Source organism: Kitasatospora sp. NPDC088391, from assembly GCF_044753345.1.
Taxonomy (GTDB): domain Bacteria; phylum Actinomycetota; class Actinomycetes; order Streptomycetales; family Streptomycetaceae; genus Kitasatospora.
Genome location: NZ_JBIVNB010000001.1, coordinates 669,998 through 727,668, shown reverse-complemented (window position 1 = coordinate 727,668; position 57,671 = coordinate 669,998). Strand labels below are relative to the sequence as shown.

At 72.8% G+C, this 57,671-nt stretch carries 46 protein-coding genes (2 of these 46 running past the window's edge); 26 read left to right on the top strand and 20 right to left on the bottom strand.

All coding sequences use genetic code 11. The features are described from left to right. Positions 1-3,003, top strand: the 3' portion of a protein-coding gene (locus ACIQBJ_RS03095) for a S8 family serine peptidase (protein WP_400702491.1). Its footprint begins 792 nt before the window's first position; the window shows 3,003 of its 3,795 coding nt (coding positions 793-3,795); the start codon falls outside the window, past its left edge; its stop codon occupies positions 3,001-3,003. A 703-nt stretch (positions 3,004-3,706) separates the two neighbouring features. After that, complete coding sequence (locus ACIQBJ_RS03090; protein ID WP_400702488.1) at positions 3,707-4,399, top strand: helix-turn-helix domain-containing protein; 693 nt, start codon at positions 3,707-3,709, stop codon at positions 4,397-4,399. Between the two features lie 276 nt (positions 4,400-4,675). On the opposite strand, the gene ACIQBJ_RS03085 is transcribed toward ACIQBJ_RS03090, so the two are convergent. Both ACIQBJ_RS03085 and ACIQBJ_RS03080 read right to left on the bottom strand, forming a co-directional pair. Continuing rightward, positions 4,676-5,572 (bottom strand): hypothetical protein, encoded by an 897-nt coding sequence (locus ACIQBJ_RS03085; protein ID WP_400702485.1) that lies wholly within the window; start codon positions 5,570-5,572, stop codon positions 4,676-4,678. An 84-nt stretch (positions 5,573-5,656) separates the two neighbouring features. Further along, positions 5,657-6,124, bottom strand: coding sequence for a MarR family winged helix-turn-helix transcriptional regulator (locus ACIQBJ_RS03080; RefSeq protein WP_400702482.1), 468 nt, complete (start codon positions 6,122-6,124; stop codon positions 5,657-5,659). Between the two features lie 114 nt (positions 6,125-6,238). Between ACIQBJ_RS03080 and ACIQBJ_RS03075 the strand changes: the two genes are divergently transcribed. From ACIQBJ_RS03075 to ACIQBJ_RS03065, 3 genes are all read left to right on the top strand, one after another. Beyond that, positions 6,239-7,303 (top strand): ABC transporter substrate-binding protein, encoded by a 1,065-nt coding sequence (locus ACIQBJ_RS03075; protein WP_400702479.1) that lies wholly within the window; start codon positions 6,239-6,241, stop codon positions 7,301-7,303. Between the two features lie 116 nt (positions 7,304-7,419). Next, the gene (locus ACIQBJ_RS03070; protein ID WP_400702476.1) at positions 7,420-8,868 is read left to right on the top strand and encodes an APC family permease; all 1,449 of its coding nucleotides are present in this window, start codon (positions 7,420-7,422) and stop codon (positions 8,866-8,868) included. After that, a complete protein-coding gene (locus ACIQBJ_RS03065) occupies positions 8,865-9,887 on the top strand; it encodes an acetamidase/formamidase family protein (protein ID WP_400702473.1) in 1,023 nt (340 codons plus the stop codon). Before ACIQBJ_RS03070 ends, ACIQBJ_RS03065 begins: the two co-directional genes overlap by 4 nt. Positions 9,888-9,918: 31 nt before the next feature. Here ACIQBJ_RS03065 and ACIQBJ_RS03060 read toward each other — a convergent pair whose 3' ends face one another. Then, positions 9,919-10,590 carry a hypothetical protein gene (locus tag ACIQBJ_RS03060; RefSeq protein ID WP_400702470.1) on the bottom strand — a complete coding sequence of 224 codons (672 nt, stop codon included), beginning with the start codon at positions 10,588-10,590 and terminating at the stop codon, positions 9,919-9,921. Positions 10,591-10,943: 353 nt separating this feature from the next. Here ACIQBJ_RS03060 and ACIQBJ_RS03055 point away from each other — a divergent pair, with 353 nt between their 5' ends. Next, entirely contained in the window at positions 10,944-11,534 is a 591-nt protein-coding gene (locus tag ACIQBJ_RS03055) for a hypothetical protein (RefSeq protein WP_400702467.1), read from the top strand. Between the two features lie 92 nt (positions 11,535-11,626). Then, the gene (locus ACIQBJ_RS03050) at positions 11,627-12,658 is read left to right on the top strand and encodes a TIGR03617 family F420-dependent LLM class oxidoreductase (protein ID WP_400702464.1); all 1,032 of its coding nucleotides are present in this window, start codon (positions 11,627-11,629) and stop codon (positions 12,656-12,658) included. Here ACIQBJ_RS03050 and ACIQBJ_RS03045 read toward each other — a convergent pair. After that, positions 12,639-13,598 (bottom strand): hypothetical protein, encoded by a 960-nt coding sequence (locus tag ACIQBJ_RS03045; protein ID WP_400702461.1) that lies wholly within the window; start codon positions 13,596-13,598, stop codon positions 12,639-12,641. The two genes, ACIQBJ_RS03050 and ACIQBJ_RS03045, sit on opposite strands and share 20 nt — an antisense overlap. 131 nt (positions 13,599-13,729) lie before the next feature. Here ACIQBJ_RS03045 and ACIQBJ_RS03040 point away from each other — a divergent pair, with 131 nt between their 5' ends. Then, positions 13,730-15,088, top strand: a complete 1,359-nt coding sequence (locus tag ACIQBJ_RS03040; RefSeq protein ID WP_400702458.1) for a DUF2254 domain-containing protein — start codon at positions 13,730-13,732, stop codon at positions 15,086-15,088. Between the two features lie 124 nt (positions 15,089-15,212). Here ACIQBJ_RS03040 and ACIQBJ_RS03035 read toward each other — a convergent pair whose 3' ends face one another. Then, positions 15,213-16,157, bottom strand: coding sequence for a cytochrome c oxidase assembly protein (locus ACIQBJ_RS03035; protein ID WP_400703474.1), 945 nt, complete (start codon positions 16,155-16,157; stop codon positions 15,213-15,215). A 258-nt stretch (positions 16,158-16,415) separates the two neighbouring features. On the opposite strand from ACIQBJ_RS03035, the gene drmD reads away from it, so the two are divergent. The 5 genes from drmD to drmC are packed head-to-tail and all read left to right on the top strand — an operon-like array spanning position 16,416 to position 30,210. Further along, positions 16,416-19,649 carry a DISARM system SNF2-like helicase DrmD gene (gene drmD / locus ACIQBJ_RS03030; protein WP_400702455.1) on the top strand — a complete coding sequence of 1,078 codons (3,234 nt, stop codon included), beginning with the start codon at positions 16,416-16,418 and terminating at the stop codon, positions 19,647-19,649. Further along, positions 19,646-23,683 (top strand): Eco57I restriction-modification methylase domain-containing protein, encoded by a 4,038-nt coding sequence (locus ACIQBJ_RS03025; RefSeq protein WP_400702452.1) that lies wholly within the window; start codon positions 19,646-19,648, stop codon positions 23,681-23,683. Before drmD ends, ACIQBJ_RS03025 begins: the two co-directional genes overlap by 4 nt. Next, complete coding sequence (gene drmA / locus ACIQBJ_RS03020) at positions 23,680-27,444, top strand: DISARM system helicase DrmA (RefSeq protein WP_400702449.1); 3,765 nt, start codon at positions 23,680-23,682, stop codon at positions 27,442-27,444. Before ACIQBJ_RS03025 ends, drmA begins: the two co-directional genes overlap by 4 nt. Further along, entirely contained in the window at positions 27,441-29,471 is a 2,031-nt protein-coding gene (gene drmB / locus ACIQBJ_RS03015) for a DrmB family protein (protein ID WP_400702446.1), read from the top strand. The genes drmA and drmB overlap by 4 nt, the downstream gene beginning before the upstream one ends. Beyond that, positions 29,464-30,210 carry a DISARM system phospholipase D-like protein DrmC gene (gene drmC, locus ACIQBJ_RS03010; RefSeq protein ID WP_400702443.1) on the top strand — a complete coding sequence of 249 codons (747 nt, stop codon included), beginning with the start codon at positions 29,464-29,466 and terminating at the stop codon, positions 30,208-30,210. The genes drmB and drmC overlap by 8 nt, the downstream gene beginning before the upstream one ends. 24 nt (positions 30,211-30,234) lie before the next feature. On the opposite strand, the gene ACIQBJ_RS03005 is transcribed toward drmC, so the two are convergent. From ACIQBJ_RS03005 to ACIQBJ_RS02975, 7 genes are all read right to left on the bottom strand, one after another. Continuing rightward, positions 30,235-31,230 (bottom strand): 2-hydroxyacid dehydrogenase, encoded by a 996-nt coding sequence (locus ACIQBJ_RS03005; protein WP_400702440.1) that lies wholly within the window; start codon positions 31,228-31,230, stop codon positions 30,235-30,237. 86 nt (positions 31,231-31,316) lie between these two features. Beyond that, positions 31,317-32,342, bottom strand: coding sequence for a 6-phosphofructokinase (locus ACIQBJ_RS03000; protein ID WP_400702437.1), 1,026 nt, complete (start codon positions 32,340-32,342; stop codon positions 31,317-31,319). Positions 32,343-32,616: 274 nt separating this feature from the next. After that, a complete protein-coding gene (locus tag ACIQBJ_RS02995; RefSeq protein WP_400703471.1) occupies positions 32,617-33,345 on the bottom strand; it encodes a type 1 glutamine amidotransferase in 729 nt (242 codons plus the stop codon). A 101-nt stretch (positions 33,346-33,446) separates the two neighbouring features. Next, complete coding sequence (locus ACIQBJ_RS02990; protein ID WP_400702434.1) at positions 33,447-34,703, bottom strand: MurT ligase domain-containing protein; 1,257 nt, start codon at positions 34,701-34,703, stop codon at positions 33,447-33,449. 176 nt (positions 34,704-34,879) lie between these two features. Beyond that, positions 34,880-36,238 carry a GNAT family N-acetyltransferase gene (locus tag ACIQBJ_RS02985; protein WP_400702431.1) on the bottom strand — a complete coding sequence of 453 codons (1,359 nt, stop codon included), beginning with the start codon at positions 36,236-36,238 and terminating at the stop codon, positions 34,880-34,882. Positions 36,239-36,343: 105 nt separating this feature from the next. Further along, the gene (locus ACIQBJ_RS02980) at positions 36,344-37,792 is read right to left on the bottom strand and encodes a pyridoxal phosphate-dependent decarboxylase family protein (RefSeq protein WP_400703468.1); all 1,449 of its coding nucleotides are present in this window, start codon (positions 37,790-37,792) and stop codon (positions 36,344-36,346) included. An 83-nt stretch (positions 37,793-37,875) separates the two neighbouring features. Then, on the bottom strand, positions 37,876-38,988 hold the full coding sequence (locus ACIQBJ_RS02975) for a hypothetical protein (RefSeq protein ID WP_400702428.1): 1,113 nt from the start codon (positions 38,986-38,988) through the stop codon (positions 37,876-37,878). A 311-nt stretch (positions 38,989-39,299) separates the two neighbouring features. Here ACIQBJ_RS02975 and ACIQBJ_RS02970 point away from each other — a divergent pair, with 311 nt between their 5' ends. Next, entirely contained in the window at positions 39,300-39,575 is a 276-nt protein-coding gene (locus ACIQBJ_RS02970; RefSeq protein ID WP_400702426.1) for a hypothetical protein, read from the top strand. A 70-nt stretch (positions 39,576-39,645) separates the two neighbouring features. Then, entirely contained in the window at positions 39,646-41,487 is a 1,842-nt protein-coding gene (gene glmS / locus ACIQBJ_RS02965; protein ID WP_400702423.1) for a glutamine--fructose-6-phosphate transaminase (isomerizing), read from the top strand. Between the two features lie 96 nt (positions 41,488-41,583). On the opposite strand, the gene ACIQBJ_RS02960 is transcribed toward glmS, so the two are convergent. Together ACIQBJ_RS02960 and ACIQBJ_RS02955 are read right to left on the bottom strand one after the other, a co-directional pair. Further along, the gene (locus tag ACIQBJ_RS02960) at positions 41,584-41,844 is read right to left on the bottom strand and encodes a GlsB/YeaQ/YmgE family stress response membrane protein (protein ID WP_400702420.1); all 261 of its coding nucleotides are present in this window, start codon (positions 41,842-41,844) and stop codon (positions 41,584-41,586) included. A 147-nt stretch (positions 41,845-41,991) separates the two neighbouring features. After that, a complete protein-coding gene (locus ACIQBJ_RS02955) occupies positions 41,992-43,095 on the bottom strand; it encodes a calcium:proton antiporter (protein WP_400702417.1) in 1,104 nt (367 codons plus the stop codon). 106 nt (positions 43,096-43,201) lie between these two features. On the opposite strand from ACIQBJ_RS02955, the gene ACIQBJ_RS02950 reads away from it, so the two are divergent. Continuing rightward, entirely contained in the window at positions 43,202-44,047 is an 846-nt protein-coding gene (locus ACIQBJ_RS02950) for a polysaccharide deacetylase family protein (protein WP_400702414.1), read from the top strand. Positions 44,048-44,208: 161 nt separating this feature from the next. On the opposite strand, the gene ACIQBJ_RS02945 is transcribed toward ACIQBJ_RS02950, so the two are convergent. Continuing rightward, positions 44,209-45,513: an MFS transporter gene (locus ACIQBJ_RS02945; RefSeq protein ID WP_400702409.1), complete on the bottom strand. Its 1,305-nt coding sequence runs from the start codon at positions 45,511-45,513 to the stop codon at positions 44,209-44,211. An 81-nt stretch (positions 45,514-45,594) separates the two neighbouring features. Between ACIQBJ_RS02945 and ACIQBJ_RS02940 the strand changes: the two genes are divergently transcribed. After that, positions 45,595-46,521 carry a winged helix-turn-helix transcriptional regulator gene (locus ACIQBJ_RS02940; RefSeq protein ID WP_400702406.1) on the top strand — a complete coding sequence of 309 codons (927 nt, stop codon included), beginning with the start codon at positions 45,595-45,597 and terminating at the stop codon, positions 46,519-46,521. On the opposite strand, the gene ACIQBJ_RS02935 is transcribed toward ACIQBJ_RS02940, so the two are convergent. Next, entirely contained in the window at positions 46,495-47,115 is a 621-nt protein-coding gene (locus ACIQBJ_RS02935) for a DUF6629 family protein (RefSeq protein WP_400702403.1), read from the bottom strand. The two genes, ACIQBJ_RS02940 and ACIQBJ_RS02935, sit on opposite strands and share 27 nt — an antisense overlap. A 109-nt stretch (positions 47,116-47,224) precedes the next feature. After that, positions 47,225-47,629, bottom strand: coding sequence for a VOC family protein (locus ACIQBJ_RS02930; RefSeq protein WP_400702400.1), 405 nt, complete (start codon positions 47,627-47,629; stop codon positions 47,225-47,227). A gap of 238 nt (positions 47,630-47,867) precedes the next feature. Between ACIQBJ_RS02930 and ACIQBJ_RS02925 the strand changes: the two genes are divergently transcribed. Next, positions 47,868-48,275, top strand: a complete 408-nt coding sequence (locus tag ACIQBJ_RS02925) for a MarR family winged helix-turn-helix transcriptional regulator (protein WP_400702397.1) — start codon at positions 47,868-47,870, stop codon at positions 48,273-48,275. Between the two features lie 35 nt (positions 48,276-48,310). Continuing rightward, a complete protein-coding gene (locus ACIQBJ_RS02920) occupies positions 48,311-48,730 on the top strand; it encodes a VOC family protein (protein ID WP_400702394.1) in 420 nt (139 codons plus the stop codon). Positions 48,731-48,750: 20 nt separating this feature from the next. Here ACIQBJ_RS02920 and soxR read toward each other — a convergent pair whose 3' ends face one another. Continuing rightward, positions 48,751-49,215: a redox-sensitive transcriptional activator SoxR gene (soxR, locus tag ACIQBJ_RS02915; RefSeq protein ID WP_400702391.1), complete on the bottom strand. Its 465-nt coding sequence runs from the start codon at positions 49,213-49,215 to the stop codon at positions 48,751-48,753. 103 nt (positions 49,216-49,318) lie between these two features. Here soxR and fdxA point away from each other — a divergent pair, with 103 nt between their 5' ends. Then, positions 49,319-49,642: a ferredoxin gene (fdxA, locus tag ACIQBJ_RS02910; RefSeq protein ID WP_400702388.1), complete on the top strand. Its 324-nt coding sequence runs from the start codon at positions 49,319-49,321 to the stop codon at positions 49,640-49,642. A gap of 51 nt (positions 49,643-49,693) precedes the next feature. On the opposite strand, the gene ACIQBJ_RS02905 is transcribed toward fdxA, so the two are convergent. Together ACIQBJ_RS02905 and ACIQBJ_RS02900 are read right to left on the bottom strand one after the other, a co-directional pair. After that, positions 49,694-50,779: a UDP-N-acetylmuramate dehydrogenase gene (locus ACIQBJ_RS02905; RefSeq protein ID WP_400702385.1), complete on the bottom strand. Its 1,086-nt coding sequence runs from the start codon at positions 50,777-50,779 to the stop codon at positions 49,694-49,696. 31 nt (positions 50,780-50,810) lie between these two features. After that, entirely contained in the window at positions 50,811-52,142 is a 1,332-nt protein-coding gene (locus ACIQBJ_RS02900; protein WP_400702382.1) for a hypothetical protein, read from the bottom strand. A gap of 320 nt (positions 52,143-52,462) precedes the next feature. On the opposite strand from ACIQBJ_RS02900, the gene ACIQBJ_RS02895 reads away from it, so the two are divergent. The 6 genes from ACIQBJ_RS02895 to ACIQBJ_RS02870 all read left to right on the top strand — a co-directional run. After that, positions 52,463-52,663, top strand: coding sequence for a hypothetical protein (locus tag ACIQBJ_RS02895; RefSeq protein ID WP_400702379.1), 201 nt, complete (start codon positions 52,463-52,465; stop codon positions 52,661-52,663). 54 nt (positions 52,664-52,717) lie between these two features. Then, the gene (locus ACIQBJ_RS02890; RefSeq protein ID WP_400702376.1) at positions 52,718-53,695 is read left to right on the top strand and encodes an NAD-dependent epimerase/dehydratase family protein; all 978 of its coding nucleotides are present in this window, start codon (positions 52,718-52,720) and stop codon (positions 53,693-53,695) included. A 56-nt stretch (positions 53,696-53,751) separates the two neighbouring features. Further along, complete coding sequence (locus tag ACIQBJ_RS02885) at positions 53,752-54,729, top strand: thymidylate synthase (RefSeq protein ID WP_400702373.1); 978 nt, start codon at positions 53,752-53,754, stop codon at positions 54,727-54,729. Between the two features lie 5 nt (positions 54,730-54,734). Then, complete coding sequence (locus ACIQBJ_RS02880; protein WP_400702370.1) at positions 54,735-56,453, top strand: carbamoyltransferase; 1,719 nt, start codon at positions 54,735-54,737, stop codon at positions 56,451-56,453. Further along, a complete protein-coding gene (locus ACIQBJ_RS02875; RefSeq protein ID WP_400702367.1) occupies positions 56,450-57,505 on the top strand; it encodes a hypothetical protein in 1,056 nt (351 codons plus the stop codon). Before ACIQBJ_RS02880 ends, ACIQBJ_RS02875 begins: the two co-directional genes overlap by 4 nt. A gap of 78 nt (positions 57,506-57,583) precedes the next feature. Beyond that, positions 57,584-57,671 carry the start of a topology modulation protein gene (locus tag ACIQBJ_RS02870; protein ID WP_400702364.1) on the top strand. The gene runs 422 nt beyond the window's last position, so the window shows 88 of its 510 coding nt (coding positions 1-88); its start codon is at positions 57,584-57,586; the stop codon falls past the right edge of the window.

The following is a 57,671-nucleotide window of genomic DNA, read 5'->3' as shown; positions in this document are numbered from 1 at the left end:
ACCACGGAGGACCCGAGCACGCCGGACGAGGACGTGCACGACGCCGTCGGCCACGGCACCTTCGTCGCCTCCGAGATCGCCGGCACCGGTGCCGCCTCCGGCGGCAAGGAGCGCGGCGTCGCCGACCGGGCCCGGCTGCTGGTCGGCAAGGTGCTCGACGACAGCGGCTCCGGCACCGACTCGCAGATCATCGCGGGCATGCAGTGGGCCGCCGACTCCGGCGCCGACGTGGTCTCGATGTCGCTCGGCAGCCCGGAGCCCAGCGACTGCACCGACCCGATGTCGGTCGCCGCCCAGCAACTCGCCCAGCACTCCAAGGCGTTGTTCGTGGTCGCGGCCGGCAACCTCGGCCGCTACCAGTCCGTCGGTTCGCCCGGCTGCGCGCCCGCCGTGCTCACCGTCGGCGCCGTCGACGGCAAGGACGCCACCGCGAACTTCTCCTCGCACGGCTCCGTCACCGGCACCCACACCCTCAAGCCCGAGATCGCCGCCCCCGGCGTCGACGTCAAGGGCGCCGCCGCCGGCGGGCGCGGCGTGTACGCCTACACCGCGATGTCCGGCACCTCGATGGCGACCCCGCTGGTGGCCGGCGCCGCCGCCCTGGTCAAGCAGCGCCACCCCGACTGGGACGCCGCCCGGATCAAGGCCGCCCTGGTCTCCGCCGCGCTCGCCACCGTCCCCGGCGACGTCCAGCAGGTCGGCGCGGGCCGGCTGCGCGCCGACGCCGCCACCACCCAGCGCGTCCTGGGCGCCCCCGCCGTCGGCTTCGGCGACTTCGCCCACCCCCAGCAGAAGTCCGACACCCGCACCGTGCGACTCCCGTACACCAACACCTCCGACCGGCCCGTCACGCTGAAGCTCGCCGTCCAGCGCACCGACGGCGACGACGACTCGCCGGTCAAGGCCAAGGCCGTCCGGCTCGGCACCGACCGGCTCACCCTCGCCCCCGGCGCCACCGCCGAAGTGCCGCTCACCCTCGACCCCACCGCCAAGCTGACGGGCGGCCAGTACGGCGACCTCACCGGCCGCGTCCTGGCCACCGCCGAGGACGGCACCACCGTCTCCACCCCCTTCAACGCCTACGTCGAACCCGACACCTTCGCCGTCCGGGTCAAGCTGATCGACCGCGACGGCAAGCCCGCCGCGTCCGACGCCGGCACCAGCATCACCATGGTCGACCTCGGCCAGGCCACGGGCAGCCGCCAGGCCCCCGACGCCAACGGCGAGATCGTCTACCGGCTGCGCCCCGGCACCTACTCGCTCAGCGGCTACGTGGTCACCCCCGACCGGCGCGACACCACCGGCGAAGCCTCCCCCAAGGGCGTCACCGCGCTCGCCATGCCCGAACTCCAGCTGAACAAGGACACCGTCCTCACCCTGGACGCCCGCAAGGCCGACCCGGTCGAGGTACGGACCGACCACGACCTGCGAGTCCGCAACGCGGTCCTCGAACTCGGCCGCTGGTGGGGCGACAAGTGGGTCGACTCCACCGGCGTGCGCACCGGCCTGCTCCCCGTCGAACTCTCCGCCTGGGGCAGCGGCAAGGCCCGCACCGGCGGCTTCGAGTTCGGCAGCTACCTGCGCCTGGCCGCTCCCGAGGCGGTGCTGCGCGGCGCCGGACTCACCCTCGAACCCCACTACGCCCAGTACGCCGACGAAGCCCACCTGCCCGCCACCGGCAGCGCCCCGCTCATCGCCCTCGCCGCGCCCGGCGACCTGACCGGCGCCGACGTGAAGGGCCGGCTGGTGCTGCTCCCCGACGACGGCACCTCCCAGCGCACCGTCTCCGAACAGGCGAAGCAGGCGGGTGCCGTCGGCGTCCTGACGTACCGTCCGGGCCCCGGACTGTTCGCCAAGAACGACATCAGCCTCGCCGCCCCCGTGCTGCCCGTCACCGCCGACCAGGCCGCCGCACTGCGCACCGCCCTCGGCCGCGGCCCCGTCACGCTGGACTGGACCTCCACCCCCGACGGCCCCGACGTCTACAACCTGGCCTTCCACGACACCGGTTCGATCGGCGGGCAGCAGCGCCACACCGTCCGCGACCGCGACCTCGCCACCGTCACCGAGACCTGGCACAGCCTCGGCACGCCGTTCCGGATGAGCGACTACGTCAGCGTCGAACGCCCCTGGAACCCGTACGCGGCCCAGGCCGTCGCGCAGGGCCTGGTCGCCGCCCCGTCCGTCCGCACCGCCCGCTACACCGCCGACGACACCACCTGGCTGCACGACGCGCAGAGCAGCTGGCCGTTCACCGAGTTCATGCAGGACCTGCCGCGCCGCTACACCCCCGGGCAGCAGCGCGCCGAGCAGTGGTACCGGGGCGTGCTGCGGCCCACCGCCGGCCGGGACGCGACGGGCGCGCCGCTGCTGGTCGGCGAACGGCAGGCCGACCTGATCGGCGTCGACCTGAGCCGCAGCCTGTGGGGCGACGGCAACGCCGACCACACCGGCAGCATGGCCTACTTCGGCGACGGCTCGGCCGTCGAACTGTTCAGCGGCGGCGACTCGTTGGGCCGCTCCTGGTTCGGCCCGTCGAATGTCTGGGAGGTCCCGGCCGGGGCCCGCGACTACACCCTGGTGCTCGAACAGCAGCGGTTCTACCACCGCGACCAGTGGCAGCGCTCCACCGCCGTCCGCACCGAGTTCGGCTTCCGCTCGGCGAACGACCCGGCCGCGTACTCGCAGCCGCTGCCGCTGCTGTTCCCCGACTACCGGCTCGACCTGGACGGCAACAACACCGCCCCCGCCGGCCCGGTCCGGATCGCCCTCGCCGCCACCGGCCAGGCGGGTGCCGCCCCCGGCCCGCTGGCCGACGCCCGCCTCTCCTACTCCTACGACGGCGGCACCACCTGGACCGACGCCCCCGTCGGCGCCGACCGCACCGCCGCCCTCGACCACACCGGTGCGAGTGGCAAGGCCGTCACCCTGCGGATCACCCTGACCGCGACCGGCGGCAGCACCGTCACCCAGACCGTCACGGACGCCTACGCGGTGCGCTGACGGACCATCAGGTCGGGGCCGCGGGGGGGGGGGGGGGGGGCGCCCCCCCCCCCCCCCCCCCCCCCCCCCCCCCCCCCCCCCCCCCCCCCCCCCGCCCCCGCCCCGGGCCCCCCCCCCCCCCCCCCCCGGGCCGCCCGCCGGGGGGGGGGGGGCTGCTGCCCGGGGGGGGGGGGGCGGGGCGCGGGGGGGCCCCCCCCCCCCCCCCCGCGGCCGTGGCCGCCCCCTCGACCTCTCCGCCGGCATGCTCGCCCAGGCCCGACAGGCTCACCCGGCCTGGGCGTTCGTCCGCGGCACCCGCGCCCCCGGCCCGAACGAACGCTTCCGCCAGGCCACCCTCCTCCTCGGCGACCCTGGGCAGGGACTTCCTACCCGTTCCTGTTGAATCGGTGTGCATGGAGCGCCAAGAAGTTCGGCGCGGCTTCGACGGCGGGCGGGATGGCGGGCACCGATCGAGTCCTCCTGGAAACACGACAGGTGACGTGCAGTCATGCACGTCACCTGCGGTGAGCGGGTCGGCGCGCCAACGCCTTGTCGCTCGGTCCCAAGGGTTTCGGTTGCTGGGTGCTGCCCTCACGGCCTCCGGGCTGGCCGTTCCCGTAGTTCTCGGCCTGCTCGGTGGGATCGCCTCCGTCGCTGTCGGGATCGTGGTGGCCGTGCGGGCCAACCGCTACCCGCGTCTGGCCGTCCAGGAGGTCTGAAGCCGATGGGACGCCCCGAGCGGCCCATCACCCATCGCACGAAGGAACTGACGGCTCTGGCGCAGCACTTGCGGGTACTGCGCCAGGCCGCGGATCTCACCTACACCGAACTCAGCAACGTCACCGGCGTCGAACGCACCCGGCTCTCCAGAGCCGCGAGTGGGGACGCGGTGCCGGCGTTGGAGGTGGTGGAGTCCTACGCGAAGGGGTGTTCGGCCAGTCAGAAAGAGATCGCCGAGGCGAGGAAGATGTGGCGCCTCGCCCGCAGCGCCGAGACCACCGGCACCATCGAGCCCGTTGTGCACATCACGCTGGTCACCACTCCTCGCGAGCTTTGGCAGGCGATGCTCCGCCTTCACCGTGCGGTCGGACGTCCGTCGCTCCGTGAACTGGAGGGACGAGCCGGACAACACGGCGAGTTGCCCCACAGCACTCTGCACCTCGTCCTCCAGGGCCGGGCGCAGCCGAGCCGCAAGCTGTTGGAGCACTTCCTCCGGGCTTGCCATCTTCCGGTCTCCGAGATCACCCGGTGGTTGGAAGCCTGGGATCGCATCCGTAACCCGCGGCCGGCGACAGCTCAAATGTCTGCTATCGACCGGCGACTGGTGAACTCCATACTCCACACCTTGAGATCCAGGGCTCCGAACGAGCCGGACCCGTTTGCCTTTGAGGTTCCGGTATCGCTCAGGGGCAGGTGAGCCATGGCAACCGCTCGATAGGTTCGTGTTGCGAGGTGACTCCGGTACGGACCGGTACGGGAAAGCTTCGCCGAAGGGGCCATGTCCCGACAAGTAGTGGATCTTGTCGGGATGCAGGCTGCTCTGGATTCCTCCAGTGGATTTGCTGTCAGCCCTCGTCCTGCTCACTGGCCCTGGGTCGCCTCGACAAGGCTGTTTTCAAAGGGGTTTCTCGTCCTCCCGGGCGGGCTGAGAGCCTTGGCGGACGGCACCCGGAGGCCCGCAGTTCTGGGAGGGTCAGAGCGACCAGCCGCGCGGGCGCATGGTGGTGGCGAGGCCGAGGGCGCGGCGGACCTCGGTGTCCGGGTCCATGGCGGCGTGCTCGTCGGCGCGGGCGGCAGCGGCTGCCTGGCGGATCTCCGAGATGCTGCGGCCCGGGTCGAGGGCGGCGGCCGCGCGCCAGTGGGCGAGGGCGGAGCGGTGGGAGCCGAGTACGGTGGCGAACGACCTCTCCGCGCCCGCGGGTGGGGCGAGTCGGGCCAGGTCGTCCGTCAACTGCTGTTCGGCGTCGGCCATCCAGGCCGTCCAGTCGCGGATCTCGACCGAGGTGGCGCCCTCGGCCTGGTCGATGTCGAGGGCGGAGAGCTCGTCGTAGCGGTCGACGGCCGCGAGATAGGCGCGTTGCGCCTCGGTGGGGGCGGGGGCGTGCGGCCGGGAGGGGCCCGTCACCCGGTCGTTCAGGGCGGCCAGGTAGCAGGTGACGTGCGGGGCACGGCCCGGGTCCGTCGACAGGTGGTAGTCGTAGCCGAGCGAGGGCGGCAGGGACCAGTAGTCCGGTACGTAGGCGGTGTCGGCGGGGCTGCAGGCCAGCGCCGCGGCCAGTTCCGAATCGTGGTGCGGGTCCCGCTCGACGTCGACGGGGAACTGCCCGGTGACCTCGCCGAGGTGCGGGTCCGTGCAGGCCGTGGGCCGCACCGTGTCCAACCGGTCGCTCCGGAGGTCGAAGCAGGCGCCGACCGGCAGCGAGGCCAGCGCGACGGTTCGCGGGTACACCAACGCGACCAGCCCGGCCGCGGCCAGGACCAGCACGGAGCCGACCAGTGCTCGGCGCCACCACCGCCGGGTCCGGGCCGGTGCTGCGTCTGCGGAGGTGGAGGCGGGGCGGACGGGAGCGGCGGGGCTCGGACGGGACACGGCGGTTCAGCGCTCCGGCGGGAAGGGGGATCCAGGGTGCGCAGACCCTACCGCAGCGCGCGGCACGGTCGCGGGCCCGGGGCGTCAGAGGGCGGCGAGCAGGGTGAGCGGGTCGGCGGCGTCCGGGGCGGCGGGCAGGCCGCAGGTGGCGCGGACGGCGGCGTCGTGGGCGGCGGCCAGGGCGTCCAGGCGGGTCAGCCGGGTGCGGCCCTGGCGGGAGAGGTGGGCGGTGATCCGGCGGCGGTCCCGGTCGCCCTGGCGGCGGTGGACCAGGCCGGCGTCGGCGAGCGCGTCCACCAGGCGGCTCAGGCTGGCCTGCGGGATCAGCAGGGACTGCGCCAACTCGCCCATCGGACGGCCCTGTCCGTCCGCGAGCGCGCGCAGCACCCGCCACTGGTCGACGGTGCAGTCCTCCTCGGCCAGCGCGGCGGCCAGCCCCGAGGTGAGCCGCCGGTGCGCCAGCGCGACCAGCTCCACCAGCAGCGGCGCCGACCCGCCGGGGCCGGAGGCGGTCGCGGCGCTGCCGGTCGCGGCGGTGCCCTGCGCGGTCATCCGGCCCTCCCCTTCCGAGCGCTCTGCCGGGGTCCTGTCCCGACCCTCGTCCCGATCCCTCGCCGTCGCCCGCCCGACTTCCCCGGGCGCGGCAGGATGACCATACTCGCACTGGTGAGGCTGGAAGCGAGACTGGTCGACCCGCTCGACGCGCTGCACACCGCCCGGGCGGACGGCGCGTTCCGGGTCGGCCTCGTCGTGCCGCAGTCCGGCCCGCTCGGCTTCACCGGCCCGTCCGCGCTGGACGGCGCGCTGCTCGCCGCGCACGAGGTCAACGCCCGCGGCGGCGTCCGCGACCGGCCGTTGGAACTCGTCCTGGTCGACGGCGGCGGCGCGCCCGCCCCCGTCGCCGCCGAGGTCCGCCGCCTGCTCGACGCGGGCGCCCTCGACGCGCTGGCCGGCTGCCACACCAGCGACGTGCACCGGGCCGTCGAGGAGGTGGCCGCCGGGCGGACCGCCTACGTGTTCACACCGCCGCACGAGGGCGGCACCCGGCGGCCCGGCGTGCTCTGCACCGGCATCGACCCGACCGTCCAACTCGGCGCCGCGGTCGTCGAACTGACGGAGCGTCACCGGATCGGCCGGTGGGCGATGATCGGCAACGACTACATCTGGCCGCGCTCCGTGCACCGCGCCGCCGCCCGCCTCGCCGGCGGCGCGGGCGCCCGGGTGGTGCTGGAGCGCCGGGTGCCGTTCGGCGGCGTCGAGCGCGAACTCGACGCCCTGCTGGACGCGCTGCGCACCGCCCGCGCCGACGCCGTGCTGCTCAGCCTGATCGGCCGCGACCTGGTGGTCTTCAACCGGGCGCTGCGCCGCAGCGGGCTGGACCGCCGACTGGTCCGGCTCTCCGGCGCGCTGGAGGAGAACGGCCTGCTGGCCCTCGGCGGCGACGACACCGGCACGCTGTACGCCGCGATGCCCTCCTTCGCCACCCTCGCCGAGGAGCCCCGCCGCCACCTGGCCGAGCGCCACCGGGCGCTCTGCGGACCGTGGGCGCCGATCCTGGACGCCTACGCCGTCGGCCTCTACGACGGCCTCCACCTGCTCGCCGAACTCGCCGGCCGCCGCGCCCTCGACCCGGCCGGCCTGCGCGCCGCCGCCGCGCCGCTGCTGCGCGCCCTGCCGCGCACCGTCCACCTGGCCCGCGCCGAGGGCCCGGACTTCACCGTCCTGCACTGAGACCCGCCCCCGTCCGGCCGGGCGCGTCCGTACGCCGAGAAAACCCTTCCATCTGGAAATACTTACCTCTACAGTCTCCGAACACACCCACGGGGCCGTCACGGAGAGGGAGCGCCATGGCCGACACACCCACGCCAACGTCCGCCAGCAGCGGGGGCATCGAGAGCTTCGGCTACCGGCAGGAGCTGCGCCGCACGCTGACCTTCACCGACCTGCTCGTCTACGGGCTGGTCTTCATGGTGCCGATCGCGCCCTTCGGGATCTTCGGCAGCGTCTTCCAGGGCTCCGGCGGCATGGTCGCCCTGGCGTACGTGCTCGGCATGGTGGCGATGATGTTCACCGCGCTGTCCTACGCCCAGATGTCGCGGGCCTTCCCGATGGCCGGGTCCGTCTACACCTACGCCGGGCGCGGCATCGGCGCGCCGGTCGGCTTCCTGTCCGGCTGGATGATCCTGCTGGACTACGTGCTGGTACCCGGCCTGCTCTACCTGATCGCGGGCGTGGCGATGAACTCGCTGGTGGGGTCCGTCCCGGTCTGGCTGTGGGTGGTCGGCTTCGTGCTGCTCAACACCGTCGTCAACTACCTGGGCATCGAGACCACCGCCAAGGTCAACAAGGCCGTGCTGATCGGCGAACTCGTCGTGCTGGCCCTGTTCATCGGCGTCGGCGTGGTCGCGCTGGCCGGCGGCAAGGGCCGCGGCTTCGACCTCACCCCGCTCTACAACGGGCACACCTTCTCCTGGAGCCTGGTGTTCGGCGCCGTCTCGATCGCGGTGCTCAGCTTCCTCGGCTTCGACGGCATCTCCACCCTCTCCGAGGAGAACCGCGACTCCGCGAAGGCCATCGGCCGCTCCATGGTCGCCGCGCTGCTGCTGGCCGGCACCCTGTTCATCGTGCAGACCTGGGTGGCCTCGCTGCTGGTCGCCGACCCCGACGCGCTGATCCGCGACGGAGACCCGAACGGCACCGCCTTCTACGACGCCGCCCGCACCGCCGCCGGCGGCTGGCTGGCCACCCTGACCGCCGCCGCCACCGCCGTCGCCTGGGGCTTCGCCAACTCGCTGGTCGCCCAGGCCGCCACCTCCCGCCTGCTGTACGCGATGGCCCGCGACCGCCAGCTCCCGTCCTTCCTGGCCCGCATCCACCCCACCCGCCGGGTCCCGGTCAACGCGACGCTGCTCACCGCCGGGGTCTCGCTGGTGCTCGGCCTCTACACGGCCTCCCGCGACGACGGCATCACCCTGCTGAGCACCCTGGTCAACTTCGGCGCGCTCACCACCTTCCTGGTGCTGCACGTGGCCGTGGTCGTGCACTACCTGGTCCGGCAGCGCAGCAAGGACTACTGGCGGCACCTGGTCGCGCCGGTGCTCGGCTTCGCGATCCTCGGCTACGTGGTCGTCAACGCGGACATCGCCGCCCAGCGGCTCGGCTTCGTCTGGCTGCTGATCGGTGCGATCGTGCTGATCGGCCTGATGGCGACCGGCCGCGCCCCGCGCCTCGCCGTCGCCGCCGACACTGCCGACACCGCCGACACCGCTGCGACCGCTACGGAGGAGAACAAGTGACCCTGCCCGAGGAGATCGTCCGCCTGTCCCCGTCCCCGGAGGACTGGGCCTACACCTTCGGCGGGCGCGCCCCGCTGACCACCGTCCGGCCCGGGACGCTGCTGGAACTGACCACCGAGGACTGCTTCGGCGGCAAGGTGCGCGGCACCGGCGACCTGCCCAGCCAGGTCTGCGTCTTCCCCTACCTCAACCCCGTCACCGGCCCGATCGCGGTGGCCGGGGCCGAGCCCGGCGACGTGCTGGCCGTGCACTTCGTCGAGATCACCCCGGCCCGCGACCACGGCATCTCCAGCACCTTCCCGCACTTCGGCGCGCTGACGGCCACCCATCAGACCGCGATGCTGCACCCGGCGCTGGAGGAACGGGTCTGGATCTACGACCTGGACATGGCCGCCGGACTGTGCCACTTCCGGGCCCGCAACAGCGACTTCACCGTCGCCCTGCCGCTCGACCCGATGCACGGCACGGTCGGCGTCGCCCCGGCCGGCGGCGAGGTGCTGGCCTCGATCACGCCCGGCGCGCACGGCGGCAACCTGGACACCCCCGAGATGCGGGCCGGCACCACGGCCTACTTCGGCGTCAACGTCGAGGGCGGGCTGCTCGCCCTCGGCGACGGTCACGCCCGGCAGGGCGAGGGCGAGGTGTGCGGCACCGCCGTCGAGGCGGCGATGCGCACCACCGTGATCGTCGACCTGGTCAAGGGCGGCGGCCCGGCCTGGCCCCGGCTGGAGAGCGACGACCACCTGATCAGCACCGGCTCGGCCCGCCCGCTGGAGGACGCCTTCCGGATCAGCCAGCACGACCTGGTCACCTGGACCGCCGACCTGCTCGGCCTCGACCAGCTCGACGCCTACCAATTGGTCAGCCAGGCCGGCCTGGCGCCCGCCGCGAACGTCTGCGACACCAACTACACGATGGTCGCCAAGCTCCCCAAGTCCCTGCTCGGCCGCACCCGCCCCTACGACGGCCTGCACGACCGCCTCCGCGCCACCGCGGCGGCCTACCTGCGCCACCGCTGACCCGCCACCGGCCCGCGTCCGCCGCCGGGGCTCAGGCGGCGGCGGACGCGGCCAGGTACGGGGCGAACTGGTCGGCGAGGTCGGCCGCCACCGCCGTCGCGTCCCGGGTCCCGTCGACCTCCAGGACGCGGATGCCGAGGCGGCGGGCGTGGCGGACGGCGTCCTCGGCGACCAGGCGGTCCCGGGCGACGCGGTTGGCCTGGGCGCGGGCCGGGTCGCGGACCGGGACGCCGAGCGCCCCCGCGCGCGGCAGGACCCGCAGCTGGTGGCGGCGGAACTCCTCGGTGGGGACCAGGACGGCCATCCGGCGCGGCGCATCGAGCAGCGGCGCGACCAACTCCGGCCGCAGGCCCCAGCCTTCGGCGATCGCCGGGCGTCCGGTGTACAGCGCGCGCAGGTCGTCCAGCGCCCAGCCGAAACGGGCCGGGAACCCCGCCAGGGTGTCGGCGGCCATCTGCTCCGGCGTCCGGTCCGACCAGGTCCGGTCCGGGTCGGGCTCCGCGAGCGGCTCGCCCAGGGCGATCCGGCGGGCGATCCGGCGGTCCCGGTGCCCGCGGGCGTCGTGGTAGTCGTAGTGGTAGACCGTCAACCCGTGCTGCTCGGCCAGCAGTTCGGCCACCGTGGTCTTGCCGGCCCACTGCGCGCCGCCGATCCACAGGGCGCGCCGCAGACTGCCGTGCGGGTCCCATCGGGCGTCCGACACGAGCGTCCCCCTCTCGCCGGGGAGCCCGGCGGGCTCCCGTCCGGGAACGAGTGTGCTGGTCCGGCGGGAAAAATTGCAGTCTTGTCCTGGCCGGGCCCGCGGGCGCAGAGTGGAGGAAGGGGAAACCGCCGCCGCGCGGTTCCCCGCCTCCCCGGGGCCCGCCACCGCACCGGCCGGACCCTGCACGTCGACGGCGGCGCGTCCAGCACCCGCTGACGGACGGTCACCCGCCCCGATCGGCGGGGGTGCCGGCCCGGGCCGGTCCTCCGTCGGGCCGATGCCGACGGTCCGGGCACCCGCCAGGCTGGTGCCCACAGACGGAGGGGGAGCCGGTCGTGCGAAGAGCGGTACGGGTGAAGGTGCTCTTGGCGGTCGGCGGCCTGGTCGCGGCCGCCGGGCTGGTCGGCTGGGCGGACCACGCGTCCCGGCCGAAGCCCGTCGACGTGCACGGCTGGCAGACGACGGGGCTGCGCACCGACCGCGACCCGATGACGGCCCGCTTCCACCGCTTCGGCGAGGCGGTCGACGCGCACTGGGTCTCCTCCTGGCGCGGCAGCAGCCGCGACCTGGTCCCGTACCAGGACAACCGGTACTACCTGACCGCCGTGCTGCGCCTGACGCCCGGTCAGGTCGCCCGGCTGATCGGCACCCGGACGACCGTCGCCACGCCCCTGCCCGGGTTCACCGACGCGGTGCCCGCCGACCCGGGCCTGCCGGGCGAACTGGCCCCGCACACGCCGGACGCCGCGGCCTGGGTGACCGTCCCCGCACTGGAACCGGTGCTGGTCCGCGCCAGGCAGTCGCGGACCTACTTCGACCCGGCGGGCGACACCGTCCTGGTGAGCGGCGTCGACGTCCGCGACCCCGACGAGCCCGTGGTCACCGTCGACCCGTGGGGCAACACCACCACCACGACCCCCTCCCCGTTCGCCGTCCCCTCCTGACCGGCCCCGAAGAGCCGTTACACGCGGCATAGCATCGGAGGCGCCCGCCCCCGTACCGCCCGCCCCGTACCGCCCGCAGGAGAGCCCCGCCGATGCGCATCGACCTCGCCGCCCCGCCCCGGCCCGCCACCGCACCCGGACTGGCCCGGGAGGCGGAGGAGCGCGGCGCCGACCGCTTCGTGCTCGCCGAGACCTCGCACAACCCGTTCCTGCAACTGGCCCGGGCCGCCGACCGCACCACCCGGATCGGCCTCGGCACCGGCGTCGCCGTCGCCCTGGCCCGCACCCCGATGACGCTCGCCTACGAGGCGTGGGGGCTGCACGAGAGCTCCGACGGGCGGGCCGCGATCGGCCTCGGCACCCAGATCGAACCGCACGTGGTCCGCCGCTACGGCATGCCCTGGGACCGGCCCGCGGCCCGGATGCGCGACTACGTGGCGGCGGTCCGGGCGATCTGGCACAGCTGGCAGAGCGGCGAACGCCTCGCCCACCGCGGCGAGTTCTACCGGCACACCCTGATGACGCCGGTGTTCGCCCCCGACCCGCTGCCGTACGGGCCGCCGCCGATCCTGCTGGCGGGCGTCGGCCCGCTGATGACGGCCACCGCCGGGGCCGTCGCCGACGGCTTCCTCGCCCACCCCTTCGGCTCGCCCCGGCACCTCGCCGCGCACGTGCTGCCCGCCGTCCGGGCCGCCCGCGCCACCGCCGAGGCCGAGCAGGCCCCGTGGACCGCCCGGCCGTTCGAGGTGGTCGCCAACGTGCTGGTCGCCACCGGCCGCGACGAGCGGGAGTACGCGGCCAACCTCCGCGCGGTCCGCGAACGCCTCGCCTTCTACGCCTCCACGCCCGCCTACCGCCCCGTCCTGGAGACCCACGGCTGGGCCGCCCTCCAGGACGAGCTGCACCCGCTCTCGCTCCGCGGCCGCTGGGCCGAGATGGGCGCCCTGATCGACGACACCGTCCTGCACACCTTCGCCGTCGCCGGCGAACCCGCCGAGGCCGCCCGCGAACTCCGCGCCCGCTACGGCGCATCGGCGGACCGCCTGTGCGTCAGCGGCCCGGACGACACCGACCCGGCCCCCCTGCTGGACGTCGTCTCCGCCCTCACCCCGTCCGACCGCTGAGGCCCGCCAGCCGGTCCAGGCCGTAGCCGCTGATCAGCAGCCGCTCCTTGCGGCTGCCGGTCAACCGCCGCGTCCAGTCGGTGAAGCCGCCGTCCCCCAGCTCGACCGGGCCGCCGTCCAGCACGCCGTGCACCTTGAAGCACAGGCCGGTGTAGTAGCCGCGCCCGGTCGGCCGGTCCGGGTCGTCCCGGACGGTCACGCCCGGGAGGTCCGCCAGCGCCCGCGCCGCGTGCGCGGCCGTCTCCGCCAGCGCCGGGTCGAGCACCGTCAGCCGGACCTCGGTGCGCGGCACCCCGGCCGCCGCCAGGGCCCGCGCGGCGAAGGCCAGGTGCTCGGTCAGCCCGGTCCGCTCGAAGGACCGCGCCCCGGTGTCGCGGCCCGCCGAGACCAGCGCGAACAGCTGGAAGTGCGCGAGCGCCCCGGGGTCGGCGAAACGCTGGGCGCGCACCACGCGCTGGGACGCGGCCAGCCGGACCGGCTCGGCGGAGCGCGGGGCCGCGGCGCGCAACCGGGCCGCCTCCAGCGCCAGCGCGTTGGTCGGATCGGCGGCGACCTCCGTGCCGCGCACCGTCGCCACCACCTTGCGCGGGTCCACGGGGGCGACCGCCGCGTGCGCGGCCAGCGGCACCAGCGGGGCCGGCAGCACCGTCCGGAACCCGTCCGGGAGCGCCGCCAGCAGGACGTCCTCGACCCGGCGCAGGTCCGCGAACGCCGTCGGCGCCGGCGCGGTGAAGCGGTCCGCCGCGTAACGCCGCATCACCTCGGCCGGTGTCACCCGGTCCGCCCGCCGCCGGAACACCTCCAGCAGCAGCGTCGTCAGGTCCGCCCCGCTCAGCCGCTCCGCCAGCACCTCCAGCAGCTCCGGCCCGCCCGCCTCCGCCAGCACCCGCCGCAGCGCCGCCCCGCCCGCGCCCCCGGCCACCTCTCCGTCGTCCGTCACGGTCACCGAGTATCCACCGGCCACCGGCACCGCGACCAGCGGATTCCCGCCGCCACGCCGCCGTAGCCCCGCCGCGGCCCCGCCGGGCGCGGCTCCCCGGCGGGCCGACCGGGCCCCGTTAGCCTGGGCCGATGAGCGACCAGGAGCCGCCGTCCGTCCCACCGGGCCCGCCGCGTCCGCCGCGCCGCGCACCGCGCTACCGGGCGCTCTCGCCGCTGCGCGAGCACCTGCGCGAGTCGTTCTGGTTCGCGCCGCTGTTCGCCTGCCTGGGCGCGGTGCTGCTGGCCGGACTCACCGACCTGCTCGACCGGGAGATCTTCGCCGAGGCCGCGGCCGATCGGACCGCCGACACCCTGCTGTCGTTCGGCACGGCCGCGAAGAGCGTGGTGTCGACGATCAGCTCGGCGATGCTCACCTTCATCGGCGTGGTGTTCTCCATCTCGCTGGTCTCGCTCCAGATGGGCGCCAGCCAGTTCAGCCCCCGGGTGCTGCGGCTGTACGTCCGCAGCCGGCTGATCAAGGCGACCTTCGCGACCTGCCTGGCCACCTTCGTCTACACGCTGTTCGTCCAGCTCGGCTACGACGACACCACCGACCCGGACCGGGCGGTCTCCGTCCCGATCGTCTCCACCGTCGTCGCGCTCGCCATGGTGCTGCTCAGCCTGGCCCTGTTCGTGCTGTACGTGCAGGCCACGCTGCGGCTGCTGCGGGTGCCGCACGTCATCGACCGGGTCACCCGGGAGTCGCTCCAGGTCCTCCAGGACATCCGCTGGATCGCCCCCGACCTCGCCCCGGAGACCGCCCAGGCCCCGGACGCCCACCCCGCGGGCCTGACACTGCTGCACGAGGGCCGCGGCGGCGTCCTGCGGGACGTCAACATCCGCCGGCTGATCCGGGTCGCCCGGCGGCACGGCACCGTGCTGCACCTGGTGCCGCGGATCGGCGACTTCATCGCCCCCGGCACCCCCACCGTCGTCGTGGTCGGCGGCACCCCGCCCCGCCCGCGCCGGATCACCACCGCGCTGAACGTCGGCGTCGACCGCACCATGCACCAGGACCTCAGCTTCGGGTTCCGCCAGCTCGTCGACATCGCGATCCGCGCGCTCTCCCCGGCCGTCAACGACCCCACCACCGCGGTCCAGGCCGTCGACCGCATCCACCAGCTGCTCGCCCTGCTCGCCCCGCACCGGCTCGGCGCGCTGCGCCACCGCGACCGGGACGGCGCCGTCCGGCTGGTCCAGCCGGTGCCGGGCTGGGAGGCCACCGTCGACCTCGCCTTCACCGAGATCCGGATCTGCGGCGCGGGCCAGCCCCAGGTCACCCGCCGCCTCACCGCCGCCCTCGACGACCTGCTCCGGATCACCCCCGAACCCCGCCGCCCCCCGCTGCTGCGCCAGCGCCGGCTCCTCGAACGCGCCGTCGCCGAGGCCATCCACGACCCCGACAACCGGGCCTTCGCCCTCGCCCCCGACCGCCAGGGCATCGGCTGAACCGCCGGGCGGGCCGGTCCGGGGACGCCGACCGCCCGGGAGCCGTGCGGCTTCCGGGCGGTGACGGGGGACAGACGGGAGAGTGACGGGGGACCGGCGGGGGACCGGTCGGGCTGACGGGGTGTCAGCCGGTGGCCCGGTCGAGCGAGGCCAGGTACCGGTTGTACGCCTCCAGCTCGGCGTCGCCGTCCCGGTCGGCGGCCCGGTCGCGGCGGCGGGCCTGCCGCTCCTCGGACTTGGCCCACTGCAGGGTGAGCGCGATCAGCACGATCGCGGTCGGGATCTCGCCGAACGCCCAGGTGATGCCGCCCGCCAGCCGCTGGTCCTCGTGCAGGTTGGTGCCGAGCGGGGCGGCCGCGGCGGAGAAGGTGCTGACCAGCTGGCCGGAGGCCATCATCACGGCGACGCCGAAGAAGGCGTGGAAGGGCATGCCCATGAACAGTTCGAGGATGCGCATCACGTAGCCGGGGCGGTGCGGGCCCGGGTCGACGCCCATGATCGGCCAGAAGAACAGCAGGCCGACGGCGAGGAAGTGCAGCATCATCGCCAGGTGCCCGACCTGGTACCGCATCAGGAAGTCGAACAGCGGGGTGAAGTACAGCACGTACAGGCTGGCGATGAACGCCGGGATGGTGAACACCGGGTGCGAGACGATCCGCACGTACCGGGAGTGCAGCAGCGCGACCAGCAGTTCGCGCGGGCCCCGGCCGCTGCCCTTGCGGGCGGGGCGCAGCGCGCGCAGCGCCAGGGTGATCGGGGCGCCCAGCAGCAGCAGGATCGGCGACAGCATGGAGAGCACCATGTGCTGGATCATGTGGGCGCTGAACAGCACCATGCCGTAGTCGTTCAGGCCGGTGCAGGTGACCAGGAGCACGGTGCCGACGCCGGCCGTCCAGGCGACGGCCCGGCCGGCCGGCCACTTGTCGCCGCGCCGCCACAGCCGGACCGCCCCCGCCAGGTACAGGCCGAGGGCGAGCGCGCAGAACACCAGGTAGGGCCAGTCCGGCGACCACTCCAGCGCCCGGGACAGCGTGAAGGGCGGCAGGGGCCCCCCGCCGTGGTGGTGCATCCCCGTCATGCCGTCGCCCATCGGGCGGCCCCGCTTTCGTCCATGCCGTCCGGCGCCACGACCCCGCCGCGGTCCGGTTTGCTCCGGTTTCGTTCGGGCCCCAGCCTAAGCGCCGCTTACGCCGCGCCCCCGGGGAGGGGCATCGGGCCTTCGCGTGGGACAATGCGGTCCGGTCCCTGAGCAGGTCGGCCATACTGGTTTCTTCGTGATCTATCACCCGGCCCTCGAGGTCCGGTGCAGCAATGAGATCACGCTTCGATGAGGACGACAGTGGCGAAGGAGCCTGCCCAGGTGGCGACCGCGACAGAGGACCCGCAGCAGACGGCGAGCGGTACGGCGGGGACGGCGCTTCCGCCGGTTCCGGAGCCTGGGCAGGTTGTCATGGTGCGAGGCTCCACCTGGGCGGTGTCCGACGTCCAGCGGCAGGGGCTTCCGCGCAGCCCCGCTGACGAGGGCGTGCCGCGGCTGACGCACGTGGTGAGTCTGCAGTCACTGGACGAGGACCGGCTCGGCCAGGAACTGACCGTGGTATGGGAACTCGAGGTCGGGCATACCGTCGCACCGGACCAGGGCCTGCCGGAGACGGTCCGGCCAGAGTCGTTCGACGATCCGAACCAGCTCGCCGCGTTCGTGGACGCGGTGCGTTGGGGCGCGGTCACCTCGGCGGACGCCAACTCCTACCAGGCACCGTTCCGCAGCGGCGCGAACGTGGAGCCGTACCAGTTGGTGCCGCTCAGCCGGGCCCTGCAGTCCGCGCGGACCAACCTGCTGCTCGCCGACGACGTCGGTCTCGGTAAGACCATCGAAGCCGGTTTGGTCGTTCAGGAGCTGCTGCTGCGCCACCGGGCCCGGTCGGTGGTCGTGGTGTGCCCGCCGAGCCTGTCGCTGAAGTGGCAGGACGAGATGCGGGAGAAGTTCGGCCTCGACTTCGTCATCGTCAACAGCGAGCTGATGGCGAAGGTCAAGCGCAGCCACGGCCTGAACGCCAACCCGTTCCGCTTGTTCCCCCGGGTGATCGTGAGCATGGCCTGGCTGCCGTCGCTGCGGGCGCAGCGGCTGTTGCGGGACGTGCTGGCGGACACCCGCGGTTCGAGTGGCACCCGGCGGTACGCCTTCGACGTGCTGGTGGTGGACGAGGCGCACCATGTCGCGCCGGCCAGTCCAACGACGGCGCCAGGTCAGCGCGGCTATGCAGTGGACAGCCACCGTACGACAGCGACCAAGAACCTCGCCGAGGCGTGCGAGCATCGGCTGTTTCTGAGCGCGACGCCGCACAACGGCTACTCGGAGTCGTTCACCGCGCTGCTGGAGATGATCGATGGCCGCCGCTTCACTCGCGGCGCGAACATCGACGAGCAGGCCCTGCGCGAGGTGATGGTGCGCTGGCTGAAGACGGACCTGCCGGAGAAGGGCTTCAAGGCCCGCAAGCTGAGCACCCTCGACTTCACGCCCTCGGACGAGGAGCAGCAGCAGTTCGAGCGGCTGGAGCGGTTGCTGGCCGACAGCGCCCGGGCCAACAACAAGAGCGCAGGCGGCGACATCGTCGCGATGCTGCTGAAGAAGCGGTTCCTGTCCAGCCCGTGGTCGTTCGCCCGGACCCTGGAGCTGTACCAGGATGCGGACAGCGGAGCCCGGCAGCTGCGGGTCGACGACGAGGACGAGTACTACACGGAAGTGCTCGGCTCCGGCCAGTCCGACGAGGAGGAAGGCGCCGCCGAGCACCCGGAGTTCACGGCGCTGCGCCACTCCAAGAGGTCGGACCCGCTGGTGACGGCGACCGCAGCGGACATCGCCTCGCTCGTCGAGTGGGGGCGGCGCTACGAGTACAAGCCGGACAGCCGACTGACGCGGCTGTTGGACTTCCTGGACGCGGTCTGCCGACCGGACGGCAAGCACTGGTCCAACGAGCGGGTGGTGGTCTTCACCGAGTACTCCACCACCCTGGAGTGGATCGAGCGGGTGCTGCGGCAGCGCGGCTACGACCGGGTGCTGGAGGTCATCCAGGGCTCCACCCCGACCGAGGAGCGCGAGAAGATCCGCGCCCGGTTCACCGAGAGCCCGGACAAGCAGCCGGTCCGCGTCCTGCTCGCCACCGACTCCGCCGGCGAGGGCATCGACCTGCAGCGGCACTGCCACCGCCTGGTGAACTTCGATATCCCCTTCAACCCCTCCCGGCTGGAGCAGCGCATCGGCCGCATCGATCGGTACGGGCAGACCCACAGCCCCGAGATCTTCCACTTCGTACCGGTCGCCGGTGCCTCGACGTACGAGGCGGACATGAAGTTCATGGGGATCATCGCCACCAAGGTCGCCCAGGCCGGCCGGGACCTGGGCAAGGTCAACCAGGTCATTGATGTAGAGGTGCAGAACCACTTCGCCCCCGCCCGCACCGGCCGTAAGGCCTCCAGGCAGGCTCCGCCCGATGACGGCAACGAGGTGATCACCCGGGCGCTGGCCGGCGGCATGGAGCTCAACCGCCAACTGACGAAGCTGTCCGAGACGTACGGCGACACCAAGGCCGCCATGCACCTCACGCCCGCCAACGCCCGCCGGGTCGTGGACGCAGCCCTCACCCTGACCGCTCAGCCGCCGCTGATCGAGACCGGCGACGACCTCACCGACGCGGAAGTCTTCGAGATCCCCGCGCTCGGCCGCTCCTGGCAGCCTGCCCTGCGAGGCCTGGACACCCGCCTGGAACCCGGCGTCTTGCGCCCCATCACCTTCGACGACCAGGCGGCCCGGAACCGCACCGATCTGGTCCACATCCACCTCGGCCACGCCCTGATGCAACGTGCTACCCGCACCCTGCGCTCGGCCCTGTTCAGCGCGGACTCGCCCGTCCACCGGGTCACCGCCGTCGTCGCCCCCGCACTGCCCGAGTCCTGCGTCGCTGCGGTCTCCCGCCTCGTCCTGGTCGGACGCGGTGGCCTGCGCCTGCACGAGGAGGTGTTCCTCACGGGGGTGCGCCTGCGCGGACAGGCTCTCGCCGAGGCCAAGGTCGAGCAGGTCCTCGACGAGACGCTCGACTCCGTCGACCTGGTCCTCGCCCCCGAGCAGGTGCGGGCCCGCCTTGCTGCGCAGTGGAACGACAGCGGCCGGCTGCGCACCCGCCTGTTGACCGCGATGGAACGCAAGAGCGCGGCCCATCAGGAGCGCGTCACCGCAGCGCTCGCCCAGCGCCGGGACGCCGACGTCACCCGCGCCCACGAGATCTTCGCCGCGTTCCGGATCAACCTGACCGAGTCCCGCGAGCGCCTGGAACGGGAGATCCGCGCCGAGGAGGAACTGCTGTTCACCGACGACCAGCAGAAGCAGCGCCTGCGCGACCTGGAACGCATGAAGCAGCGCCTGGAGAAGCTGGACGAGGAGGAAGCCCGTGAGGTCGCCTCGATCAGGGAGCGCTACAGCGACATCCGGCCCCACGTGTCCGCCGCCGCCGTCGTGTTCGCTCTCACCCCGGAAGACGCCGAGAACGAGGAGGCCACGGCATGAGCCGCAAGCACGCCCCGACCGCTGCTGACTTGCACCGCGGCTGGCTCGAACTTGTCGACACCGAAGGCCCGTTCCTCGCCGTCCCCGCCCTTGAACGCGTCTACCCGCAGGGCATTCCGCAGCCGGACCGCCGTGCGCTGGACGCCGTCAAGGACGCCAAGCCGGGGTTCGAGAAAGCCTGGGAGAACTGGGACGAGAACCCCGGCGACGAGGCCGCACTCGACCTCTACCGGGATGCCCGCGACAGCTGGGTCGAACTGGTGCTCCGTCAGGGCCTGCGCTGGGGCAACGCCTACACCACCTCCGGTGCGGCCGCCATCGAGGCGCACTCGCCCGACTACGCCGTCACCGTGCGCGCCGACAGCGCCCTGATGCACGGCGACACCACCGGCGCCCTGGTCATGGTCACCGACCCCGTCGACTCGCTGCGCGACCCGCTCGCCGACGGCTGGTCCGCCAGTCCCATCGACCGGATGGAAGTACTGCTGCGCGCCGCCGACGTCCCCATCGGTGTTGTCACGGACGGCCGCTGGTGGGGCATCGTCAGCGCCCGACCGCAGACCATGGCAGCCTCCGGCATCGTCGACGCTCAGGACTGGATCCAACAACCCCAGACCCGCAATGCCTTCATCGAGCTTCTCCAGCGCCGCCGCCTTGTCGGCGGCAAGCTGGAGGATCGGCTGACCGCCCTGTTCGGCGAGTCCGTCACCGCCGCCGAGAAGATCACCGAGGCACTCGGCACCCAGGTTCGCCGGGCCGTCGAACTCGTCGTCCAGGCCCTCTCCGAGGCCGCGTCGGATGCGCGCCGACGCGGCGAGGCCGACCCGCTGCCGGAGCAGCGCGGCGAGGTCTACGAAGCCGCCGTCACCGTGCTGATGCGGGTGGTCTTCCTGCTGTTCGCGGAGGAGCGCGGACTGCTGCCGGAGAGCCGCCTGTTCGCCACCGGCTACGGCATCAGCAACGAACTCGACCTGCTCGACGCACGGGAGAAGGAAGAGGGTGAGCAGCCCCTCGACGCCACCTTCCTGACCTGGCACCGGCTGCTCGCCACCTCGCAGGCGCTGTACCGGGGTTCGAGCTTCGAAGATCTGCGGATGCCCGAGTACGGCGGCTCCCTCTTCGACCCCGCCCGCTTCCCCTTCCTCACCGCCCGCGACGCCCGCGGCACCCTCGCCATCACCGTCAGCGACCGCGTCATGCTGGAGGTCCTGCGCGCCGTCCAGATCGCCCGACTCACGGGCGGCGCACGGCGAATTTCCTTCCGCGACATCGACGTCGAACAGATCGGTTACATCTACGAGGGCCTGCTGGGCTACTCCTGCGAACCCGCCGACGAGACCACCGTCGGACTCACCGGCACCCCCGGCTCCGAACCCGAGATCCCGCTCGCCGTCCTCGAAGACCTCGCCGCGACCAAGCACACCGAGACCGCACTCGCGGACGCGATCCTCGCCTGGGCCAAGCAGCACCAGCCCGCCGCCAAGCCGTCCAGCAAGGCCGCCCTCACCAAGGCGCTCAAGCCCACCGGCATCCCCGACGACGCCGAGACCGCCCTGCGCGACGTCACCGACGACCCCGAACTCCGGGAGCGGCTGCGCCCGTTCCTCGGCCTGATCCGCCGCGACCTGCGCAATCGGCCGATGGTGGTCGAGCCCGGCGGCGTGCTGGTCGTGGAGACCCCTTCGCGGGCCTCCGCCGGCGCCCACTACACGCCGCGCTCGCTCGCCGAGGAGGTGGTGCGGCACGCCCTGGAGCCCCTGGTCTACTCGTTCGGACCGCACCAGACCGCCGACCGGGACGCCTGGGTGCCGGTCGACTCCGACCAGATCCTCGACCTGCGCATCGCCGACATCGCCTGCGGCTCCGGCGCGTTCCTGGTCGCGGCAGCGCGCTACCTCGCCGATCGGCTGGTCGAGGCGTGGCGGCGCCAGCGGGAGAACTACGGCACCCCGCACGAGACGCGCATCCACGCGATAAGGACCGTCGTCGCCACCTGCTTGTACGGCGCCGACATCAACAGCATGGCCGTCGAGATGTGCAAACTCTCCCTGTGGCTGGTGTCGTTGGACCCCAAGCTGCCGTTCTCCTTCGTCGACGACAAGGTCCTGCACGGCAACGCGTTGCTCGGCCTCACCGACGCCCGGCAACTCCGCGACCTGCACATCGACCCGAAGGCGGCGAGCGGACAGCTCAGCGCGTTCGGCCTCAACGTGGACGACATCCTCGACCGGGCCCGCCGCCTGCGCCGCCAGTTGGCCACCGAAGTCGACACCAAGGACCCGCAACGGACCGCAACCGCTAAGCGGCGGCAGTGGAAGCAGTACCAGCAGGACACCGCCCAACTCGCCGACGTCGCGGACGGGGTGGTCGCGGCCGGGCTGCGCTGGGGCGGCAAGCCCGGCAGACAGTTGAAGGCCGCGTACGAGGACCTGCGCGTCGCAGTGGAGCTGGCGTACCCCAAGGGGGGCGGGACAGCGGACCGGAGGCTGCTCGACGGCATCCTCGCCGCCGGGCTCACCCCGACCGTGACGACGGACTACGGGCGCTGGAAGCCGCTGCACTGGATTCTCGCGGTACCGGACGTCATGGAGCGGGGCGGCTTCGACGCGGTGATCGGCAACCCGCCGTTCCTGGGCGGGCAGAAGCTCACCGGTGCGATGGGCACCAACGTCCGCGACTGGTTCGTCAACGTGCTCGCGGACGGCACGAAGGGCAGCGCCGACCTGGTCGCGTACTTCTTCCTGCGCGCGTACGGGCTGCTGTCACGGCGGGGCGGGCTGGGACTGATCGCCACCAACACCGTCGCGCAGGGCGGCACCCGGCAGGTCGGTCTCGACCGGCTCGTCGCGCAGGACTTCACGATCACCCGCGCGATCCAGAGCCGGTCCTGGCCCGCCGCCAGCGCGAATCTGGAGTACGCGGCAATGTGGGGTAGCCGGTCGTCGGTGAGCGCGGACGTTCCCCGGGTCGTCGCCGAGCAGGATGGGGACAGCGAAGTCGCGCGGATCTCCACCCTGCTGGAGGCCGGCGGCCGGGTCGACGGTGATCCGGTGAGGCTGAACGAGAACGCCGGGATCGCGTTCCAAGGGTGCATCGTGCTGGGCATGGGCTTCGTCCTGGAAGCCGAGGAGGCGGAAGCCTGGATCGAAGCCGACGCGCGCAACAAGGAGGTCCTCTTCCCCTACCTCAATGGGGAGGACCTCAACTCCCGCTCCGACAGCTCCCCTTCGCGATGGGTCATCGACTTCAACAACCGGTCAGAAGCGCGGGCGCAGGCGTATGAGCTGCCGTACCGGCGGGTGCTGGAGGAGGTGAAGCCAGAGCGGGCGAAGAACAATCGGAAGGTTTACCGGGACTACTGGTGGCAGTTCGGCGAAAAGCGTCCGGCGATGCGGGAGGCGATCGCCAACCTGGACGAGGTGTTGGTTATCGCGCGCGTCAGTAAGACCGTTATGCCGACCCGAGTGTATACGCGCCAGGTATTCCATGAAAAACTTGTTGTATTTGCTTTGGAATCATATGCAGATCTGGCGATCCTCTCTAGTAATTTGCACCAACTCTGGGTGATCAAGTACGGCACCACGATGCGAGTCGACCCCACCTACACTCCATCGGCTGTCTTCGAGACCCTTCCTCGGCCGGAGAAGAATGAACAACTGGGCCTGGCGGGGCAAACCCTTCATGCTGAACGCCGCGAGATCATGCTCCGCCGCGACCTCGGCCTCACCAAGCTCTACAACCTCGTCAACGACCCCACGGTCCCCGATTCCGTCGACCCCGACGTGGCCCGCCTCCGCGAGATCCACGTCGAGCTCGACCACGCCGTCATGGCCGCCTACGGCTGGGACGACGTCCCGCTGGACCACGGCTTCCACACCTACCGCCAGATGCAGCGCTGGACGGTGAGCCCGGCCGCCCGCGTCGAGATCCTCGATCGGCTGCTGGAGGAGAACCACCGCCGGGCCGCCGCGCAGGGCGTTGTCAGTGCTGCCGGGGACGATGGCGGCAGCGAGGAAGAGGAGGGCGAGGAGTGACCACTCCCCGGCGCGGCAGCGCCCAACCGGCGGACCACAAGAACAGCGTGACGGTCGCGCCCGCCTACCACCTCACCCACGCCCCCGACGGCAGTTCCTGGGCGGTCCGTCAGAACCTCGTGGACATCCTGGAGCGCGAACTGCTCGGTCCGGCCAACGGCCCGACCGAGCTCCTGGACGGCGTGCCGGACGCGGCGTACCTGGTGGGCCGGATCGCACCCGTCCGCCTGACGCCCAGTAAGGCGGACCCGGGCGAGGCCGACTCCTCCGACGCTGCGACCGACGTCGGCGACGCCGTGGACGCGTCCGGCAGTCGGGGCGTGCCGCTGACCGCAGTGGACGAGAGCAGCGCCAGCGGGGACGAGGACGAGGTCGAAGACCAGCCGCAGAAGCGCGGGCTGATGATCCCGGCGTCGATGGGGCTGCGGTTCCAGATCCCTTCCGACCTGGACGAGTTCACCGTCACCGCGACCTGGGGCACCTACGAGCCGGTGAAGGAACGCAAGCCCGAGGGTGCGGCCGAGGCCGAGGCCGAGGCGTCCCGGCCGCTGCGCCGTTTCCAGCGAGTTCCGCACGAGGTCCCGGTCACCGTCAAGGTCGCCGACCTGACGCCGTCCCGGACTCGGCCGTACGTGCTGGAGGACAAGGTTCTGCTCCGCGTCGATCGCCATGACGACACCGAGCGCGGCTGCCGGATGATCGAGGTGGCGCTGTGCAACGACCGGGAGACGCCCCGGCAGATCCCGGTCGACGCGTGGCTGTACCAGACCAGGCTGGAGGTCACCGCCCCCGGCCCCGCGGCGTTCCTCCCCGTCAACGACGCGCTCCTCGAACCGTTCGAAGAGGACGACGACGAACTGCGCCGCCTCCGTCTGCAGTACCGCGACCGGCTGGAGTTCGCGCACGGGCGGACCTGCTCGGTGGACTGGGCGGTCGCCGACGGCGCCCGGCGGGCGAGCGCGGTATGGACGACATGGCTGCCGGTGAGCGAGACCCGGCAGACGGCGGCCGAGGAGATCGGCGCGGCCCTGCTGGACATGCGCCGCCTGCAAGAGGCACCGGTCGCCGAACTTCGTGCCGGCCTGGAGCCGATCGTCCAGGGGTACACCGCCTGGCTGAACGGCGAGCAGCAGCGCGCCGAGGACCTGCCCGAGCACCTGCGCTTCGAGGGGCTGGAGGCGGTCGGCGAGGCCCGCCGCGTCCAGCAGCAGCTCGCCGAGGGGCTGGAGTTCCTGCTCGTGGACGAGGAGGCGTTGCGCTGCTTCCGGTTCATGAACCGGGTAATGGCGGATCAGCGCGTGCATTCCCAGGTCGCGGAGCGGCGTGCGAGCAGGCCCGAGGAGTCCATCGACGAGGCCCGCCGGGCGATCCTCGACCGGGAGAAGGAACGAGCGCACTCCTGGCGTACCTTCCAACTCGCCTTCGTGCTGATGCAGTTGCCCCTGCTGTCCGATCCGGCGGCCGAGAAGCGGTCGAGTGACCTGGCGAAGGCGCAGTTGCTGTTCTTCCCGACCGGTGGTGGCAAGACTGAGGCGTACCTGGGTCTAGCCGCGTACACCTTCGCGATCCGCCGCCGCCAGGGGGTGGTGGACGCCTTCGACGGGCCGCTGGATGGCCGGTCGGGCGTGGCGGTGCTGATGCGGTACACGCTGCGGCTGCTCACCGCGCAGCAGTTCCAGCGCGCCACCACCCTGGTCTGCGCCGCCGAGCTGGCCCGTGGTGAGGACCCGGAAACCTGGGGCGAGGAGCCGTTCCGGATCGGCCTGTGGGTCGGCACCGACGTCAGCCCGAAGCGGTACGACGAGGCCGCCGAACAACTGCAGAAGGCGCACGGCGGTCGCGGCTACCGGCTGACGGTGCTGCAGATCCAGCGTTGCCCGTGGTGCGGCACCCGGGTCGAGGCACGGGACGTGCGCACCGAGCCGACCCTGCGCCGGGTTTACGTGTACTGCGGCGACGAGCTGGCGGACTGCCCGTTCGCCGAGGGCGGCGAGGTCCCCGAAGGGCTGCCGGTGCTCACCGTCGACGAGGAGATCTACCGGCTCGCGCCCGCGTTCGTGATCGCCACCGTGGACAAGTTCGCCCGCCTGTCCCGCGAGGGCGAGGCGGCGTCCCTGTTCGGTCACGTCTCGCGCCGCTGCGAGCGGCACGGCTTTGTCCACCCCGACTACCAGCACTGCGCCGTCCAGCTCGGCAAGAGCCACCCGAAGACGCCCACCGGCTTCCCTCCGGCGAAGGTGAGCGCGGCTGATCGGCTGCGTCCGCCGGATCTGGTGATTCAGGATGAGCTGCACCTGATCACCGGTGCGCTCGGCACGACGGTGGGCCTGTTCGAGGTCGCCATCGACGCGATGACCGACTGGCAGACCAAGGACGGCCTGCCGGTGCGCCCGCTGCTCGTGGCCTCCACCGCCACCGCCCGCAACGCCGCCGAGCAGGTGAAGGCGCTGTACGGGCGGGCCGTGACCATCTTCCCGCCCCAGGTCCTGGACGCCGGGAACACTTTCTTCTCCAAGGAGATCCCGGTCTCCGAGGAGCATCCCGGCCGGCGCTACCTCGGGATCAGTACCACCGGCGTCCGCCTGACCACGGCCGAGATCCGGGTCGCCGAAGTGCTGATGGCGGCCGGGCAGTTGATGCTCGACCGGTCCGGACCGGAAGCGGACCCGTACCTGAGCCTGGTCGGCTACTTCAGCGCCACCCGTGAACTCGCGGGCATGGCCCGGTACATGAGCGACGACATCCAGACCGCGCTGGCCAAGGGCCGGCCGTGGTCGAAACTGCCCCGCCGCACCGGCACCGACTACGGCTCGCTGAACGTCGCCGAGTTGACCTCCCGGGTCTCCAGCGCCGACATCACCGCGACGCTCGACCAGATGGCCCTCGCCTTCGACCCGGCCTTCGACTCCACGGCCGGCAAGCGCGAACGCCGTGCCATGCGCGAAGCGAAGAAGCCCGAGCCGACCCGCGAGGTCAACCCCTACGACGTGGTCCTCGCCACCTCCATGCTCCAGGTCGGCGTGGACGTCACCCGCCTGGGCCTGATGCTCGTCGTCGGCCAGCCCAAGAACACCGCCGAGTACATCCAGGCGTCCTCCCGGGTCGGCCGGAGCGCCCAGCGGCCCGGCCTGGTGATTGCCCTCGGCAACTGGGCCCGCCCCCGCGACCTCGCCCACTTCGAACAGTTCCGGCACTACCACGAGACCTTCTACGCCCAGGTCGAAGCCCTGTCCGTGACCCCGTTCTCGGTCACCTCCCTCGAACGCGGCCTGGACGGCGTCCTGGTCAGCGCGGCCCGCGTCCTGCAAGCCGGCAAGGCCGGCTCGGGCCAGGGCCTGTCGGCGGAGGACGGTGCCTCCCGGATCGAGGCCGAGCAGGACTTCATGGGCGAACTCGTCGACACCCTCGTCCGCCGCATCCGCAGAGCCAGCGAGGACGAGGACGCGCCCGACCGGGCCCGCCAGCGCCTGGCGAACCGGATCGACCACTGGGTCAAACGGCGCAAGTCCCTCATGGCGGACCGCAAATCGCTCGTGTACGAGAAGGTCAAGGACGACAGCCTGCACGACGCGCTGATCATGAGCGCCGAGAACGCCAAGGCCGGCATCGACTCCCTCGACGCCCCGCCGTTCGTGGTGGCCAACTCCATGCGGGAAGTCCAGCCCGAGATCAACCTGCTGGTCAGCCCGATCAAGGAACGCCTGGTGTACCGCGCACCCGATCACGCCCCGAAGTGGAAGATGCCGGAGGACCAGCAGTGAGCGACGAGACCCGCTTCGTCTACGACGTCGCCCACGCCGTCGACCCGCTCGGCGACCTGGAGCAGGAGGCCGAGAAGGCCGCCAAGCACAACCGCGCCAAGGTCGGCTCCGCCCGCCCCTCCTCACTGCTGTACACCTACGGGCCCGGCGCGATCATGGACCTCCCGCAGTTCACCATCATGCCCACCGGCCTCGACGACTGGGACCGCATCTGGGCCCGCCGCGACTCCGCGCCCCCGCAGATCCACGCCCCCCGGCTGCGCGACGTCGTCCGCATGACGCTGCGCTCACCCGACGTCCAACTCCGCCCCTTCCCCTGGCAGCCGAAGAAGAACAGCCGCTCCGCCGAAGGCAACGACCTCGGCGTGCCCGCCCGGGTCTTCCCGCAGTGGCTGCGCTGCACCGGTTGCGACCTGCTCGGACTGCTCTCCCAGTTCGACTACCGCAACACCCACCCCTACCGCACCGACCTCGCCGTCTTCGAACACACCAGGTGCACCGGCCGCGCCGGCTCCGCCGCCCGCAAGGCGACCCGCCGCACCGCCGTCCCCGCCCGCTACCTGCTGGCCTGCCCCGACGGTCACCTCGACGAATTCCCCTACGACCAGTGGGTGCACCGCGGCCGGCCGTGCGCCAAGGCGGAACTGCCCACCCTGAAGATGGTCGACCGACTCGCGGGCAAGGGCGCCTCGGCCGTCATCCACTGCGCCTCCTGCGACCTGCGGCGCCCAATGAACGAGGCCCAGGGCGAAGTCGGCCGGGAGAAGTTGCCCGACTGCCGTGGGCGTCACCCCCATTTGGATGCCTTCGAACCCAAGGGCTGCCTCAACAAGACCCGCCTGATGCTCGTCGGCGCCTCCAACCTGTGGTTCCCCGCGACCTGGTCGATCATCGTCATGCCCGACTCGCCCCAGGAGAAGGCTGAGGACCTCGCCGACCGCGTCCGCACCGCCCTCGGCGACAACCTCGCCGTGTTCCGTGACCAACCAGCCGTCATCCGAGCCCTGCTGGATGCCAAGAACGTCGACGTCACCAAGCTCACCGACCAGGAACTCGAACACACCCTCCAGACCGCTTCCGCCCCTACTGACACCCCGGAGGAGCAGGAGCGGAAACTGCGCGACTGGGACCCGGTCGACCTCCTCGTGCCCGAATGGCAGCACCTGCTCCGTGACATCGTCGGCCTGCGCGCCGAAGAACCCAGGAGCGGACTGACCCTCGCCACCCGTGAACGCGGTCCCGACCTGCGACCGGAGATCACGCGTGTCCTCGCAGTCGAACGGCTCCGCAAGGTCAACGCCCTCGTCGGCTTCACCCGCATCGACGACATGGACCGGGTCGGCGACCTCCCCCGCCGCCTTGCCCCGCTGACTCGCAGCAGCCGCCCCGCCTGGACCGTCGCCACCGAGGACCGCGGCGAAGGCATCTTCCTCCAGCTCGACGAAAACAAAGTGGCCGCCTGGGAGAAGCACGTCGAGGACTCGGCGGTGTGGGCGCACCATAAGGAGGCACACAGGCGGAACTTCGAGCGTCGCTTCTCCGAGACCGCCGACCAGGTCAATCACCTCACCCGCCTCAAGCCCCCGCGCTACTGGCTTGTCCACAGCTTCGCCCACGTTCTCATCCGCGAACTCGCCCTCACCTGCGGCTATGCCGCCGCCAGTCTCAGTGAACGCCTCTACGCCTGGCCCGCCGCCGAAGGCCGCGATCCGGCCGCAGGCCTCCTGATCTGCACCACCGCCTCCGACAGCGATGGCACCCTCGGCGGCCTCGTCCAACTCAGCGAACCCACTCGCCTCCAGCAGGTCGTCAACAACGCGCTCCGCAAAGCCACCCGCTGCTCCTCCGACCCCATCTGCGCCATGCGTACCCCCCAGGATCCTGAGGACTTCCTGCACGGTGCTGCCTGCCACTGCTGCGTCATGGCATCCGAAACCTCCTGCGAACGGGCCAATCGTTTCCTCGATCGCCGCTTTCTCGTCCACCTGCCCGGCAGCACTCTCGGCTTTTTCGAGCCTCATGAATGACCCTGGGCAAGCAGCACGCGAACTCGGCCGACTCCTCACCCGCACCGAAGCCGCCGGTATCGCCGACCGACTGCTCGACGGCGATACCCTGACCACCGCACTCAAAGCCGTCGCCACTGGCAAACGCGCCCAGGCCCGCCGACTCCTGGTACTCGTCGCTCCTGCGACCTCCGACGGCCAGGGCACCCACCGCTACCTGCCCGTGCTGCGCGCCATCGAAGGCGCCCGAACCATCTCCACTCGGCTGACCCCGGTGTGGACCATGCCCGGCCACCTCGCCCAGAGTGGCCCGCTCACCTCCTCGGTGACCCGTCTCATCGACAGTGCCCGGCAATCAGTCACCTGTTCCACCTTCAACTTCCAACGGACGTCGGCACTCTGGACGGCCCTGCACAAGGCCGCCCAGAGGGACGAAGTCGCCGTCCGCCTCTACCTCGACACCAAGGCCGCCGACGGAAACGGACAGCATTGGTCACCCTCCACCGCCGAAGTGGCCGCGCACCTGGCGCCAGCCACGGTCTGGCGCACCAAGACGTTCGACAGAACCTATGTCCGCAACCACGCAAAGTTCCTCGCCGTCGACCACCGCCTCCTTCTCGTGACCAGCGCCAACTTCTCCTGGAGCGCCGAGAACAACAACGTCGAGTTCGGAGTCCTCATCGACGACCCCAACCTCACTGAAACCGTTGAGCGCGAACTCTGGGAGGCCGAGGGCATCCTCTACGAACAGGTGTCCTGAGAGAGGCCGGGCTCGCGTCGCGGGTCAGCTTCTGGGCACGAGGGTGTTCTCGTTGCGGCGGCCGGCGGCGAAGTCGTCGATGTTGCGGGCGGTGGCGTCGATGATCTGGCCGACGGCGGTGCGGGTGAAGTAGGCCTGGTGGCTGGTCACCAGGACCTGGGGGAAGGTGATGAGGCGGGCGAGGGTGTCGTCGGTGATGCCCTGGATGGACTGGTCGGTGAAGAAGACGCCGGTCTCCTCCTCGTAGACGTCGAGGCCGACGCCGGAGAGGTGGCCGGTGCGGAGGGTCTCGACCAGGGCGGCGCTGTCGACCAGGCCGCCGCGGCTGGAGTTGACCAGGATGGCGTCGTGCTTCATCCGGGCCAGGGCGCCGGCGTCGATCAGGTGGTGGGTGGAGGGGAGGAGGGGGACGTGCAGGCTGACGAGGTCGGACCGGGAGAGCAGTTCGGGGAGTTCGGTGTAGGTCATGCCGAGGTCGAGGCAGGCGGGGTTGGGCGCGATGTCCCAGCCGAGCAGGGTGGTGCCGAAGCCGGCGGCGATCCGGGCGAAGCACTCGCCGATCTTGCCGGTGCCGATCACGCCGACGGTCATGCCGTGGACGTCGCGGCCGAGCAGGCCGTCGAGCCGGAAGTCGAACTCGCGGGAGCGGTTGGCGGCGCGGGTGAGCCGGCGGTTGACGGCGAGGGCGAGGGCCCAGGCGTGTTCGGCGACCGCGTACGGGCTGTAGTGCGAGACCCGGGCGACGGTGAGTCCGAGTGCGGCGGCGGCGTCCAGGTCGATGTTGTTGAAGCCGGTGGAGCGCTGCGCGATCAGTTCGGTGCCGCCGGCGGCGAGGACGGCCAGTGCCGCGGCGTCGAGTTCGGCGTTGACGCTGGTGCTGACGGCCGGGTACCCGGCGGCCAGCGGCGCGGTGTCGCGGTTGAGGAAGACGGCCAGGGTGCGCAGGCCGTGCCGGCCGGCGAAGGCCGCTTCCAGGAGCGGCTTTTCGTCTGCTTGGACGCCGTAGGCGAGGATCTCCATGCGGCGAAGGCTATCCCCGGGGGCGCGGGCGGCCGGGCCGCGACGCGCCCCCGGCGGACGGATGCCGGGCGGGGGGTGAGGGGCCGTCAGATGACGGTCTCGGCCTCCAGGTAGCGCTCGGCGGGGACGGTCTTCAGCTCGGCGACGGCCTCGCCCAGCGGCACCAGGTTGATGTCGGTGCCCTGCAGCGCGGTGATGTGCCCGAACGCGCCCTTGTGGGCGGCCTCGACGGCGTGCCAGCCGAAGCGGGTGGCGAGGACCCGGTCGTAGGCGGTGGGGGTGCCGCCGCGCTGGGTGTGGCCGAGGATGACCGGGCGGGCCTCCTTGCCGAGGCGGTGCTCCAGCTCGCGGGAGAGCTGGGTGGCGATGCCGGTGAACCGCTCGTGGCCGTACATGTCCTTGGTGCCCTCCTCCCACGGCATGGTGCCGGGCTCGGGCTTGGCGCCCTCGGCGCACACCACGATCGCGAACTTCTTCTGCCGGTCGAAGCGCTCGCGGACGACCTCGGTCAGCTTGTCGATGTGGAACGGCCGCTCGGGGACGACGATGGCGTGCGCGCCGGCCGCCATGCCCGCGTTCAGCGCGATCCAGCCGGTGTGCCGGCCCATCACCTCGACCACCATGACGCGCTGGTGCGACTCGGCGGTGGTCTTCAGCCGGTCCAGCGCCTCGGTGGCCACCGAGACGGCGGTGTCGAAGCCGAAGGTGACGTCGGTGCAGGCGATGTCGTTGTCGATGGTCTTCGGCACGCCGACCACCGGCAGGCCCGCGTCGCTCATCAGCTTCGCGGCCTTCAGGGTGCCCTCGCCGCCGATCGGGATGACCGCGTCGATGCCGAGGTCGGCGCAGTACTTCTTGGCCCGCTCGACGCCGTCGCGCAGGTGGCTGGGCTGCACCCGGGAGGAGCCCAGGATGGTGCCGCCCTGGGCCAGGATGCCGCCCACGGAGTCGAGCGTCAGGGGGCGGTGCACGCCCTCCAGGAGACCGCGCCAGCCGTCCTCGAAACCGATGATCTCGTCGCCGTGGTCGACCACCCCCCGGTGGACCACGGAACGGATGACGGCGTTCAGGCCGGGACAGTCACCGCCGCTGGTCAGGACACCAATACGCATTGCTTTGCCAACTCCCGAGCAGGATCGGACGGCCGGACTGTGGGTGGGAATCGGACATAACGCCCGAAACTGACCTGCTGCACAGCATACGGTTCCTGCGTCCGGCCGAGCCGAAACCGACGCGGGGCGGCTTCCTCGACGCACCACGCGTAACTGCGACCCGACCGCCGAGGAGGGTGTTGCGCCCGGGCACTCCTATTCTCCTACGAACCCGCCCCGGGACGGGACGGCTGACCACATGGCGGTCAGCCGCCCGGCACCCGGGGCCGACCCGCTACGCGGGGCGCGAGGTCGCGGCGATCCGCTCCGCGCGCAGCGCCTCGTACCAGGTGGTGTCGGCCGGCGGCAGCGCGTTCACGTCCAGCGCCAGCTTGATCAGCATGTCCGCGACCGCGGGGTTGCGGGCCATCACCGGGCCGTGCAGGTACGTCCCGAACACGGTGTCGCGCCACGCGCCCTCGGTGCCGTCGCCGGTGCCGTTGCCCCGGCCGACCTGCACCGTCGCCAGCGGGCTGACGCCCGGGCCCAGGTGCGTGACGCCCTGGTGGTTCTCGAAGCCGGTCAGCTGCGGCAGGCCCAGCTGCGGGTCGACCTGCGCCAGCACGTCGCCGACGCAGCGCGCGCCCTCGCCCCGGACCGTCCGCACGTCCAGCAGGCCCAGGCCCGGCTCGCGCTCGCCCAGGTCGTTGACGAACTCGTGGCCCAGGATCTGGAAGCCCGCGCAGACCGAGAAGATGATCGCGCCGTTCTCCGCCGCCCGGACCAGGCCGCCGTCGTTGCGCAGCCGCTCCGCCGCCAGCCGCTGCGGACGGTCCTCGCCGCCGCCGATCAGGTAGATGTCGCCGCTGGTCGGCACCGACTGGTCCGAGCGCACGTCGATCCGCTGCACGCCCAGGCCGCGCTGCCGGGCCCGCCGCTCCACCACCAGCGCGTTGCCGCGGTCGCCGTACGTCGACAGCAGGTCCGGGTACACCCAGACCACCCGCAGGCTGCTCTCGCTCATCCTCGCACCCCTCCCGAACTGCCGCTGCTGCTGCTCGCCGTACCCCTGCCGACCGGCGCGGCCGCCGAACTGCCCGCCGCCGGACTGGAACTGATCGGACATCAGGCCACCACGGCCTTGCGCAGCTGCTGGAACGCCGTGTAGTTGGCGATCGCCTCGATCCGCCCGGGCGGGGCGGCGTCCACCGCCTGCGCCAGCGTGTCGACGACCTGGAACTGCAGGCCCGCGACCTCCAGCCGGACCGCCAGGTCCAGCTTGCGCTGGCCCAGCACGAAGATCGGGTGCCCGGCCAGGCGCTCGTAGTCGACGTCCCACAGCCAGGAGGTGTCGGTGCCGTCCGCGTCCAGCGCGTTCACCGACAGCACCACCGGCGCGGGCGGGCCGTCGATCAGCGAGAAGGTCTCCAGCCAGCCCGCCGGGTTCTTCGCCAGCAGCAGCCGGACCTCGCGGCCGCGGAACTGCACCACGTCGTACCGGCCGGCCACCGCCGCCACCGACTGCATCCGCTGCAGCGCGACCTGCGGGGCCACCCCGAAGACCGCCGCGACGGCCGCCGAGGAGGTGGCGTTCGCCAGGTTGGCCCGGCCCGGCAGCTGGAGCTGGATCGGCCAGGCGCCGCGGTGCGGGTCGATCACGTGGGTGCCCTGGAGCGCCCAGTGCGGGTTCGGGCGGCGGAAGCCGCACTCGCCGCAGAACCAGTCGTCGCCGGGGCGCTGCATCACGCCGCCGCAGGACGGGCACGACCAGGCGTCCTCCTTCCACGCCTGCCCGGCGGCCACCCAGACCACCTTCTTGCAGGACGAGGCGGCCCAGGTCACCAGCGGGTCGTCGGCGTTGGCGACGATCACCGCGTCGGTGTCCTGCAGGCCCTCGCGCCACTTCTCGGCCATCATCCGGGTCTCCGCCGCGCGGTCCAGCTGGTCGCGGGAGAGGTTCAGCAGCGCTATGGCCTTCGGCCGGGTGTCCCGGGCGACCATCGGCAGGTACTTCTCGTCCACCTCGATCACGCCGAACCGGGCGCTCGTGCCGCCCGCCAGCGCGCCGGTGATGCCGGCCGGCATGTTCGCGCCCAGGGCGTTGGAGACCACCGGGCCGGCCGCCCGCAGCGCCTCGGCGATCAGCCGGGTGGTGGTGGTCTTGCCGTTGGTGGCGCTGACCAGGACCACGTCCAGGTGCTCGGTGAGGGTCGCCAGCAGGTCCGGGTCGAGCTTGAGCGCGACCTTGCCGCCGATCACCGAGCCGCTGCCGCGGCCCGCCTTCTGGGAGAGCGCGGCGGCCATCTTGCCGGCCGTCACAGCGATCTTCGCGCGGGCGGGCAGCGAGGCGTCGCGCGGGGCTTCCGAATCGGTGCCTGGCATGCTCAGGGGTTCCTCCTTGCTGCGGCACCACCCTGGCCGGTCCTCGGGGGACCCGCGGGTGGCGGGGACTGCCTCAGCCTACCGACTCCCGCCCGCACACTTGAGCAGGGGCGACATCGCGCGGCCGCGCCCCCCCGGCGACACGCGGCCGCGCCCCCGCCGCCCCCGCCCGGCCGTCAGCGCGCCGCCCAGGGCGCGGGCAGCTTCTCGGCGGCCTCCGCCAGGTGCGCGGTGATCACCAGGGTGCCGTCCTCGACCTGGTAGTCCAGCGGCGCCGAGAGGCGGCGCATGGTCGAGATCAGGCCCGAGTTGGACGCGGTGGTGACGGCGTAGACGGTGCCGACGCCGGACTCCAGGGCGAGCGCGGCCATCCGGCGGACCAGGTCCACGCCCAGGCCGCGGCGCTGCCAGGCGTCCTCGACCAGCAGCGCGATCTCCGCGCCCTCGTCGTCCCACATCAGGTGGGCCAGCGCGACCAGCCGGCCCTGCACGGTCTCCACGGCCAGGGTCTGCCCGTGCCGCGGGTCCAGCAGGTGGTCCAGGTAGCGGTCGGCGTCCCTGACCGGCCCGTGGTAGCGGCGGCGCAGCGACTCCGGCGAGCAGCGGGCGTGCATCGCGACCGCCGCCGCCTTGTCGGCGGGGGTGGCCCGACGGACCGTCAGGTCGTCCCCGGCGGGGCGGCTGATCCGGGCCGCGACCTGCGGGACGCGCGGGCCGAGCACGGTGTCCAGCTCGACCAGGGCGCGGGCCCGGGCGAACTCCGTCGGGGTGAAGGGCAGACCCGGCCGGGACAGCTCCAGCAGGTCGCCGCCGGGCAGCGGCAGCCGCATCAGGTGCCCGTCCACCCCGGCGGGCGTGGCGGCGCCCCGCCCCGGGTACTGCCGGATCGTCGCCCGCCCGAACAACTGCCGCAGCGCGACCGGCAGTTCGGCGGCGTCCAGGGCGGTGCGGGTGGCCAGCGCGAGGACCTGCCGGGGCACGTCGACCAGCTCGTGGGCGTCGGCCCGGTCGGTCCAGATGTCCCAGCCGCCGCCCGCGGCGACGGCCGCCGCCAGCTCGGCCCGCGGCAGCGACTTCGGGGCCCGCACGATGAACTCGTCGACCGTGCAGTCGGGCAGCGGGTGGGCCTGCATCGAGACGATGTTGACCCGCCGCTCGGCGAGCGCCGCGCAGACCCGGGCCAGGCTGCCGGGCGCGTCCGCGACGCTGGTGCGCAGCCGCCACAGCGCGGTGGGCTCGGACTCGTCGTTCACCGCCCCACCGCCCGGGGGTGCGGGCGCGTCCGGGCCGGGCGGGCCGTGCGGGTGCCGGTGCGCGAGCCAGCCCCGGAACAGGGCGGTGCCGAGCATGGCCGCCGCGGAGGCGACCAGCAGCACCGGCCCGTCGTGCCCGTGCACGACCACGTTGGCGACCAGGTCGGCCGCGGCGACGGCGGCGAACACCGCCGCCAGCTCGACGGTCTCCCGGCGCCAGCGGTGCCCCCGGCCCGCCCCGCGCTGCCTGCTCTTCTCGTGGGTGTACGCCATCTTGTCCATGCCAGCATGGTGGCGCTCCGCTGTTTCACGATCACGAATGTCCCGTGACCTGACGGTTAATGTCTCCGCGGGCCCCTGCCGGATCGGCGCTGATCCGCCCCGCGCTCAGTTGGACGTCCGGGCCCCGGCCAGGAGTTCCGCTCCGGCGGACTTCACCTCGTCGAGCAGCAGCCGCAGGTCCGCGTCGGTGGTCGAGGCGTTCAGCAGGCAGGCCCGCAGCAGCTCGGTGCCGCGGTACACCGCGCCGGTGACGAACACCCGCCCGCGCAGCTGGACGGCGACCGGCAGCCGCGCGTTGATCCGCTGCGCGGTCTCCTCGTCGACCCCGGCCGGGCGGTAGCGGAACGCCACGATCGAGGTCTCCACCGGCGCCAGCAGCTCCAGGTCGGCGTCCGCGTCCACCCACCCGCCCAGCCGGCGGGCCTGCGCGGCGCAGTGCGCGACGTCCCGGGCGACGCCCGCCCGGCCGCGGTGCGCGATCGACGCCCACACCTTCAGCGAGCGGAACGGCCGGGTCTGCTCGGTGCCGTACTCGGAGAACCAGCCGAGGTCGCCGGCCGCGTCGTCGCGCAGGTAGGACGGCACCAGGCTGAAGGTGCCGCGCAGCTCGTCCGCGTCCCGGACCAGCGCGCAGCCGCAGTCCACCGGCACGCCCAGCCACTTGTGCGGGTCCAGGGCCAGCGAGTCGGCCCGGTCCATGCCCGCGTAGCGGTGCCGGATCTCCTCGTCCAGGACGCCGAACGCCCCGTACGCGCCGTCGACGTGGAACCACAGGCCCTCGGCGGCGGCGAGGTCGGCGATCGGTCCGAACGGGTCGACGGCGCCGGTGCCGACGGTGCCCGCCGACGCCACCACCAGGAACGGCAGCCGCCCGGCGGCCCGGTCCTCGGCGACGGCCCGGCGCAGCCCGTCCACCACCAGGTGCCCGTCGGCGTCGGTCGGCACCACCCGCAGGTGCCGGGAGCCCAGGCCGAGCAGCTCGGCGGCCTTGCGCACGCAGCTGTGCGCCTCGCCGGTGACGTACCCGACCAGCGGCGGCATCCCGGCCAGGCCGTCGGCCCGGACGTCCCACCCGGCGGTGCGGGCGGCCCGGTTGCGGGCCGCGGCCAGGCAGACGATGGTCGCCATCGAGGTGCCGGAGGTCAGCAGGCCGCCGCCCGCCGGGTGCGGGAACCCGACCAGCTCGGCGATCCAGCGCACCACGGCCCGCTCCAGGTGCACGTCGGCGTGGTCGCCGCCCGCCGAGCTGGGGTTCATCGCCGAGGCCGCCAGCGCGGCCAGCACCCCGGCGGGCTGCGGCGCGGAGTTCACCCAGCCGAAGAACCGCGGACTGCCGTTGCCCATCGGGTGCGGCATCACCCGCTCCTCGACGGTCTTCAGCAGGGCCGCGAAGTCCGCGCCCTCCTCCGGCAGTTCGAGGTCGAGCAGCGCGCTGCGCGCCGCCGGGTCCATCGGCTCCCAGACCGGCCGCCCGGGCAGGCCGTCGAGGTAGTCCGCCACCAGCTCCGCGGCCGCGAGCGCCGCACTCCTGAAGTCATCGTCCACCCGCCACATGCTAAACGCGCAGCTCATGGCGGGGGCGGAAGGATCGACGGGCGAGACGGGCGACGGGCGAGACGGGCGGGCCCGACGGCGGGTCAGTCCAGGGTGTTGGACAGGCCGCCGGCGGAGCGGCAGTAGCCCTGGATCTCCTTGTTGGTGATCTTGTTGCAGAGGCGTCCGGCCGCGCCCGCGTCGGTGTAGTTGACGGTGTAGTAGGAGACCAGGCCCTGCGCGCACGCCTTGCGCTGCCAGCCGTCCTTCGCGGTGGCGCACTGCTGGGCGGCCCAGTCCTCGCGGTCCAGGTTGTACTTCATGGTGCGCGAGCCGACGCCCCGGGAGCAGTCGTTGCCGCCGCCACTGGCCTGCGCGTTCAGGCACCACTTGAGGGCGTCGGCGAACGCCTCGGGGTGGTTGGCGTAGTCGTGCGAGGAGAGGTAGTAGGTCGGTGCGTAGAAGAAGCACGCCGACTGGTAGAGCGCGGGCTGCTCGGGGCACGGGTACAGCGGTTCGGCGGCGATCTTGTCGGCGGGGAGGTTGGCCTTGGCCTTCTCGTCCTCCTCGTCCGGGGCGAACAGCTGCATGAACACGCCCTCGGAGCAGGTGATCCGGCGGCTCTGGCTGGGGAACTTGTCGCACAGCGCGCGGGCGGCCGGGATGTCCTGCTTGGTGACGAACATGATGCCGTGGCCGACGCCGTGGATGCACGGGCCGGTGTTGCTCGGCGCGCACAGCGTCAGGATGTCGTGCTGCGGGTCCTTGGAGTTGGCGAGCATCTCCTCGACCGCGCCGTGCAGGTAGCCGGCCGCGCAGGTCTCGTGCGGGAACGAGATGACCTTCTGGAAGTCCTGGTGGTAGCGCTGCACCGCGGCGTGCCCGAGCTCGTGCGCGATCGGGTGGCAGAACCGCACGGTGTACGGCTTGTCCTTGGAGATCTTGTCGAGGTCGGCCAGCGCGACGCCCGGGTCGGTCGCGTCCATCTCGGCCATCAGCTTGTTCCGCAGCGAGCTGCGGGTCCACACGGCGGGGTCGCCGGTGGGGGAGGGGGAGCCGGCCGCGCTCGCGGGCGCGGCCCCCGGGCGGGCGGTCCCGGCCGCGGGCGCGCCCGCGGCGCCGACGGCCTTGGGCGTCCAGTCGGTCACCAGGACCGACCCGAGGCCGAGGACGGCCAGCAGGACGGCGGTGACAACGGCGAACACACGCGGTTGCATGACGGACGGTCCCCCTGTGATCGACACGGACGGTGTGCGGCCCATCCTGCGGTGTGACCGCCGGAAACCCGGTCAGGGACACCGCGAAGGGCCTGGATGCCCGGGAATCGTCACCCGAACACCGTGCGCACACCGTCTTCCAACGACGGCCCCACATCATAGGTGCGCGACCGGAGCGGCCGTGCGGCCGCCGTCCTCTAGTACGCACGGGTGGTTCCCGCGGTTGCGCGGCCGGGTCGCCGCGCCCTTCCCTGCCCGATATCGGGCAGGATCTTTGGCAAATGAACGCTTCCCGCCTAGGCTCCCCGGACGTGCCTGCCTCACCCCACCCTCATGACGACCTGCTCGCCCACCTCGCCCGGACCACGCCGCTGGCCCCCGGGGAGGCGGCCCGGGTCGTGGCGGAGGTGCTGGCGTACTTCTCCGAGACCACCGAGGAGTACGTCCGCCGCCGCCACGGTGAGCTGCAGGCCCGGGGCCTGACCAACGACCGGATCTTCGCCCGCCTCGGCGAGGAGCTGACGGTCCGCCGGGTCGCCGCCCCGCAGCTGTCGGCCCGTCAGCTGCGGCGGATCGTCTACGGCTGACGGCCCCGGCTCCCATCCACCCACCCATCCACCCACCCACCCACCTCCGACCCACCCAGGAGTCCACGTCATGTGCGGAATCGTGGCCTACATCGGCCCCAAGGACGCGTCCCCCTTCCTGCTGGAGGGACTGCAGCGGCTGGAGTACCGGGGGTACGACTCGGCGGGCCTCGCCGTCGTCGCGCCGGCCACCCGGACCGCCCCGGCCCGGCTGAAGGTCTGCAAGGTCAAGGGCCGGGTCGCCGACCTGGCCGCCGCCGTGCCCGCCCGCTTCAAGGGCGGCACCGGCATCGGCCACACCCGCTGGGCCACCCACGGCGTCCCCTCCGACGCCAACGCCCACCCGCACACCGACAACGAGGACCGGATCGCCGTCGTCCACAACGGCATCGTCGAGAACGCCGACGAACTGCGCGCCAAGCTGACCGCCGACGGCGCGGTCTTCCGCTCCGAGACCGACACCGAGGTCCTCGCCCACCTGATCGCCGCGCACCGCACCGACGACGGCGAGTTGGAGGACGCGGTGCGCGCCGCGCTCAAGCTGGTCGTCGGCACCTACGGCATCGCCGTCCTGGACGCCGAGCAGCCCGACCGGATCGTGGTCGCCCGCAACGGCAGCCCGATCGTCCTCGGCATCGGCGAGAAGGAGATGTTCGCCGCCTCCGACGTCTCCGCGCTGGTCCGCTACACCCGGCAGGTCGTCCACCTGGAGGACGGCGAGCTCGCCACCGTCCGCGCCGACGGCTTCCGCACCTTCACCGAGGACGCCCGCACCGTCACCCGGCAGCCCTCCACCGTCGACTGGGAGATCGGCTCCTACGACACCGGCGGCTACGCCCACTACCTGCTCAAGGAGATCCACGAGCAGCCCGGCGCCGTCGAGCGCACCCTCTCCGGCCGCCTCGACGAGCGCTTCGCCACCGCCCACCTCGGCGGCCTCAACCTGGACGCCCGCGAACTGCGCGAGATCCGCCGGGTGAAGATCCTCGGCTGCGGCTCCGCCTACTACGCGGGCGAGATGGGCGCCCAGCTGATCGAGGAGCTGGCCCGCATCCCCGCGCACTCCGAGCCCGCCTCCGAGTTCCGCTACCGCAACCCCGTCATCGAGGCCGACACCCTGTACGTCGCGGTCAGCCAGTCCGGCGAGACCTACGACACGCTGGCCGCCGTCCAGGAGGTCAAGCGCAAGGGCGGCCGGGTCCTCGGCGTGGTCAACACCGTCGGCTCGGCGATCGCCCGCGAGTGCGACGGCGGCATCTACCTGCACGCCGGGCCGGAGATCTCGGTCGCCTCCACCAAGGCGTTCACCTCCACCGTGGTCGCCTTCGCGCTGCTCGCCCTGCACTTCGGCCGCATCCACGACCTGTCGCCCGCCGACGGCCGGCGGATCGTCTCCGCGCTCAAGGCCCTGCCCGACCAGATCCGGGAGATCCTGGAGCAGGACGCCGAGATCGCCCGGCTCGCCGCCGCGTACGCCGACAGCCAGGGCATGATGTTCATCGGCCGGGTCCGGGGCTACCCCGTCGCCCGCGAGGGCGCGCAGAAGCTCAAGGAGATCTCCTACGTCCACGCCGAGGCGTACCCCGCCAGCGAGTTGAAGCACGGCCCGCTCGCCCTGATCTCGCCCGAGCTCCCCACCGTCGCGATGGTCCCCGACGACGAACTGCTCGACAAGAACCTCACCGCGCTCGGCGAGATCAAGGCCCGCGAGGGCCGGGTCCTGGCCGTCGCCCACCGCCCGGTCGGGCCCCGCCTCGCCGACCACTGCCTGGTCGTCCCGAAGAGCGAGCCCGAACTCGACCCGCTGCTGCTCAACATCCCGCTCCAACTGTTCGCCTACCACGCCGCGGTGGCCCTCGGCCGGGACGTCGACAAGCCGCGCAACCTGGCCAAGAGCGTCACCGTCGAGTAGCGGCCGACGCCGACGCGGACGGCGGCGCCGACGGCCCGGGGCCCGCACCGGAAGGAGGTGCGGGCCCCGGGCCGTCGCGGTTCGGGTGACGCGGCGTCAGGCGCCGCGGCGGGACCAGAACGGGGTGACCAGCATGATCAGCAGGGCGGCGGCGCCGATCTGGAAGGCGTGCCGGATCCAGTCGACACCGGAGGTGTCGGCCACGCCGAAGGCGCCGGCCAGCGCGTTGCCGATCAGGCCGCCGACGATGCCGAGGACGACGGTGAGCCAGAGCGGAATGGGCTGGCGGCCCGGAATGACCAGCTTCGCCAGCAGGCCGATGACCAGACCGGCAATGATCGCCCACAGGATGGACATGGAGCCTCCTCGTCTCGTGCGACGCGGCCCGTCTCCCCGGCCGCACCCACCGCATGTCCCGTGCCGCGCCGTCCATGCCTGCGCCCGTCGGCGAATTCGCCGACGGGCGCTCGGACGGGCGGTCAGGGGTTCACCGGCTCCAGGGGTTCACGGGCTCACGGCCAGGACCAGGTAGGCCCCCAGGATGGCGAGGTGGACGCCGCCCTGCAGCGGGGTGGCGCGCTTCGGGATGACGGTGAGGGTGCCGACCGCCACCGTCAGCGCCAGCAGGATCATGTGGTTGGCGCCCAGGCCGAGTTCGAGCGGCCCGTCCAGCCAGCTGGAGGCGATCGCCACCGCCGGGATGGTCAGGCCGATCGAGGCCAGCGCCGACCCCAGCGCCAGGTTCAGGCTGATCTGCACCCGGTTGCGGACCGCCGCCCGGACCGCCGCGATCGACTCCGGCAGCAGCACCAGCAGCGCGATCACCACGCCCACCACCGCGTTCGGCAGGCCCGCGGAGGCGACCCCGCGCTCGATCGTCGGCGACACGCCCTTGGCCAGGCCGACCACCGCCACCAGGGCCAGCGAGAGCAGCCCCACGCTGGTCAGCGTCTCCTTCATGCTCGGGATCTCCGAGTGCTCCTCCATCGGGTCGACCACCTCGCCCGCCGGGGTGACCGGCAGGAAGTAGTCCCGGTGACGGACCGTCAGGGTCGAGACGAACAGGCCGTAGACGACGATCGAGGCCGTCGCGGCGAACACCAGCTGGGTGGTGGAGAACTGCGGGCCCGGCTTCGAAGTGGTGAAGGTCGGCAGCACCAGACTCAGCGTCGCCAGGGTGGCGATCGCGCCGAACGCCGCGCCGGTGCCCTCCGCGTTGAACACCGCCACCCGGTACTTGAGCGCCCCCACCAGGATCGACAGCCCGAGGATGCCGTTGCAGGTGATCATCACGGCGGCGAACACGGTGTCCCGGGCCAGCCCCGCGCTCTTGTCCCCGCCGTCGGCCATCAGCGTGACGATCAGCGCGACCTCGATGATGGTCACCGCCACCGCCAGCACCAGCGACCCGTACGGCTCGCCCACCCGATGGGCGATCAGCTCCGCGTGGTGCACGGCGGCCAGCACCGACACCGCCAGGAAGCAGGCCACCAGCGTCACCACCGGCCACGGCACGTCGCGGTGCCAGGTCGCGAGGAGCAGCAGGAACGCCAGCACCGGGGCGACGGTCGTCCACTGCAGATAGTGCGGTCGAGGGGAGGAAGCCATACGGCCGAGCTTCGCAGATGGCACCGTTCCGGACCGGAAGTGACACTCGTGGCAAAGGTCACGAAGCCGGTCGAACGTGACGGAAACGACCACGAGGGGCGGAACCATGACGACACGACGGACGGTGCTCGCGGCGGCCCTCGCCCTCGCGGCGGGCTGCGCCGCACCCCGGCGGACGCCTGACGGGCCGTCGGCGGTCCCGTCCGCCGCCCCGCCGTCCGCTCCGCCGTCCGTCCCGCCGTCGACCGTCCCCGTGGCGGCGCCCTCCCGGGAGGAGGTGCTGGCCCGGTACGCCGGACAGGCGCCCCGGCAGTGGGGGACCGACCTGCCGGGCGTGGCCGCGACCGTCCCCGGCGGGGCCCTGGCACTGACCTTCGACGCCTGCGGCGGCCCCGGCGGCAACGGCTACGACGCCGACCTGATCGCCCTGCTGCGGCGCCACCGCGTCCCCGCCGCACTGTTCCTCAACGCCCGCTGGATCGACGCCAACCCCGGCCCCACCGCGGAACTGGCCGCCGACCCGCTGTTCACGATCGGCAACCACGGCACCGCGCACCGCCCGCTCTCGGTGACGGGCCGTCAGGCGTACGGCATCACCGGGACGGCCGACCCGGCCGCCGCGTACGAGGAGGTCGCGGGCAACCGGGCGAAACTCACCGCCCTGCTCGGCCGCCCGCCCGCCTGGTTCCGCTCCGGCACGGCCCACTACGACGAGGTCGCCCTCCACCTGCTGGGCGACCTCGGCGAACGCGCGGCCGGCTTCGCGGTCAACGCCGACGGCGGCGCCACCTTCACCCCCGCCCAGGTCGCCGCCACCCTCACGACCGCCCCACCCGGCTCGATCGTCATCAGCCACTTCAACCACCCGACCTCCGGCACCACCCCCGGCTACGCCCAGGCCCTCCCCCGCCTCCTCGACACCGGCCGCACCTTCACCCCCCTCCCGCCCTGACCCCGCCCCGGCCTGCCTGCCGCCCCCCGTTGGTTCCCGCTGCGCGGGCTGGGCTGCGCCGTTGGTTCCCGCTGCGCGGGCTGGGCTGCGCCTCCCTGCGGGGCCTTCTGTCTCTCGTGTCCGCTGTCCGTTCGGCGCCGCGTGGGCGGGCTCGGGGGTGTTCAGGGGTTGAGGTCCTCCAGGCGGTGGGCGGTGCGGAGGCGGGTGGTGAAGGCGATGGCGACCGGGGCGGTGGTGAGGGCGCAGGTGAGGGCGAGGGCGGTGCGGGGGTCGGTGAGGGAGACGGTGGCACCGGCGGCGAGGGCGCCGATCGGGATCGCGCCCCAGGAGACGAAGCGGACGGTGGCCATCACCCGGGGCAGCAGCTCGGCGGGGACGCTGCGCTGACGGTGCGTCCGGGTCAGGATGCTGAGCACCACGACGGAGCCGCCGAAGCCCGCGCTGCCGAGCGCGAACAGCAGCAGGCCCGCCCCCGGCGCGGCGAAGGCCATCAGCGGTGCGGTCAGCAGCCCGGCCAGGGCGGCGTACCGCAGGGCCCGCGCGCTGCCGAGGCGGGCGTCCAGTCGCGGGGTGAGGGCCGCGCCGAGCAGGCTGCCGACGCCCTCGGCGGCCATCAGCACGCCGACCAGCGCGGCCGGGGCGTGCAGGGTGCGGACCAGGAACAGCGGGGTGACGGCCATCAGCGCGCCGCAGACGAAGTTGACGCAGGTGGCCTCGGCGACGCACGGGCGCAGCACCGGGTGCCCGGTGACGTACCGCCAGCCCTCGCGGATCTGTCCGGCGACGGAGCCGGCCGTGCCCGGCGCGGGGCGGGCGGCGGCCGGGCGGGGCAGGGTGCGCAGCAGCGCGGCGGAGAGCAGGAAGCTGACCGCGTCCACCAGCAACGCGGCTGCCGCGCCCAGTAGTTGGACCAGGACGCCGCCGAGCGAGGGCCCGGCGAGCTGGTTCACCGAGTGGGTGGCGGAGGTGAGGCTGTTGCGGGCGGTCAGCTGCTCGCGGGGGACCACGGTGGGCAGGAAGGTGGCGTTGCCGACGTCGAAGACCACGCTCCCCAGCCCGGCCAGCAGGGCGGCGGCCACCAGGTGCGGCAGGGTCAGGGCGCCGAACGCGGCGGCGAGCGGGACCGAGCCGATCGCGGCGGCCCGCAGCAGGTCCATGGCGATCTGGGTGCCGCGCAGCGGCAGCCGCTGGACCAGCACCCCGGCGGGCAGGCCGATCAGCAGCCAGGCGGCGAAGCCCGCGGCGGTGACCAGGCCGACCTCGATGCCGCCGGCGTGCAGCACCGAGACGGCGGTCAGCGGCAGCGCGACGGTGGTGACGGCGTCGCCGAGGCCGCTGACGGTGGAGGCGGTCCAGTACCGCCAGAACGCGGCGGCCGCGCCGGGGCCGGGCCCGGGTTCGGGGTCCGCGGGTGCGGACGGCGGACGGGTGCGTCCGGTGGTGCTGGTGGTTCCGGTGGTGCTCATGCGTTCCCCCTGGTCACCTGGTGAGTTCCCTTGGGGAACTCACTATAGGGGGTGCGGTCCCCGGAGTGGCACAGTGTTCCCATGCGCTACACCGACGTCGGTGACACCGACTGCTCCATCGCCCAGGCGCTGTCCGTGGTCGGCGACTGGTGGACCCTGCTGCTGGTCCGCGACCTGGCGGGCGGCACCCACCAGTTCGACGCCCTGCACGAGGCGCTCGGCATCAGCCGCAAGGTGCTCACCGCCCGGCTGCGCGCCCTGGTCGAGGACGGCGTGGTCGAGAAGCGCCTCTACCACGCCCACCCGCCGCGCTACGCCTACCACCTGACCGAGAAGGGGTGGGGCCTGCTCCCCGTCCTGGTCGCGCTCCAGGACTGGGGCGGCCGCCACCTGCTCGGTGACGGCAGCCTCACCGCCACCAGCGACCCCGACTCCGCCGAGAGCCGCCGGGTGCACGCCCTGCTCGGCACCCGCATCCCCGAACTCGCCCTGCCCGCCGCCTCGGAGAGCGCCCGGCCGGTGCCCGTCGACCCGGTCGCGGACACCCCCTGGACGGTGCTCTACTGCTTCCCCGGCGCCTACGCCCCCGGTACCCAGGGCCACCCGCCCGGCTGGGACGACATCCCCGGCGCCCCCGGCTGCACCCTGGAGTCCTGCACCTACCGCGACCGGCTCGCCGACTTCACCGCCCGCGGCGCCACCGTCCACGGCATCTCCACCCAACGCCCCGACCAGCAGGCCGCGTTCGCCGCCCACCAGGCCCTCCCGTTCGGCCTGCTCTCGGACGCCGCGCTGCAACTGACCGGGGCGCTGCGCCTGCCCACCTTCCGGGCCGGCGGCGCGGACCGGCTCAAGCGCCTCACCCTGCTGGTCGACTCCCGGCGCACCGTGCGCGGCGTGCTCCACCCCGTCCCCGACCCGGGCGGCTCGGTCCAGGACGCACTGGCGCTGATCGACGCGGCGGAGCGGGCGGACGCGGCCCTACTGGCCGGTCCGGCGTCGGGCTGACCGCGCGGCGGGCGGCTTCGCCCAGTCGAGCAGCAGCACCGAGGCGACGGCCGCCAGCGCGCACCAGGTGGAGACGAAGGCCAGCCGCCACAGCAGCGCGCAGCCGACCGCGCCCACCCCGACGACCGCGCCGAGCAGGCGCAGCCGGGCGTCGCCGGAGCAGAGCAGCGAGCCCAGGACCGCCGCCAGGTAGCCGGCCAGCAGCAGGCCGGCCGCCGGGACGCCGACCGCGTACCCCACGGTGTGCCCGTGCGGGTGCGCCGTCACCGGGTGCCGGGCGAGCGCGAGCGCCAGCGGGACGGCCACTGCCGCGCCCAGCGCGGTGAACGCGGCGGCCGAACGCCGCCGGGTCGCGCACCACACCGCCGCCGGGACGTACAGCGGCAGCAGCGGCAGCGCGATCACCGCCCACAGCGTGCGCGCCCACCCCCAGCCCGCCCAGACGCCCGCCTCGACCAACTGGTGCACCCCCAGCAGCAGCGGCAGCGCGGCCAACGGCAGCCGCCGGGACGCCCCGGCCCGCACCGCCGCCGCGATCCCGACCGCCGCGACGGCGCCGCCCGCGACCAGGTCGGCCTCCGCGCTCCAGCACATCCGGCCAGGCTAATGATCCGACGATCCGTCAGGCCGAAGGAAACACCGTCGGTTCGCCCGACCGTACGAAGACCTGCCCGTCGCCTTCGTCCGACGGTCTGCCGGTCCGTCAGTAGGACTGGAACTCCACCAGGGTGCCGTCCGGGTCGCGCAGGTGGGCGGTCCGCAGGCCCGCGCCCCAGTCGGGACGGTCGGCGGGCGGCAGCGCGCAGGTGCCGCCGTGCCGCAACGCGAAGGCGTGTGCGGCATCCACGTCCGCGACCCGGCAGACGAACATTGCGGTGTCGACCGGCGGCGCCCCCGCCGGCGCGGGCGTCCCGCCCAGGGCCCGCGCCATCGCCCCCCGGTCGAACAAGGTCAGGACGGCCTGCTCCTCGACGTCCCAGTGCGCGTACGGCCCGCCCGGCCCGCCCTGCACCCGGCGCGCGCCGAGCAGCTCCGTCAGCACCGCGTCGTAGAAGGCGAAGCAGCCCGCGAAGTCGGCGGCCAACAGGCGGGGGTGGAGCGCGTCCATGGAATCTCCCGATCGAAATCGTGGGTCTGCACCCATCATGGGGTCGCACCCACTATAGGGCGGGACCTAGGATCTGGTCATGGCCCGCCCCCGAACCACCCCCACCACTGCCGCCGCCCCGCCTTCCCCTTCGGCCTCGACCCCCGCCCCGGCTCCGTCTTCCTCTCCGGCCTCCGCCCCGGCTCCCGTCCCCGTCTCCGCCTCCACCTCCGCCGGAGACCCGCCTTCGCTGCTGGAGTTGACGACCTATCTGCTCTCCCGCACCGGCAAGGACGCCCGCTCCCGGCTCGCCGAACGTCTCGCTGCCGACGGGCTGCGGCTGTACCACCACGCGGCGCTGGCCGCGCTCGCCGATCTCGGGCCGCACACCCAGCGCGAACTCGCCGACCGGCTGCGTCTCGACCCCAGCGACCTCGCCAAGGCCGCGGACCTGCTCGCGGCCCGGGGCTGGATCGACCGCACCCGTGACCCCGCCGACCGTCGCCGCCTCACCCTCACCCTGACTCCCGCCGGGCGGACCCGGCTGTCCGCCCTGCAGGACGAGGCCCGCGACGTCCAGGACGCCGTCCTCGCGCCACTCGACCCGGCCGGGCGCGCCGCCCTGCACGCCCTGCTGCTGCGCCTGCACGGCGGGATGGCAGGATGACGGATCGAACGTCAGTTCCTATCTGAGGATGCACCATGCGGCAGCGGCTCAACCTGATCCTCCTCGGCGTGCGCGACGTCGCCGCCTCCGCCGCGTTCTACCAGGCGCTCGGCTGGCAGCGCTCCGCGGCGGGCTCCGAGGAGTTCGCGCTGTTCGAACTGGGCGGCGTCGCCGTCGCGTTCCAGTCCCGGGCGGCCTTCGCCGCCGACGCCGCGCTGCCCGACCGCGGACCCGGCGGCTTCGCCGGCTTCGCCCTCGCCTACGTCGCCCGCAGCGCCGAGGAGGTCTACCGGGTGATGGCGCGGGCCGCCGAACTGGGCGCCACCGTCACCCGCCCGGCCGGTCCGAACGCCTGGGGCCACAGCGGGTACTTCACCGACGCCGACGGCCACCTCTTCGAGGTGCTGTACGAGGACGGCTGGATCTTCGACGAGCACGACGACCTGGTGCTCTGAGCGGCCCCGCCGCGTCCGGCTCAGAGGCGGCGCGGGCCCGCCCCGTCCTCCGCGAGGGCGTCGCCCGGGTTGAGCAGGGCGCACGCCTTCATCGACAGGCAGCCGCAGCCGATGCAGCCGGTGAGTTCGGCCTCCAGCCGCTCGATGGTCTGCCGCCGCTCCTCCAGGCGCCGGGACCAGCCCCGGGAGGCGCGCTGCCACTCCTGGTGGCTCGGCGGCCGGTCGAGCGGCACGTCGGCGAAAGCCTCGCGCAGGTCCTGCAGCGGGATGCCGATCCGCTTCGCCACCGAGACCAGCGCGACCCGGCGCAGCATGTGCCGGGGGTAGCGGCGCCGGTTGCGCCCGTCGCGCTCCGAGGCGATCAGGCCCAGCTCCTCGTAGAACCGCAGCGCCGAGACGGCCGCCCCCGTCCGGGCGCTCACCTCGCCGATGCTCAGCCAGTCGTCCGGGGAGGCGTGCGCCTCGGGGCCGTGCCCGTCCGTCATCGTGCCGCCTCCCCCTCGGTTGACCTCAACCTTACTTGAGCACCTACGTTCGGTCGGGCCGGAACGACCGGCGACCCACCCGAGCGAGAGAGGGGGCGGTCCGGTGACGTACGTCATCGCCTTGCCCTGCGTGGACGTCAAGGACAGGGCCTGCGTCGACGAATGCCCGATCGACTGCATCTACGAAGGACCGCGGATGCTCTACGTCAACACCGAGGAGTGCATCGACTGCGGCGCCTGCGAACCCGCCTGCCCGGTCGAGGCGATCTACTTCGAGGACGACACCCCGGACGAATGGCGCGAATTCACCACCGCCAACCAGGAGTTCTCCGCCACCCTCGGCACCCCGGGCGGCGCCGCCCGCCTCGGCGTCCTCCCGAACGACCACCCCCTGATCGCCGCCCTCCCGCCCCAACCCCCGGCCTGACCCCGGGCGCCCGACCCCGGGCCGGGCCGAACCGCGGTCCCGCGCGCTCCGTCAGGGGGCCGTTGGGGAGAGTGCCTTCTGTTTGAGGCGGAGGTACGCGGGTTCGTCGCCGAAGAGATCGGGCTCGGGGGTCAGCTGGATTCCCGTAACCTCCTGCACGTTCTCGGCGACCGTCCTGGACGCTTCGGCGAACGCGCCGGCGGTGGCGTGGCCCTCGGCGACGAGCGTGAAGTGCTTGGTCGACATCCGGATGCCAGGGGCGATCGGCTGGCCGAGAGCGAACCCGGCGGCCTTGATCAGCCAGCTGGCGCTGACTCTGGTCAGGCCGTCGGGGAAGGCGTTCACGGGCGCCTGTTCGGCCCGGAGCTTCTCGGCCTGCTTCTCGTCGACGACAGGACTGAGGAAGACGCTGCCGACGTTGCGGTTGTCGCTGTCTCCAGGGTCGAGGACCATGCCCTTGCTGCGGCGCACGGTCAGGACGGCGGCAGCCGCGTCGGCAAGGAGGACCGGCGTGCCCTTGGGGACGTCGAGGACCCGGGCGACCATCCCGTACGTGATCGGGGTGCTCAGCTCGGACGGTCGCAGCCGGAACGTCACCGTGAGGAGCGTCCAGCGAGTGGAGTGCTTGAAGATGCTGGTGCGGTGGCCGAGTCGGCAGTCCTCGGCCGAGAGCGTGACTTCGCGGCCGGTGACCCAGTCCCAGGCGGTGACGCGCACGAGGACGTCCGCGACTTCCTGCCCGTAGGCACCGACGTTCTGGACCGGGGTGGCTCCGACGGTGCCGGGGATGCCGATCAGCGTCTCCATCCCGGTCAGGCCGTTGGAGACGGTCTCCTCGACGAGGTCCTGGAGCATGTGGCCGGCCTGGACGGTGACGGTGACCGCCTCGCTGGCGTCACCGCGCTCGAACACCACGCCCTGGGTGGCCATGCGTACGACGGGCACGCCGCACCCGGCGTCGGCTACGAGGATGTTGCTGCCGCCTCCGAGGACCAAGGGCCGGGTGCCCTCCCGACGGGCCAGGCCAACGACGTCGGGGAAGTCGGCTGGGTCGGTCAGCTCAGCGAGGACTACGGCGTTGCCGCCGATGCCGAGTGTGGTGAGCGGAGCCAGCGGGACCTGTGTGCGGACGTACATGCGGTTCCTCGGGTGCGTGCGGAAGTCCAGGCTACGCGGCCAGGACGGCGCCGATCTCGTCCGTGACGGCGCGCGCCAATGGGCTGTCGGAGTGCTCGAACTCGTGGTGCAGGCCGGCCATCCGCTGTCTGGCGCGGCCGGAGTCGAGGTACGAGCGGAGATCGAGGGCCTGGTGGGTGGCCTCGGCTGCACCGTCGAGGTCGTGCCGCCGCAGCCGGGCTTCCGCCAGGGACATCGTGTGCAGCAGCCGGTTCCGGGGCTGCTCTTCACCGAACAGCTGCAGGCCACGCACCAGGTGGCGTTCGGCGACCTCGGGGCGGCCGAGTTCGAGCCATGCGCGGCCGGCATCGGCGGCCAGGACCGCCGGTGTCACCCAGTAGGCCCACGAGGGTGTGCCGCTGTCCGCTGCGGACTCGACCAGGGCGGCTGCCTCGTCGAGGGTCCGGGCGCAGTCGTCCAGTTGGCCCAGCTGGGCATGGGCACGGGCCTGCCTGGTGGCGAGGAGGGCGTGGACCGCGCCGCCGGACGGGCCGCCGACGCCCTGACGGGCGATCTTGATCAAGCGAAGCGCCTCGTCGTCCGCACTGCGCCAGGTGGCCTGGTAGCTGAGGCAGGAGACGATGTTCGCGCCGAGCGCGCGGTTGTTGGCCGTGTGCGCGGCGCGGAGTCCGAAGAGGAGGTACCGCTGGCCGAGGGCGTTGCGACCGAGGTCGCAGGCGAGCCAACCGGCCAGCTGGGCGAGTTCGGCGAGCACGCTGTGGAGGCGTTGCCCTATGGCCGGATCGTAAGTGCCGTTGCGGGCCAAGTGCGCGGCCCAGTTCAGGTCTTGGGTGATCCAGTCCAGCACCAGCGGGCCGCCCTGGGCATCGTCGAGCCGGCGGAGCTGGGCGACGCGGTCGGTGAGGACGTCGACGGCTTGGGGGCTGATCGTCTCGCCACTGGGCCGTCCCGCGACCGGCGCGTCCGGTGTCGTCAGCCAGTCGACGGCCGGGCCGATGAGCCCCTGGCCGGACAAGGTGCGCGACACTCCGAGGCCGGAGCGGAGGGGACCCGCCGTGAACGCTCCGAGTCCCTCCCAGGTACCGCCCTGCGACCACGGCTGCTGCAGCCAGCCGTCGGAACCGGGCGCGGTGGCTTTCGCCGGCCACAGGGCATCGGCGGTGATCGTCTCCCTCAGATGGTGCGAGAGGATCGACGCGACGATCTGCGGAAGCGAGCCGCGCGGCGTGGAGCCCTTGAGCCAGCCGTAGGGCGCTTTAGGACTGATGCTGTTCGGGCGCACGCGGTTGATCTCGCGTGCCAGTTTGTCGGGCGACCAGCCGAGTCGCTTGAGGCAGTCGCCGAGAACAGACCCTTCGTCCACAGGTGACCTCGAAGTCCGGTTCGGCTGAACAGATTTGACGCCAACGTACAACAGCCCTCGGTGCCGACCTCCGCCCTTGGGCGATTCTGACCAATCTGACCGACGTCTGACCTGACTGACCATCGCCAGTCCTTCCCTGCCGGCGTTGCGGTGCGTGATGGTTTCGACGCGCCCCGGCCGCCGAGGCAACGAGCCTCGTCACCGGCCGACCGTTGGGCAGCGTGCCTTGATCTGCGCGCACCTCATGTTGTTCGCACTCGACCGTCGTGGCTCTTCGGGGCCGCGCACGGAACTTCGAGGAGAAGGTGGTGATCCACATCTTGGGCTCAACGCGGGGCCGACGCCGCCGCAGTGGGGCCCGTGACCCGATCGGCTCGGCTCTCACCGGCCTGTGGGCCCTCGGCCACGTCCTGTCCCTCGCCCTGCTCGGGACGGCCGTCCAGCACCAGTTCGCCGCGTCGGTCCCCAGCCGCACCACGGCGCTCGACGGCACCCACCCGCGCACGCCGCACACGTCCTGACCGTCCGGCGCCGTCGATCCAGACACCAACGACAAGGCTCTTGGGGGGACTTCAATGCAGCACAAGGCAACACCCGGACGCGCCCCGTCCCGGGCGGTCGTCACCGGAGCCGCCGGTTTCATCGGCTCGCACCTGGTCGACGCCCTTCTTGGCGCGGGCGCCACCGTCATCGGTGTGGACCGCCGCGACCCTCGCACCGACCGCGGTGCGGCGGCGAACCTGGCGAGAGCCCTCGACCACCCCGGCTTCACCTTCGTCGCCGCCGACTTGAGGACCTGCCCGCTCACGGCACTGTTCCTGCATGCCGATGCGGTCTTCCACCTCGCGGCACTGCCAGGTGTCCGCAGTTCCTGGGGCGAGCGGTTCGCCGAGTACACCGCTTGCAACGTGTTCGCCACCGAGCGCGTGCTGGCCGCCTGCGAGGACGTCCGTGTTCCCCGGCTGGTCTACGCCTCCTCCTCCAGCGTCTACGGGACCACGAGCGGTGGCGCGGCAGGCGAGGAGATCGCGCCGAACCCCGAGTCGCCGTACGCGGTCAGCAAGCTCGCCGGCGAACAGCTCTGCCTGGCCCACGCGGGCAAGGCCACCTCCACCGTCACTGCGGTGGCACTTCGCCTGTTCACGGTCTACGGCCCTCGCCAACGCGATGACATGCTGATCGGCCGCGCACTCACGGCGGCACTCGGCGGACCCGCCCTGAACCTCTACGGCGAGGGCAGCCAGCGCCGGGACTTCACCTACGTCGGCGACGTGGTCCGAGCCGCCATCGCCGCCGCGACCGCCCCGATCGGCACGACGGTCCTCAACATCGGTACCGGCGTCACCACCACCGTGGTGAACGTGCTGGCCGCCGTCGAGGAGCTGACCGGCCGCCCCGTATCGGTCAACCGGCTGCCCGCCCAGGCCGGTGACGTCGAGGCCACCCTCGCCGACAACTCCCGGGCGGTGGACCTCCTGGGCTGGAAGCCCCGCACCGCCCTCACCCAGGGCGTCTCGCGCCAACTCGCCCACCTCAACGCCAACTCCCCGTAGCCCGTGGGCACCTGAACGATCCTGCCCTGTCGTTCCACCGTTCCACCGGAGGAATCGTGTTCGTCACCACCGCGGACAGCGCGAACGCGCTGTTCACCCGCGCCGGCAAGGCCATCCTGAGCCAGGGCCGCAGCGTCGCGCCGCGCGGCATGGCCACCGCCGAGCTCATGGGCTCCTACCTCAAGTTGACCAACCCGGCCGCCCGGATGGTCCACCTCGGCCCGTACCGGGTGCTGAACCCCGCGTTCGCCGCCGCCGAGACCGTGTGGATCCTCTCCGGCTCCAGCGCCGACTGGATCCACGACTTCAACAGCCGCTTGGCCGGCCTCACCGACCACGGCGCCCTCCAGGGTGCCTACGGTCCGCGCCTGCGGCGCTGGCACGGTCAGCTTGACCAACTCGATTACGTGCGCCGCCAGCTGACCCGCGACAGCAAGAGCCGCCGCGCCGTCGTCCAGATCTTCGACCCCGCGCGCGACACCGTCGGCCACAAGGACGTGCCCTGCACCCTCGGATACCGCTTCTACCTGCGCGAGGGCCGGCTGGAGATGCACACCAGCATGCGGAGCCAGGACGTGTGGCTCGGCCTTCCGTACGACCTGATCACCACTACCGTCCTGCACGAGCTGATGGCCGGATGGCTCGGCGCCGAGGTCGGCGACTACCACCACCACGTGGACTCCCTGCACCTGTACGCCCAGCACCAGGACACGGCCTGGAGCCTCGCCGCCGACGCGCCCGCCTCACCCGCGTGGCAGCCGCTCGGCATCCCGTGGGAGGACTTCGACCTGATGGTGAAGCAGGTCACCGTGGGCGAGGCCGTCGGCCACCCGGTCTGGGACGGCTTCGCCGCCGTCCTGGCCAGCTACCGGCTGTGGAAGGCCGGTCGCCGCGACGAGGCCCGAGCCAGGGCCGCCGAGGCGACCGGGCCGCTGCCCGAGACCCTGGCGCTCTGGTACGACCAGCGCGAGCAGAAGATCCCGCTCGCGGCCATGCCCATCCCGGCGATCCCGGCGACCCCGGCGAAGAGGTGACCGTGGTGGCCGCAAACCGCAGCACCGTGTTGGGCCTGTGCTCGTACACCCACGACTCTGCCGCCGCCCTGCTCGTCGACGGCCGACTCGTCGGCTTCGTCGAGGAGGAGCGGCTCAGCGCCGTCAAGCACGACAAGAGCTACCCGGCCAAGGCCGTGGAGTGGCTCCTCGACGAAGCGGGCCTGACCCTCGCCGACATCGGCACCGTCGCGTACAACTTCACCCCGCAGCACTACCTCCGGGCGATCCCCTCCGCCCTCGCTCACGTCCTGCGACCGGCGACGGCCGCCAGGGCCCTGCCCCGGGCCCGCTCGTTCGCCCAGGTCGCCGCCAACACCCGCCGGCGCCTTGCCCGCCTGGCCGACATCTTCCCGAACGCCGAAGTGCAGCCCGTCCTGCACCACCGCGCCCACGGGCTGTACGCGTTCGCCGCCTCCGGCTACGAGGAGGCCGCCGTCCTGGTGGTGGACAGCCTCGGCGAGACCCGGACCACCACCATCGGCCACGCGCGGCAGAGCGCGGCCGGCTGCTCGTACCGGATCGTCCATGCCCTCGACGACCCCGCTTCCCTCGGCTACCTGTACGGCGCCGTCACCGAGCACCTCGGCTGGCGGCGCGGGGACGAGGAGGGCACCGTCATGGCGCTGGCCGCCCTCGGCGACCCGAAGCGGTTCCGCTCGCTGTTCGCCAAGGCCGTCCGGCTCACCACCGACGGCTTCGCCCTCGATCACCGGCTGATCGGCCTGCGGGTCATGGACCCCCGCTACCCGCGGCTGACCGCAGCCTTCACCGCGCTCACCTGCCCGCCCCGCCGCACGGACGAGGAAGTCGCTCCGGTCCACGCCGACCTCGCCGCCGCTCTCCAGGAACGCACCGAGCAGGTGATGCTGCACCTGGCACGGATCGCCCGCGAACGCACGAGTGCCCGGCTGCTGTGCGTGGGCGGCGGGGTGGCAATGAACTGCGTCAGCATCGGGAAGATCATCGCCTCCGGGCTGTTCGACGAGGTCGCCGTACCGCCCGCGCCCGGTGACTCCGGCACCGCGATCGGTGCAGCCGCCGTGGCCCATCTCGACCGGCACGGTGACCTCCCGACCGGGCTGGCGCGGGCCTGCTACCTCGGCCCGTCCTTCCCCGGCCTGGAGCTGCCGGCCGAACCACGACCGGGGATGATCGCCCGGCGCCTGGACGACCCGGCCGGCTTCGCAGCCCGCGAGCTGGCCAAGGGCACGATCATCGGCCTGTTCCAGGGCGAGCTGGAGGCAGGCCCGCGTGCTCTCGGGCACCGTTCGATCCTCGCCTCGCCACTGCGGCCCGGCGTCGCCGACCGGCTCAACGCCACGGTGAAGTTCCGCGAGCCGTTCCGGCCGTTCGCCCCTGTGGTCTTGGCCGACAAGGCGGCGGACTACTTCACCCTCGGCCAAGAGGCCCCGTTCATGTCCATGGCCTCCCCGGTCACCGGCCTGGCCCGCGAGACGATCCCGGCGATCGTCCACGCCAACGGCACCGCCCGGGTGCAGACCCTCGCGCCCAGGGACAACCCGCTCCTGGCCGACATCCTGACCGCCTTCGCCGAACTCACCGGCGTACCGGTCCTGATCAACACCTCCCTGAACGTGAAGGGCAAGCCGATCTGCGGCACCCCGGAGATGGCGCTGGACTGCCTGGCCGAGTCCGGGCTGGATGCACTCCTCGTCGAGGACTGGTGGGTGACCAAGGGATGAGGATCGGCTACAGCTTCTGGGGCTTCCTCGGCTCCGGGATCACCGACACCCCCGACGGCGGCCGGAGCCACCGCCGTACCCTGGTGGACGGCCTGATCGCCGCCGGGCACGAGGTCGTCTTCCTCCAGGCCAACCGCGATCTCGCCGAGGCCGGCACCGACCTCACCGCCACCTACCGATGGGACGGCGGCCTGCCCGAGATCGACGCCCTGTTCCTGGAGTGGCGCTGGCCGATCCCCGGCCGCAACACCACCGCTTGCGGCACCGAGGGGCACACCTGCGACCTGCACCGGCAGCAGGAACTCCTCGACCACTACACCCACCGGCTCGCCGTCCGCACGGTGCTGTGGGACAAGGACCAGCAGTTGCCCGCCGACGCCCCGTTGCGGACTGTTCGGCACCTCCAGGTGTGCGAGCCGGCCCTGTACCCGTCGCCGGGAGCGGCCGGCCTGCTCTTCCCGGTCGCCGACGACGCCCTCGACCGGGCCTACCCGGCCGCCCTCGCGGCCGAGAAGCGCCTGCTGCCACTCGTCTACATCGGCAACCAGTACGACCGCGACACCGCCTTCGAGGAGTTCTTCGCCCCGGCCGCCGCCCAGCTGCCGCACCAGGTGGCCGGGAAGTGGAACAACACCGCCCGCTGGCCGGAGGTGAACTTCACGGGCCGCATCCCCTTCGACGAGGTCACCCCCACCTACCGCTCCGCAGTGAGCACCGTGCTCCTCGCCCCGGACCGGTACGCGAGGACCGGCCAGTTCACCCAGCGGCTCTTCGAGGCCGTCCTCGCCGGCTGCCTGCCGCTGGCCCCGCGCACCATGCGGGCCGCCGAGACGGTCGTCCCGCGCGAGCTGGTCGTCACGAGCGCGGCCGACGTCGTGGCCACCGTCACCGCGCTCGCCCGGATCGCGGGCAGCCAGGCCCACGCCGACCTGATCACCCGCTGCATCGACCGGCTCGACCCGTTCCGCCTCACCCGCCAGCTCCGCACCCTCACCGCCGCGCTGGCCGGCACAGCCATCCCGCCCCTGCTGCTCGAAGGAGACCACGCATGACCACGCTGGAGATCTCGCCCGAGTGGCCCGAACAAGTCGGGGACCGTGCCGTCGCACGGCTCGGTAGCCTGTAGCGGCATGGACAGGATCGCCATCATGGGCTGCGGCGGCAGCGGCAAGACCGTCGTCGGACGCCAGCTCGCCGAACTGATCAACGCCCCTCTGA

What these genes read in the sequence shown, in the direction of transcription:
- ACIQBJ_RS02920 (WP_400702394.1), top strand. Translation starts at nt 48,311, where the DNA reads ATGCGGCAGCGGCTCAACCTGATCCTCCTCGGCGTGCGCGACGTCGCC.
- ACIQBJ_RS03000 (WP_400702437.1), bottom strand. Translation starts at nt 32,342, where the DNA reads ATGCGTATTGGTGTCCTGACCAGCGGCGGTGACTGTCCCGGCCTGAAC.
- ACIQBJ_RS03025 (WP_400702452.1), top strand. Translation starts at nt 19,646, where the DNA reads ATGAGCCGCAAGCACGCCCCGACCGCTGCTGACTTGCACCGCGGCTGG.
- ACIQBJ_RS02985 (WP_400702431.1), bottom strand. Translation starts at nt 36,238, where the DNA reads ATGGACAAGATGGCGTACACCCACGAGAAGAGCAGGCAGCGCGGGGCG.
- ACIQBJ_RS02905 (WP_400702385.1), bottom strand. Translation starts at nt 50,779, where the DNA reads ATGTACGTCCGCACACAGGTCCCGCTGGCTCCGCTCACCACACTCGGC.
- ACIQBJ_RS02950 (WP_400702414.1), top strand. Translation starts at nt 43,202, where the DNA reads ATGACGACACGACGGACGGTGCTCGCGGCGGCCCTCGCCCTCGCGGCG.
- ACIQBJ_RS02990 (WP_400702434.1), bottom strand. Translation starts at nt 34,703, where the DNA reads ATGCCAGGCACCGATTCGGAAGCCCCGCGCGACGCCTCGCTGCCCGCC.
- ACIQBJ_RS02890 (WP_400702376.1), top strand. Translation starts at nt 52,718, where the DNA reads ATGCAGCACAAGGCAACACCCGGACGCGCCCCGTCCCGGGCGGTCGTC.
- ACIQBJ_RS03040 (WP_400702458.1), top strand. Translation starts at nt 13,730, where the DNA reads ATGAGCGACCAGGAGCCGCCGTCCGTCCCACCGGGCCCGCCGCGTCCG.
- ACIQBJ_RS03005 (WP_400702440.1), bottom strand. Translation starts at nt 31,230, where the DNA reads ATGGAGATCCTCGCCTACGGCGTCCAAGCAGACGAAAAGCCGCTCCTG.
- ACIQBJ_RS02960 (WP_400702420.1), bottom strand. Translation starts at nt 41,844, where the DNA reads ATGTCCATCCTGTGGGCGATCATTGCCGGTCTGGTCATCGGCCTGCTG.
- soxR (WP_400702391.1), bottom strand. Translation starts at nt 49,215, where the DNA reads ATGACGGACGGGCACGGCCCCGAGGCGCACGCCTCCCCGGACGACTGG.
- ACIQBJ_RS03050 (WP_400702464.1), top strand. Translation starts at nt 11,627, where the DNA reads ATGCGCATCGACCTCGCCGCCCCGCCCCGGCCCGCCACCGCACCCGGA.
- ACIQBJ_RS02940 (WP_400702406.1), top strand. Translation starts at nt 45,595, where the DNA reads ATGCGCTACACCGACGTCGGTGACACCGACTGCTCCATCGCCCAGGCG.
- ACIQBJ_RS03090 (WP_400702488.1), top strand. Translation starts at nt 3,707, where the DNA reads ATGGGACGCCCCGAGCGGCCCATCACCCATCGCACGAAGGAACTGACG.
- ACIQBJ_RS03035 (WP_400703474.1), bottom strand. Translation starts at nt 16,157, where the DNA reads ATGCACCACCACGGCGGGGGGCCCCTGCCGCCCTTCACGCTGTCCCGG.
- ACIQBJ_RS03070 (WP_400702476.1), top strand. Translation starts at nt 7,420, where the DNA reads ATGGCCGACACACCCACGCCAACGTCCGCCAGCAGCGGGGGCATCGAG.
- glmS (WP_400702423.1), top strand. Translation starts at nt 39,646, where the DNA reads ATGTGCGGAATCGTGGCCTACATCGGCCCCAAGGACGCGTCCCCCTTC.
- ACIQBJ_RS02980 (WP_400703468.1), bottom strand. Translation starts at nt 37,792, where the DNA reads ATGTGGCGGGTGGACGATGACTTCAGGAGTGCGGCGCTCGCGGCCGCG.
- ACIQBJ_RS02945 (WP_400702409.1), bottom strand. Translation starts at nt 45,513, where the DNA reads ATGAGCACCACCGGAACCACCAGCACCACCGGACGCACCCGTCCGCCG.
- ACIQBJ_RS03080 (WP_400702482.1), bottom strand. Translation starts at nt 6,124, where the DNA reads ATGACCGCGCAGGGCACCGCCGCGACCGGCAGCGCCGCGACCGCCTCC.
- ACIQBJ_RS02995 (WP_400703471.1), bottom strand. Translation starts at nt 33,345, where the DNA reads ATGAGCGAGAGCAGCCTGCGGGTGGTCTGGGTGTACCCGGACCTGCTG.
- drmD (WP_400702455.1), top strand. Translation starts at nt 16,416, where the DNA reads ATGAGGACGACAGTGGCGAAGGAGCCTGCCCAGGTGGCGACCGCGACA.
- ACIQBJ_RS02955 (WP_400702417.1), bottom strand. Translation starts at nt 43,095, where the DNA reads ATGGCTTCCTCCCCTCGACCGCACTATCTGCAGTGGACGACCGTCGCC.
- ACIQBJ_RS02975 (WP_400702428.1), bottom strand. Translation starts at nt 38,988, where the DNA reads ATGCAACCGCGTGTGTTCGCCGTTGTCACCGCCGTCCTGCTGGCCGTC.
- ACIQBJ_RS02935 (WP_400702403.1), bottom strand. Translation starts at nt 47,115, where the DNA reads ATGTGCTGGAGCGCGGAGGCCGACCTGGTCGCGGGCGGCGCCGTCGCG.
- ACIQBJ_RS02875 (WP_400702367.1), top strand. Translation starts at nt 56,450, where the DNA reads ATGAGGATCGGCTACAGCTTCTGGGGCTTCCTCGGCTCCGGGATCACC.
- ACIQBJ_RS02930 (WP_400702400.1), bottom strand. Translation starts at nt 47,629, where the DNA reads ATGGACGCGCTCCACCCCCGCCTGTTGGCCGCCGACTTCGCGGGCTGC.
- drmC (WP_400702443.1), top strand. Translation starts at nt 29,464, where the DNA reads ATGAATGACCCTGGGCAAGCAGCACGCGAACTCGGCCGACTCCTCACC.